Below are 46,845 nucleotides of genomic sequence, written 5' to 3' on the forward strand. Positions count from 1 at the left end.
CCCGGCGCGCAGCCCGGTCGGGTGCCGCACCCGACGCCCGCCGCGCGGCCGAACCCGGCACCGGTGGGCAGCCGCGGGAACGGCGCGCGGGCAAGGCGGGCGACCAGGGGCGGGCCACGACCGAGCCGCGCACCCACCGCGCCGCCAAGCCCGGTGAGCAGACCCGCACCGGCACGCACCGCTCCGTCAGGCCCGCCGACCACGCGGCGGGCACCGTCGCGCCCGAGCGGCCCATCCGCCGGTCCGAGCGCAAGGCCGCCGAGGCGCCGACGGAGCGGGTGGCCCCGGTCAGCAGGCCCCGCACCCGGTCGGACGACGACGAGGAGCGGCCCAACGGCAAGCGCGGCAAGCACCGCCGCGCGCCGCGCAGGCAGCCGCTGTGGCGCGAGGTCCTGGTGCTGGTCGGCGTGGCGCTGATGCTGACGTTCCTCATCCAGCAGTTCATCGGCCGGGTGTACTCGATCCCGTCCGGGTCGATGGAGCAGACGCTGCACGGCTGCCCCGAGTGCGACGGCGACCGGGTGTTCGTGGACAAGATGGTCTACGACTTCCGCGATCCCAGCCCCGGTGACGTCGTGGTCTTCGAGGGGCCGAACACCTGGACCGAGCACGACGTCAAGACCGACGAGACGACCAACCCGGTGTTGAAGTCGCTGCGCCAGGTCGGGTCGTTCATCGGCATCGCCCCGCCCGACGAGCGGGACTTCGTCAAGCGGGTCATCGCCGTCGGCGGGCAGACCGTGGAGTGCTGCGACGACCAGAACCGGGTGCTGGTCGACGGGAAGCCGCTCGACGAGCCCTACGTCTACTGGGAGTTCGGTGGCCCCGACGAGCGCCAGAAGTTCGGTCGGGTTACGGTGCCCGAGGGCACACTCTGGGTGATGGGTGACAACCGGGGGAACTCCTCGGACTCCCGCTTCCAGGGCGGCGGTGGCATCCGCGGGGTCGTCCCGCTCGGCAAGGTCATCGGCAAGGTGCGCTACATCGTGCTCCCGCCGTCGCGCTGGCGCGGCGTGGGCGACCACAACCCGCAGGCGGGTCCACAGCTGTCTGCGGCGGGGTGGCAGGAGCGGCTCCCGCTGGGGATCGGGTTCGCCGCGGCCTGGCCGGTGCTGATGCTGACCAGGCGGGCCAAGAGCGCCCTGCTGCCCCTCACACCGAGGAAGGCTGACTAGTTTGTCCGACGACGACGGCGCCGTGCCGGGGGATGGACGCGGCGCCGAAGAACTCGACGTCTCCGACCGCGAGGCGGCGAAGGCCGAGAAGAAGAAAAAGAAGCCGAAGCGCCCGTTCTGGGTGGAACTGCCCATCCTGATCGCGATCGCCCTGGTCCTCACGGTGATCATCCAGTCGTTCATCGCGCGGGTCTTCGTGATCCCGTCGGAGTCGATGGAGCAGACGCTGCACGGGTGCGCGGGCTGCACCGGCGACCGGGTGCTGGTCGACCGGGTCGTGTACTACTTCCGCGACCCCGAGCCCGGTGACGTGGTCGTGTTCGAGCGCCCCGACACCTGGGACCAGACCGGCCTGGGCGAGGAGAACCCGAACCCGGTGTTCGCCTGGTTCCAGGACCTCGCCGCGCAGTTCGGCCTGGCCACCCCCAGCGAGGAGGACGTGGTCAAGCGGGTCATCGCCGGGCCCGGCCAGACCGTGGTGTGCTGCGACGCGCAGAACCGGGTGTCCGTGGACGGCAAGCCGCTCGACGAGCCCTACCGCCACCACCTCTACCCCGGTGACCGGCAGGAGGGCTTCCCCAGGATCACCGTGCCGCCGGGCAAGCTGTTCGTGATGGGCGACAACCGCAACAACTCCCGGGACTCGCGCTCGCAGGGCGGCGGCGGGGAGAACGGCTTCGTCCCGATCGACGACGTCATCGGCAAGGCGCGGGCGATCATCCTGCCGCCGTCGCGCTGGCAGGGCGTCGGCGACCACGACCCGCAGGCCGCCGCGCTGTCGGCGCCTGCGTGGCAGACCGGCATCCCGGCCGGGGTCGGGTTGGCCGCGGCGTGGCCGACGCTGTGGCTGGGGCGCCGCGCGCGCGGATTGCTGACCCGAGGCGGCAAAACCGGCCCCCGGTAGGCTGCCCGGGTGCCAGACACCCCCGACGACCCCGAGATCACCGATGGCGACGGCGGGTCCGGCGCCGACCGGCCCGCCCGCGCGAAGAAGAAGCTGTCGTTCTGGGTGGAGCTGCCGATCCTGGTGGCCATCGCCCTGGTGCTCACCTTCCTCGTGCAGTCGTTCGTCGCGCGCGTGTTCGTGATCCCGTCGGAGTCGATGGAGGCCACGCTGCACGGCTGCCCCGGCTGCGTCGGCGACCGGGTGGTGGTCGACCGGGTCGTGTACTACTTCCGCGACCCCGAGCCCGGTGACGTGGTCGTGTTCGAGCGCCCCGGCACCTGGAACCGCTCGGAGTTCACCGCCGACCGGTCCGACAACGCCGTCGTCCGCCTGCTGCAGGACGTCGGTTCGGTGTTCGGCCTGGCCACCCCCGACGAGGACGACGTGGTCAAGCGGGTCGTCGCGGTCGGCGGGCAGACCGTCCGGTGCTGCGACGACCGCAACCGGGTCACCGTCGACGGCGCACCGCTGGACGAGCCCTACGTCCACTACGACCCCGAGGTGGGCGGCACCACCCAGGAGCAGTTCGACCCGGTGTCGGTGCCCCGGGGGATGCTGTTCGTGATGGGCGACAACCGCAACAACTCCGGCGACTCCCGCACCCAGGGCGGTGGCGGCGCGAACGGCCTGGTGCCGGTCGACAACGTCATCGGCAAGGCGCGGGCGATCATCCTGCCGCCGTCGCGCTGGCAGGGCGTCGGCGACCACGACCCGCAGGCCGCCGCGCTGTCGGCGCCCGCGTGGCAGACCGGCATCCCGGCGGGTGTCGGGCTGGCCGCCGCGTGGCCCGTGCTGTGGCTGGGCAGGCGCGCGTCCGCGCTGCTGCGCCCGGCAGCGCGCCGCGAGCCCGACCGAACACCGGAGGTGACCCCGTGACCGCAGAGCTGATCCGCCCGCCCCGCGTCGTGGTCCGCCGCGACACCGGCAACTGGAGCCTGCAGACCGCGCTGCACCGCCGCGGTCTCGGCCCGGTCGCCGGTGTCGACGAGGCGGGCCGCGGCGCGTGCGCGGGCCCGCTGGTCATCGCCTCCTGCGTGCTGCGCCCCGGCGACGCGGTCCGCCTCGACGGCCTCACCGACTCCAAGCTGATGACCGCCGCGGCCCGCGACCGGATGTTCGACTTGGTCCGGGAACGCGCGCTGGACCACGCCGTGGTGGTCGTCCCGCCCGCCGAGGTCGACCTCAAGGGCGTGCACGTGTCCAACATCGAGGGGATGCGCCGCGCGGTCGCCCGCCTGGCCACCCACCCCGGCTACGTGCTCACCGACGGCTTCCGCGTCCCCGGCCTCACCGCCCCGAGCATGCCGGTGATCAAGGGCGACCAGGCAGCCGCCTGCGTCGCCGCCGCCTCGGTCCTGGCCAAGGTCACCCGCGACCGGATCATGGCCGAGCTGCACGAGACCCTGCCGCTCTACCGCTTCGACGTGCACAAGGGCTACTGCACCGGCCTGCACTCCCGCGCGCTGCGCGACCACGGGCCCAGCGGCGAACACCGCTGGTCCTACGCCAACGTCGCCGCCGCGGGTCTGGCACACGGCCTGCGCGCGCCACACCGGGTGGCGCTGAGTGTGGCTGCGGCCGCTGTGGTCCAGAATGGGGGCTCCCCGCCGGTCGACGGGGATGCAACGCCACGACCAGGAGGGGCGCGCGGCACATGAGCGCGGAGGATCTCGAGAAGTACGAGACCGAGATGGAGCTGCAGCTCTACCGGGAGTACCGCGACATCGTGGGCCAGTTCGCCTACGTCGTGGAGACCGAACGAAGGTTCTACCTCGCCAACGGGGTCGACGTGCAAGTACGCGACGCCGATGGCGAGGTCTACTTCGAGGTCCGCATGTCCGACGCCTGGGTGTGGGACATGTACCGCCCGGCCCGGTTCGTCAAGAACGTCCGCGTCATCACGTTCAAGGACGTCAACGTCGAGGAACTGGACAAGCCGGAGCTGCGCCTGCCCGAGGACGGTCCCTTCAACGGCTGACCTCACGTGCACCGTCGCCACCCCTCCTCACCGCGGGCGGCCAGACCCAGCAGTTCCAGTTCGGTGAGCAGGGCGCGCACGCGTTCCAGCGGCACGCCCGCTTCCGCCGAGACCGCCTCCGCTTCCCGGGACCGGCGGGGGCCGAGCGCCTCGTGCACCCGCAGCGCCTGGTCGCCGAGCCCGTCGGTCGGCCTGGTCGGGCTCTCCGGCCGGGGTGCGAGGTCGCCGATCTGCCCGACCGCCTCCATGACCTCGTCGAGGGTGGAGGCGAGGGTGGCCGTGCCCGCGCGCAGCAGGTCGTGGCAGCCCAGGGACATCGCGGACGTGACCGGCCCCGGCACCGCCACCAGCGGCTTGCCCAGTTGCGCCGTGGACGAGGCGGTGTTGCGGGCACCGCTGCGGATGCCCGCCTCGACCACCACGGTCCCCGCCGCCAGGGCCGCGATCAGCCGGTTGCGCACGAGGAACCGGTGCTTCGCCGGTGGCGTTCCCGGTGGGTACTCGCTCAGGACCGCTCCGGTCGCGGCGATCCGGCCCAGCATCGCGCTGTGCCCGGCCGGGTAGAACCGGTCGACCCCGCACGCGAGCACCGCCACGGTCGTGCCCCCGGCGTGCAACGCGCCCCGGTGGGCGGCGCCGTCGATCCCGAACGCGGCCCCGGAGACGACGGTGACCCCGGCCCCGGCCAGCCCGTGGCCGAACTCGGTCGCCACGTGTTCCCCGTAGGAGGTCGCCGACCGCGCGCCCACCACGGCGACGGCCCGGTGCAGCGCCTCGTCGAGCCGGGCCGGTCCGCGGACCCACAGCGCGACCGGCGGCGCGGCCCACCGCTTCCCGCCGCGGAAGGCGTTGGCCAGCGCCAGCAGCGGCCACCCCGGCCACTCGTCGTCCTCCGGCACGACCAACCGCGCCCCGCAGTGCTGCGCGGCCACCAGGTCCGCCTCCGCCCGCGCGAAGTCCTTGCGCGCCACGGTTTCCTCCCGCACCCCGTCGGGCACCTCGCCCGCGCGGATCGCCGCCGCCGCGGCGACCGGTCCCACCGAGTCGACGAACCCGCCCAGCGCGCCCGCGGGCGGCTCGGCGACCCGGAGCAGGAAGGCCCGGGCCAGCCGGACGTCATCCACGGCGCACCGCCGCCCGGTCGGGCAGCCGCCGTGTGGGCGGGGCCCCGCGCGGTCTGACACCGGTGGGGCACGCCCCGCGGACCACGGCGGTGAGCGGCACCGCCCTGGGCAGCAGCGCGGCGATGGCCGGTGGCACAACAGTTTTCATGGTTCCTCCGATTCAGCGGTGTCTCGGCCAGGGTCAGGCCATGGGTGTGTGGTGCCCGCGGAAGTGCAGGGCGGTGGCGACGTGCTGGGCTGTCGGTGGTGCGGCGCCCGCCAGGTCGGCGACGGTCCAGGCGAGCCGGGCGCACCGGTCGGCGCCCCGCGCGGTGAGCACGCCCCTGGCCAGGCCCGCCTCCAGCAGCGCCGTCGACTCCCGCGGCAGCGGGAAGTGCTGCCGCAGCGCCGGCCCGGGGACCTCGGCGTTGGTTCGCCAACCGTGGGCGGACCACCGGTGCGCCGCCCGCGCCCTGGCCTCCTGGACCCGCGCCCGGACCACCTCCGTCGGTTCGGGCGCGTGGTCGGGTGCCTGGGCCACCGCGGTGCTGGGCCGCATCCGCACCCGCACGTCCACGCGGTCCAGCAGCGGCCCGGAGAGCCGCGCGAGGTACTTCCGCCTGGCGTGCGGCGAACAGGTGCAGTCCGCCTCCCTCGGTGGCGCGCAGGGGCAGGTGTTCGTCGCCAGCACCAACTGGAAGCGCGCCGGGTAGCGCACCACCCCGTCGCGGCGGGCGAGCCGGACCTCCCCCTCCTCCAGGGCGGTGCGCAGGGCCTCCAGCCGGTCGGCCGCGAACTCGCAGGCCTCGTCGAGGAAGAGGACGCCGTTGTGGGCCCTGCTGATGGCGCCCGGTTTGGCGAGCCCGACCCCGCCGCCGACCAGGGCGGGGGTGGAGGCGCTGTGGTGCGGGGCGATGAACGGCGGCACCGTCACCAGCGGGGAGTCCGCGGCCAGCGCGCCCGCCACCGAGTGCACGGCGGTCACCTCCAGGGCCTGTTCGCGGGGCAGCCGGGGGAGCAGGCCGGGGAGGCGGCGGGCGAGCATCGTCTTGCCGGTGCCGGGCGGGCCGGTCAGCAGCAGGTGGTGCCCGCCCGCCGCCGCGACCTCCAGCGCCCAGCGGGCGTCCGGCTGGCCGACCACGTCGGCCAGGTCCGGTGGCGGGTCGGCCGCCCGCTCGGCGCCCGGCTCGGGCGCGCTGAGGGCGTCGGCCGTGCCGGTGGCCCAGGCGACCACGTCGGTGAGCCGGTCCGCGCCGAGGATCTCCAGGTCGTCGACCAGGGACGCCTCGGCGAGCGCGGACCGGGGGACGATGGCCCGGGTGTGCCCGCCGCGGCGGGCGGTCAGCAGCCGGGGCAGCACGCCGCGGACGCTGCGCAGCCTGCCGTCGAGGGCCAGTTCGCCGAGCAGGACCGTGCCCGCGAACCGCTCGGCGGGCGCCCGGCCGTCGGCGACCAGCACCGACACCGCCAGCGCGAGGTCGTAGCCGGAGCCGGACTTGTGCAGGTCGGCCGGGGACAGCGCGAGGGTGACCAACTGGTCGGGCCAGCGCAGCCCGCTGTTGCGCACCGCCGCCCGCACCCGGTCCCGCGCCTCGTTCAGCGCCGCGTCGGGCAGCCCGACGATGTGGATGCCGGGCTTGCCGCCGCCGATGTCGGCCTCGACCTCCACGGTGACCCCGTCGGCGCCGTGCAGGGCCACCGACCACACCTTCGCCAGCACCATCAGAAGGCCCCGCGCAGGTGCCGCACCTCGGCCGCGCGCCCCGGGCGCAGCAGCACCGAGACGATGTCGAACCGGGTCGGGCACGGTCTGATCCCGTGCTCGACCCGCCAGCGGGCCGCGAGGTCGCGCACGCGCGCGGCCTTGGCGTCGTCGACCGCCTCGGCCGGGGTGCCGAAACCGGTGCCGGACCGGGTCTTGACCTCGCAGAAGACGAGGCCGTCGCCGTTGGCGCAGACGACGTCGAGTTCGCCGAGGTCGCAGCGCCAGTTGCGGTCCAGCACGACCAGGCCGGTGGTGGCCAGGTACCGGGCGGCGATGTCCTCGCCGCGCCTGCCGAGGGCGATGTGCGGTGCCTGCATGGTGCTCTCCTGTCGGATCGGGTGCTGCTGTCGACGGTGCCCCCGCGGCGCGGCGGTGCCCAGGGGCGCCGCGAACCTGTGGAGGGATTCCGGGGTTGTGGACAACCGGGCCGGTGTCGATCTCCTGGAGGCCGTTCCCGTCGGTCCCCCGTGCTACGGGCGTGGCGGTGCTTGACGTGCGGGGTGAGGTGGCACAGCGTTGGCGGGGTGGGTGCTCCCGGTCGGTCGCGAGTGGATCTGGGACGGGTTCGGGACGCGCTCCCCGAGCCGGTCCGGGCGGTGTTGGACCAGTACGAGCGGCACCTGGCACTGGAGCGCGGGTTGTCCGCGCACACGGTCCGCGCCTACCTGGGGGACGTGGTCCTCCTGATGGGGTTCACGCTGGGTGTGCTCGATTCGGCTTTTGCACAAACGACACCCCGAATGGGTGATGTTTTGTCACCGGAAGATGAGGGGGGAGAGGGAAAAACCGGCCTTGCTGAATCGAGTGACCGAGGTCGGCAGCCCGCGCCCGCGGACCTCGGTGGGGTGGGTCTGGACCTGACCGCGCTGCGCGGCTGGCTGGCCGCCCAACGGGCCGCGGGGGCCGGTCGGACGACGCTGGCGCGGCGGGCGGCGGCGGCCCGGACGTTCACCGCGTGGGCGCACCGGCGGGGGTACCTGGCGGCGGATCCGGGGCTGCGCCTGGTGGCGCCGAAGCGGCACCGGACCCTGCCCGCGGTGTTGCGGCAGGACCAGGCGGAGGGGCTCATGGCGGCCTCCGCGGCGGGCGCGCGGGAACTTGATCCGGTGGCGCTGCGTGATCACGCCCTCGTGGAAGTGCTGTACGCGACCGGTGTGCGGGTGTCGGAGCTGTGCGGGCTCGACGTCGACGACATCGATCTCGGAGACCGGCTGGCGCGGGTGCTGGGCAAGGGGGCGAAGGAGCGGGTGGTGCCCTTCGGCGGCCCCGCCGCCGCGGCGATCGAGGCCTGGCTGCGCCAGGGTCGTCCGTCCCTGGCGCGGGCGGATTCACCCCCGGCACTGTGGTTGGGCGCGCGGGGCGGACGCCTCCACAGCACCGCCGTACGGCGTATCGTGCACCTCGCCGTGGGGGCCGTGGACGGGGCTCCGGACATGGGCCCGCACGGGCTTCGTCACTCTGCGGCAACACACTTGCTCGAAGGAGGCGCCGACCTTCGTAGCGTCCAGGAGCTACTCGGTCACGCTACGCTCGCAACCACGCAGCTCTACACCCACGTGACCGTCGAACGGCTGAAGGCGATCCATGACCGAACCCACCCTCGTTCCGGCTGAGCCGGGGGACGGATCTGGGGCGCCGGGGGCGAATCCGCCCGCGGGCGCGCAGAACCAGGTGAACGGCCATGCCCTCTTCGGGGAAGGCGTGGCGGCCGGTGTCCTCCCCGGGGACAACCGGACGGCAGACGACGTCGAAGCGGGCATCGTCGCGCTCTGGCGGGCCTACGGGCAGCACCGCGACCACGCCCTGCGCGACCGGCTGGTGCTGCACTACGCCCCGCTGGTCAAGTACGTCGCGGGCCGGGTCGGCACCGGGCTGCCCGCGCACGTCGAGGTCTCCGACCTGATCCAGTCCGGCATCTTCGGCCTGGTCGACGCGATCGAGAAGTTCGAGCCCGAGCGCGGCCTCAAGTTCGAGACCTACGCCATGCAGCGCATCCGCGGCGCGATCCTCGACGACCTGCGCGCCCAGGACTGGGTGCCCCGCACCGTGCGCGGCCGGGCCCGCGAGGTCGAGCGCGGCATCGAGCGGCTCGGCGCCAAGCTCCAGCGCACCCCGAACGACCACGAGCTGGCGGGCGAACTCGGCCTCACCGTCGACGAGCTGCACGACGTCTACGCCCAGCTCCAGCTCACCAGCGTGGTCGCGCTCGACGAGCTGGCCGCTGCAGGGCGGGGCGCGAACTCGCTGGCCGACATCCTCGAGGACGAGACCGCAGAGGACCCGGTGGCGCTGCTGGTCGACCAGGACAACCGCCGCGCCCTCGCCGAGGCCATCGGCCTGCTGGTGGAGCGCGACCGGGTGGTGGTGACGCTGTACTACTTCGAGAACCTCACCCTGGCCGAGATCGGCCGCGTCCTCGGCGTCACCGAGTCGCGGGTCTGCCAGCTGCACACCCGGGCCGTGCTGCGCCTGCGCGCCAAGCTCCTGGAGACCGCCGACGTCTGAGCGGGGCACCGGCAGCAGCCGGACCCGGGCGGGCCGGACCAGCAGCAGCGGGTCCAGGTACGCCGCGCCCCGCCGCAGGCCCCAGTGCAGGCACGCCGGTGCCGCCGGGCAGCCGCCGGGGCCCGGCAGCAGGACGCCCAGGGGGTCGCCGAGGCGGACCCGGACCCCGGCGGCGACCGCCGCGCCCACCGGCTCGTAGGTGGTGCGCAGGTCCGGGTCGTGGTCCACCGACACGACCCCGCGCCCGGCGACCTGCCCGGCGAACGCGACCACCCCGGCCCCCGCCGCCAGCACCGCCTGGCCGGGGGTGCCCGGCAGGTCGACGCCGCGGTGCCCGGGGCCGTACGGCGAGGCGGGCGGCTCGAACGGTCGCGCCACCGGCGGCGGCGGCGCCAGCGGCCAGCCGAAGCGGGCGGTCGGCGGCCCCGCGCGGGAAGCGGTGCCGGAAGCGGGCAGCACCGCGCACAGCACCACCCACAACGCGGCGGGCAGCACCAGCAGCAGGGTCCGGGAGCGCGGGTCAGCGGTCATGGGACCAGGCTGGCGGCCGCCGGGCGGCGGTGTCAGCCCCCGGCGCCCACCTGTGGACAACCCGGCGGGTTGGGGACAACCCGGGCTCCGATTCTTCGGCTGACCGTGTCCCGGCGTACACTTCCGAGCGCATCCGGTGGCGACACTGGATGACTTCGCGTGCAGTGCGCTCCGCGGTCGACTCAGGGCCGCGAACACGGACGTCCGGCGGTCCCGGTAGGTGCTCGGTCCGAGCAGCCAGCGGGTCCGGTCGTCCCGCACCGCACCAGGGCGGTGGACCACCGGTCCACGGCGACAACCGAGAACGCGCGACAGGGCCCCCGGGCCCCGGCGCGCCTGAAACGAAGAGGTGCGAACCCGGCCATGGCCGTCGTCACCATGAAGCAACTGCTGGACTCCGGCGTGCACTTCGGGCACCAGACCCGCCGCTGGAACCCGAAGATGAAGCGCTACATCCTCACCGACCGCAACGGTATCTACATCATCGACCTGCGGCAGACGCTGACCTACATCGACCGCGCGTACGAGTTCGTCAAGGAGACGGTCGCCCACGGCGGCCACATCCTGTTCGTCGGCACGAAGAAGCAGGCGCAGGAGGCCATCGCCAACGAGGCGCTCCGCGTCGGCATGCCCTACGTCAACCAGCGCTGGCTGGGCGGCATGCTCACCAACTTCACCACCGTGCACAAGCGCCTCCAGCGCCTCAAGGAGCTGGAGTCGATGGAGCAGACGGGTGGCTTCCAGGGTCTCACCAAGAAGGAGATCCTCATGCTCACCCGTGAGAAGGACAAGCTGGAGCGCACCCTCGGCGGTATCCGCGACATGGCGAAGGTCCCCTCCGCCATCTGGATCGTGGACACCAAGAAGGAGCACATCGCCGTCGGCGAGGCGCGCAAGCTCAACATCCCGATCGTGGCGATCCTCGACACGAACTGCGACCCGGACGAGGTCGACTACCCGATCCCGGGCAACGACGACGCCATCCGCTCCGCCGCGCTGCTGACCAAGGTCGTGGCCGAGGCCGCCGCCGCCGGTCTGATGGCCCGCTCCGGCGCCCGCGGTGGCGGTTCGGACAAGCCGGAAGCCGGTTCCGAGCCGCTGGCCGAGTGGGAGAAGGAGCTGCTCGTCGGCGCCGAGACCGCCGCGGCCGACGGCCAGCAGGCCGTCGCCGCCGTCGACGCCGCGACCCCGGACGCCACCGCGACCGAGGCCGCCCCGGCCGAGACCGCCGCCCCGACCGAGTCCTGATCCGATGGGGCGGGGGCCCGGCGACGGGCCCCCGCCCCACCAGACCTCCCACGCGCGCAAGTCAGAAATAAGAAGGACGGAAAAGACGCGATGTCGAACTTCACCGCGGCCGACGTCAAGAGGCTCCGGGACCTGACCGGCGCCGGGATGATGGACTGCAAGAAGGCGCTGACCGAGACGGACGGCGACTTCGACAAGGCCATCGAGATCCTGCGCATCAAGGGCGCCAAGGACGTGGGCAAGCGCGCCGAGCGCGCCACCGCCCAGGGCCTGGTCGCCGCAGCCGACGGGGTCATCGTCGAGCTGAACTGCGAGACCGACTTCGTCGCCAAGAACGACGAGTTCATCGAGCTGGCCGACCGGATCGTCGCCGCGGGCAAGACCGCCGGTGCCGCCGACCTCGACTCGCTCAAGGCCGCCCCGCTCGGCGAGGGCACCGTCGAGGAGGCCGTGCAGGCCCTCTCGGCCAAGATCGGCGAGAAGCTGGAGCTGCGCCGCGCGGCCGCCTTCACCGGCACCGTCAGCACCTACCTGCACCGCCGCTCCTCCGACCTGCCGCCCGCCGTCGGCGTGCTGGTCGAGTACACCGGTGGGGGCGAGGAGGCGGCCCGCGCCGCCGCCATGCAGATCGCGGCGATGAAGCCCCGCTTCGTCACCCGCGACGAGGTCCCCGCCGACCTGGTGGCCAGCGAGCGCCGCATCGCCGAGGAGACCGCCCGCGAGGAGGGCAAGCCCGAGGGGGCCCTGCCCAAGATCGTCGAGGGCCGGGTCAACGGCTTCTACAAGGACGTCGTCCTGCTGGAGCAGTCCTCCGTGCTGGACTCGAAGAAGACCGTCAAGGCCGTGCTGGAGGAGGCGGGCGTCACCGTGACCCGCTTCGCCCGGTTCGAGGTCGGCCAGTCCTGACCGAGGGCCACGACGTGACCGACGCTCTGCCCCGCCCCCGGACCCCGAGGGCGGGGCAGAGTCACGAGGAGGGTGTGACGTGACTGCCAACGACGGCGCGATCCGCGACGGCGGCTTCAAGCGGGTGCTGCTCAAGCTCGGCGGCGAGATGTTCGGCGGTGGCAGCATCGGGGTCGACCCCGACGTGGTCCTCACCGTCGCCCGCCAGATCGCCGACGTGGTGCGCGGCGGGGTGCAGACCTCGATCGTCATCGGCGGCGGCAACTTCTTCCGCGGCGCCGAGCTCAGCCAGCGCGGCATGGACCGCGACCGGGCCGACTACATGGCGATGCTGGGCACCGTGATGAACTGCCTGGCGCTGCAGGACTTCCTGGAGAAGGAAGGCATCGACACCCGGGTGCAGACCGCCATCACCATGGGCCAGGTCGCCGAGCCCTACATCCCGCGCCGGGCCGAGCGGCACCTGGAGAAGGGCCGCGTGGTGATCTTCGGCTGCGGGGTGGGCATGCCCTACTTCTCCACCGACACCGCCGCCGCCCAGCGCGCCCTGGAGATCGGCTGCGACGCCGTGCTGATGGCCAAGGCCGTCGACGGGGTGTTCGACGCCGACCCCAGGACCACCCCGGGCGCGAAGATGTTCACCGAGATCACCCACCGCGAGGTGCTCGAACGCGACCTCAAGGTCGCCGACGCCACCGCGTTCAGCCTGTGCATGGACAACAACATGCCGATCATCGTGTTCAACCTCCTGACGGAGGGGAACATCGCCCGCGCGGTGCGTGGTGAGAGGATCGGCACGCTGGTCAGTACGCCCACCGCGTGAGTAACGAGGAGCCCCCCTTGATCGACGACACACTCTTCGAAGCCGAGGAGAAGATGGAGTCCACGGTCTCCGTGGCCCAGAACGAGCTGGCCTCGATCCGGACCGGCCGGGCGAACCCGAACATGTTTTCCCGGATCGTGGTGGAGTACTACGGCGCGATGACCCCGCTCAACCAGTTGGCGAGCATCGCGATCCCCGAGGCCAGGATGGCGGTGGTCAAGCCGTTCGACGCCAGCCAGCTCGGGCCGATCGAGAAGGCCATCCGCGACTCCGACCTGGGCGTGAACCCGTCCAACGACGGCACGATCATCCGGATCGTGATCCCGCAGCTGTCCGAGGAGCGCCGCCGGGACATGGTCAAGATCGCCCGCGGCAAGGGTGAGGACGCCAAGGTCTCCATCCGCGGCGTGCGGCGCAAGGCCAAGGACGAGCTCGACCGCCTGGTCAAGGACGGCGAGTCCGGCGAGGACGACGTCACCAGGGCCGAGAAGGAACTGCAGAACCTCACCGACAAGTACGTCGCGCAGATCGACGAGATCGTCAAGCGCAAGGAAGCCGACCTCCTCGAGGTCTGACCCCCTCGGGGGTGCGGAGGGGAGAGCGCGATGGCCGGACCGGTGGGAGAGCTGGAGCATGGATCACTCGAAGAGGTCGCGGGGGGTGTCCCGGTGACCTCGGCGGCCGCCGAGGGGGCGCAGAAGGCCTCGCGGGCGGGGCGCAACCTGCCCGCCGCGATCGGGGTCGGGGTGACGCTCGGGGCGGTGGTGCTGCTCTCGCTGTTCCTGGTCCGGCACGTGTTCATCGGCGTCGTGGCGCTCGCCGTCGCCGTGTCGACCTGGGAGCTGGCAGGCGCGCTCAAGCGCGGCGCGGGCATCGCCGTGCCGCTGTGGCCGGTGCTGCTGGGCGGCCAGGCGATGGTGTGGCTGGCCTGGCCGTTCGGGCGGGCCGGGGTGTTCGCCGCGTTCGCCGTCACCGCCCTGGTGTGCCTGCTGTGGCGGTTGCGCGGCGGCGTCGACGGCTACCTGCGCGACACCAGCGCGGCGCTGTTCGCGCTGGCGTACGTGCCGCTGTTCGCCTCGTTCGCGGCGATGCTCGTGCTGCCGGACGACGGCATCTACCGGGTGGTGTGCTTCCTGATCCTGGTGGTCAGCTCCGACACCGGTGGCTACATCGCGGGCGTGCTGTTCGGCAGGCACCCGATGGCCCCGGTGATCAGCCCGAAGAAGTCCTGGGAGGGCTTCGCCGGGTCCATGGTCGCCGGGATCGTCGCGGGCGCGCTGACGGTGGCGCTGCTGCTCGACGGGCAGTGGTGGCAGGGCGTGCTGTTCGGCATGGCGCTGGTCCCCACCGCGACGCTGGGCGACCTGGTGGAGTCGGTGATCAAGCGCGACCTGGGTGTGAAGGACATGGGCACGCTGCTGCCCGGGCACGGCGGCCTGATGGACCGGATGGACTCCCTGCTGCCCTCGGCCGTGGTGTCCTGGCTGCTGCTCGGCCTCTTCGTGCCCGCCTGACCCTCAGTCGTCGTAGTCCACGGGGGCGCCGATCTCGTCCTCGACCACGACCGGCAGCGCGTCGGTGCGGTCGAGCACGGTGAACTCCGCGCCCGTGTTGTCGGCGAGCACGGCGGCCCGGCCGAACGGGGAGTCGAACGGCGGCACCACGACCCGGCCGCCGAGCTGCTGCGCCCGGCTCGCCACCCGGTCGGTGCCCGAGAGCGGGTCGACCTCGAAGAAGACCATCCAGTGCGGCTCCTGCTCCGGCGGGAACTCCGACCCCATCCGGAGCCTGCCGAGCACCTCCTCGCCGCGCACGACCCAGCTGGTGTAGTCGAAGGCCTGCCCGTCGCCCATCTGGACGACCTCGTAGTCGAACAGGGCGCTGTAGAACGCGTCCGCCGCCGCCCCGTCCCACGTGTTCAGCTCGGCCCAGGTGAACGCGCCGGGGAATCCGGTGCCCAGCCGCCGGTCGCGGTCCTGGCGCCAGAAGCCGATGGCGGCCCCGCTGGGGTCGGCGGCCACCAGCAGCCCGCCCTGGCCGGGGACCTCGGTCGGCTCGCTGAGCACCGCGCCGCCGAGCTGCACGACCCGCTCGGCGGTGTTCGCGGTGTCGCCGACGGACAGGTACAGCGTCCACCGGGTCGGCTGCTCGCCCAGCGGCACGTGCAGGCCCGCCACCGGCACGTCGTCGACGTAGGCCATGACGTAGCCGTCCTCGCCCACGCGGAACGCCCAGCCGAACAGGCCCGCGTAGAACTCCGACGCCGTGCGCGGGTCCGGTGTGGCCAGTTCCACCCAGCAGGGCTTGCCGGGCATACCGTCCGGGATCTCTTCGAGCGCGCTGATCGCGTCCATCGACATGATGACGACCTCCTGGTCGCCGACGTTAACCCGATCGAGTGGTCTAGTCAGCCGCCGAAAGCACGCGGTGTGCTTTGCTGTCGCCATGGGGTTGATGTCACGCATCGTCACGTCGCTGCGGGCGGGGTCGGTGCTGCCCAGCCCCAACATCTGGCACTGGCCGGACCTCTACGAGGCCGAGAACCGCGCCCAGGACGTCGACGGCGCGGTCTGGTCACTCCTGGACGCGCTGTGCCCCTGGACGGGTGACGTCCTCGACATCGGCTGCGGCGACGGCTTCCACCTGCCCAGGTTCGCCGAACGCGCACGCAGCGTGCTGGGTGTGGAGCCGCACCCCCCGCTCGTGGAGCGGGCGGTGGCCAGGGTCGCGGGCCGCACCGGCGTCGCCGCCGTCCTGGGGTCCGCCCAGGACCTGCCGGTCGCCGACGGGTCCTTCGACGTCGCCCACGCGCGCACGGCGTACTTCTTCGGCCCGGGCTGCGAGCAGGGCCTGCGCGAGGCGGACCGGGCCCTGCGCCCCGGCGGCACCCTCGTCATCGTCGACCTGGACGGCCTGCACGCCCCGTACGGGCGCTGGCTGCGCGCGGACCTGCCCACCTACGACCCGGTCGAGGTCGACCGCTTCTTCGAGATCGAGGGGTTCACCCGCCACCGCGTGGGCACCACGTGGCGCTTCGCGGACCGCGGGACCCTGGAGGCGGTGCTGCGCATCGAGTTCTCCCAGCCGGTCGCCGCCCGGGCCATCGCCGAGACCCCCGGCCTGGAGATCCCGGTCGGCTACCGGGTCCTGACCCGCCGCAAGCCCACCGGTCTCATCCTCCGCTGATCTCCCCTCCGGCAGCGGGGTCCGGCGGGCACCCGCCGGACCCCGCGGACCCGGTGGTCACTCCGCGGTCGGGGTCGAGCCGGACTCGCCGAGGAGGGCGTAGAGGTCGCGGCGGGCGTTGTCGAGGATCTCGACCGCGCGGGACTTCTGCTCCGCCGAGGCGGCCTGCGCCACGGCCTGCGCCGCGCCCATGATCTGGCCCAGGGAGTTGCGCAGGGTGTGCTCGACGGGGTCGACGCCCTGGTTGACCTGCTCCCACGGCGGGGTGTCGCCGAGCTTGGCCGCGGTGGCGGTGCCGTCATCGGTCAGCTCGAACAGGCGCTTGCCGCCCTCGCCGTCGACGCCGCGGACGAGGCCCTCGTCGGCGAGCAGTTGCAGGGTGGGGTAGACGGAGCCGGGGCTGGGCTTCCAGTAGCCGCCGCTGCGGGCGGCGATCTCCTGGATCATCTCGTAGCCGTGCATCGGCCGTTCGGTGAGCAGCGCCAGCAGGGCGGCGCGGACGTCGCCCCGGCCGCGCCGGTGCCCGCCTCGGCCGCCTGCGAACGGGCCGCCGCGCCCGCCCCGGCCGCCGTGCCCGCCGAAGGGCGGGAAGGGGGCGCCGGGCGGGAACGGGGGGAAGGGCGGCGGGGTCATCTCGGCCTCCGGGTCGAAGTGGGGGCCGTGACCCGCGAAGGGGTGGCCGTGGTGGTCGTGTCGGCGCCAGGGTCCGCGCCGGTGGTCGGTGGTTCGCATTGTTCACTCCTGGGTTCTGGCTGTGTGTTCTGGATGTCGCCAGCGGTAGCTCGCGATAGGTCAACGATATATCGGAAGCTATCGTGATGCAACGACGAGTATCGGTGACCGCTGTCATACTCGGCGGAACCGGGCTCGGAGCGGACGCGTCGGAGGCGGCATGAGGGTGGGAATGGCGGCGGTGCTCTGCGCCGCGCTGCTGGTCGCGGGCTGCGCCCAGGCGACCTCGGGGACCGCGGTCGCGGTGCGGGAGGCCGACCGGACGGCCACCACGTCGGCCCCGCCCGAGGCCGACCCGGACGACGTGCGCTGGATGGAGAAGTTCTGCGGCACCGGCAAGCTGCTGGTCACCGCCGCGGAGACCACCCAGCAGCCGACGACCTCCAGCGACCCCGCCGTGCTCAAGAAGCAGTTCCTCGACATGACCGGCAGGTTCATCGGTGTGCTCGACGCGGCGCTGGCCGACTACCGCTCGCTGGTGCCCTCACCCGCCCCGGAGATCGACCCCAACCTCGACAAGCTCATCGACGGCCTGGCCCAGGGCCGCAGCGCCGTGGCCACCGCCCGCGACGAGGTGACCGCCGCGGAGCCGCTGACCGCCGAGGTGTACCGCTCCGCCGTCGACCGCTTCGGCACCGGCATGCGCGGCTTCGACGCAGCGCTCACCGCCGTGGACAACATCGATCTGCCGGACCGGCTCAGGGACGCGGCCGCCGTCGCCGAGAACTGCGAGCAGGGTGAGGCGGCCCCTCCCACGACCCGGTGAGAGCACGCCCGCGGGCGTGGGAGAATGGACTGGTTATGACCTCACTCCCGCTCGTCTTCGACGCACCCAAGCGCGGCCTGCCGCCGCGCCACCTCGCCGACCTGTCCACCGAGCAGCGGCGCGACGCGGTCACCGACCTGGGGGAGAAGGCGTTCCGGGCGAACCAGCTCTCCACCCACTACTTCACCAGGCTCACCGCCGACCGCGACGCCATGACCGACATCCCGGCCGCCAGCCGCGACCGGCTCGCCGACGAGCTGCTGCCCCCGCTGCTCAGCGTCGTGCGGCACGTGGCCTGCGACGACAACACCACCCGCAAGACGCTGTGGCGCGCGCACGACGGCACGCTGGTCGAGAGCGTCCTCATGCGCTACCCGGACCGGGTGACGCTGTGCGTGTCCAGCCAGGCCGGGTGCGGCATGGCCTGCCCGTTCTGCGCCACCGGCCAGGGCGGCCTGCAGCGCAACCTGTCCACGGCCGAGATCGTCGACCAAGTCCGCGCCGCCGCAGCGGCGATGCGCGACGGCGAACTGGGCGAACCGGGTCGGCTGTCGAACATCGTGTTCATGGGCATGGGCGAGCCGCTGGCCAACTACCGCCGGGTCATCGACGCCGTGCACCGCATCTGCGACCCGGCGCCCGCGGGCCTGGGCATCTCCCAGCGCTCGGTCACCGTCTCCACGGTCGGCCTGGTCCCGGCCATCCGCAAGCTCGCCGAGGAGGGCCTCAGCGTCCGCCTCGCCGTCTCCCTGCACACCCCGGACGACGAGCTGCGCGACACCCTGGTCCCGGTCAACACCCGCTGGAAGGTCGCCGAGGTCCTCGACGCCGCGCGCCTCTACGCCGACCGCACCGGCCGCCGCGTGTCCATCGAGTACGCCCTCATCCGCGACGTGAACGACCAGCCGTGGCGCGCCGACCTGCTCGGGAAGCTGCTGCACAAGCACCTCGGCCCGCTGGCGCACGTCAACGTCATCCCGCTCAACCCGACCCCGGGCAGCAAGTGGGACGCCAGCCCCAAGCCGGTCGAGCGCGAGTTCGTCCGCCGGGTGAACGCCCAGGGCGTGTCCTGCACGGTCCGCGACACCCGCGGCCAGGAGATCGCCGCCGCCTGCGGGCAGCTCGCCGCCGAGGGCTGATCGGGTGGCACCCCGAGCCGAGGACCACGGCGGTGGGGGCGCGCGGTTCGAAGCCGGGAGTCGCGCCGGAGCACGCTGAGCAACGCATCAGGGGGCTGCGGTCGTGGCCGACCGGGGCGGCTCACCGCGGCACTGACGGTGAGCCGCAGCCGGGGTCAGGCGACCTCGTTGAGCTTGCCCGTCGCCACGTCGAAGACGAAGCCGCGGACCTGGTCGGTGTGCGGGATGAACGGGCTGGCCTTGATCCGGGCGACGGACTGGCGGACGTCGGCGTCGAGGTCGCCGAACGCCTCCGCCGACCAGGAGGGGCGCACGCCCGTGTCCTCCTGGATGCTGTCGCGGAAGTCCTGGTCGGTGAAGGTGAGCATCCCGCAGTCGGTGTGGTGGATGAGGATGATCTCCCGGGTGCCCAGCAGCCGCTGGCTGATGGCCAGCGAGCGGATCTCGTCCTCGGTGACCACACCGCCCGCGTTGCGGATCACGTGCGCCTCGCCCTCGGCGAGGCCGAGCGCGCCGTAGACGTTGAGCCGGGCGTCCATGCAGGCCAGCACGGCGACGCCCTTGGCGGGCGGCAGCGGCAGCGGCCCGGAGAAGGACGCAGCGTAGGTGGCGTTGTTGGCGAGCAGTTCGTCCGTGACGGACATGGCGTGCCTTCCTGTCGTTGCGGTGACAGGTCAGACACAACTGCGCTCATGCGCATGTGGCAACGGGTGCCCAGCACGTGGTCGGACGCCCCACCCGGTGGCCGGGCCGGGGGCGGTGCGGTACAAGCCTCAGCGGCGCCAGGCGGTGCGGCTCTTGTGGATCTTCCAGCCGATGCCCGCGAGGATCAGCGCGCCGGTGCCGATCAGCCAGATGTCCTCGGTGTGCGACTCGTGGTTGCCGATCAGCATGGCGAACATGGCCAGGCCGACGAACACCCCCGAGATCAGGGTGCCCTTGGGGAAGCCGCCGTGCCAGCCCCACGCGGCGGACGGCTCGTCCACCGGGCTCACCGTGTTCGCGGCCTCGGTCGACTTCCGCTTCTCCAGCCCAGTGCTCGCCACGTCACCCTCCAACGATGAACTGTCGTCCTGCGCCGCAATCGTCCCACACCGGGACGCGCCGAGGGCGCCACGGTGTCCGTGGCGCCCTCGGGTGTGACAGGGGTCTTACGCGCGTGCCCGGTTGCCGGTGACCAGGCGGTAGATGCCCAGCAGGATGATCGAGCCGAGAATGGCGAGCAGCCAGGTGCGGATCGAGAAGAAGGTCGAGAGTCCGCCGCCGAAGATCGCGTTTCCGATGAACCCGCCGATGATGGCGCCGACAACGCCGAGGATCATCGTGATGATGATGCCACCCGGGTCCTTACCAGGCATGATGGCCTTGGCGATGAGACCGGCCAGCAAACCGAGAACAATCCAGCCGATGATGCCCATCGAAGCTCCTTCCTCATGACCTCGGGCATTTTCGCCGAAGTCTTTCCGTGCTGACGGTGAGATGCCCATATCCCGTTCGGTTTAAGCGCGAACCGGGAACTTTTTTCGGGGTTGCGCCGAACGGTCGTACCCCGGCCTGCGCGCGGGGGCACCCCGGTCGCCGACCGTGTGTGCGGGAACAGGCCGGGCGTCGGGAACAATGACCGGGATGACACTTCCCCCCGCGCGCGGTGACGACGACCCGCGCTCCGTGCTGCTCCTGGGCTCGACCGGGTCCATCGGCACCCAGGCGCTCGACGTGGTCGCGGCCAACCCCGGCCGGTTCACCGTCGCGGGCCTGGCCGCCGGTGGTTCCGACCCGGCGCTGCTCGTCGAGCAGGCGGTCCGCCACCGCGTCCCCGCCGTCGCCGTCCCCGACCCGGCCGCGGCCGAGCAGGTGCGCGACCTGCTCCGACCGCACGGCGTCCGGGTGCACACCGGCCCGGACGCGCTGCTGGAGCTGATCGGCGCCGAGCCCGCGGACGTGGTGCTCAACGGCGTCACCGGCTCCCGCGGCCTGGCCCCCACGCTGGCGGCGCTGGCCACCGGCGCCCGGCTGGCGCTGGCGAACAAGGAGTCGCTGATCGCGGGCGGCTCCCTGGTGCTGGCCGCGGCCGAGCCCGGCCAGCTGATCCCGGTCGACTCCGAGCACTCGGCGATGGCCCAGGCGCTGCGCGGCGGCCGGGCCGAGGAGGTCGACCGGCTCGTGCTCACCGCCTCCGGCGGGCCGTTCCGCGGGCGCAAGCGCGCCGAGCTGGCCGGGGTCACCGCCGAGCAGGCGCTGGCGCACCCGACCTGGGCGATGGGCCCGGTCATCACGGTCAACTCGGCGACCCTGGTCAACAAGGCGCTGGAGCTGATCGAGGCGCACCTGCTGTTCGGGGTGCCCTACGACCGGATCGACGTGGTCGTGCACCCGCAGTCGATCGTGCACTCCATGGTCACCTTCACCGACGGCTCCACGCTGGCGCAGGCCAGCCCGCCGGACATGCGGCTGCCGATCGCCCTGGCGCTGGCCTGGCCGGACCGGGTGCCCGGGGCGGCCAGGGCGTGCGACTGGTCCACCGCCAGCGAGTGGACCTTCGAGCCGCTCGACGAGGAGACCTTCCCGGCCGTGCGGATCGCCCGGGAGGTCGGCACCGCGGGCGGGTGCCTGCCCGCGGTGTTCAACGCGGCGAACGAGGAGGCCGTGGCCGCGTTCCTGCGAGGCGACACCACCTTCACAGTAATTGTGGACACTGTGTCGAGGGTTCTCGACGACGCCAGCGCGTGGACGACCGCGCCGCGCGACGTGGACGAGGTGCTCGCCGCCGAGCACTGGGCCCGTGTCCGAGCGCGCGAACTGCTCGCCGCGATAGCCGGCCCGGTCCCCGGGCAGGGAGGGAACTGACCGTGGTGGTTTGGCTGCTGGGGCTGGTGCTGTTCGCGCTGGGCATCGGGCTGTCGGTGGCGCTGCACGAGGCGGGTCACATGCTGACCGCCAAGGCCTTCGGCATGAAGGTGCGCCGGTACTTCATCGGATTCGGCCCGAAGGTGTTCTCTTTCCGCCGGGGGGAGACCGAGTACGGCCTGAAGATCATCCCCGGTGGCGGTTTCTGCGACATCGCGGGCATGACGGCGCTCGACCCGGTGACACCCGAAGAGGCGCCCCGGGCGATGTGGCGCTACTCCACGTGGAAGCGCGTGGTGGTGATGTCCGCGGGCTCGCTGACGCACTTCGTCCTGGGCTTCATCATCCTGTACTTGATGGCCGTCACCATGGGTCTGCCCAACACCGACCTCCGCCCGATCGTCGGCGCCACCGCCTGCGCCGTGCCGACCCAGGACCGGGTGGAGTTGACGCTGCCCCAGTGCGGTCCGAACGACCCCTCGCCCGCCGCCGCGGCGGGCATCCAGGAGGGTGACGAGATCGTCGCCGTCAACGGCGAGACCGTCTCCACCTGGCGGGACATGGTCGCCAAGGTGCGCGTCCTGAGCGGCCCGAACCGCTTCGACGTCGTCCGCGACGGCGAGCGGCGTACCGTGACGATGGACGTGGCCACCGTCCAGCGGGCCCAGGTGGACGCGACCAAGGGCAGCCAGGACAACAGGTTGGAACGCGTCGGTGCCGTCGGCATCTCGCTCAGCGACAGCGTCCCCTACAGCGGGGGCGCCGCCCTGGGGGGGACGCTGGTGTTCACCGGGGACATGTTCGCCAAGACCTGGGAAGGTCTGATGAACTTCCCGAAGAAGATCCCCGCGGTCGTGCGGGCCATCGGCGGCGAGGACGACCCGGAGCGGCCGGTCAGCGTGGTCGGTGCCAGCGTCATCGGCGCCGACGCCGCCGAGCAGGGCATCTGGTCGATCTTCGTGCTGATGCTCGCGGCGCTGAACTTCTTCGTCGGGGTGTTCAACCTGCTGCCGCTGCTCCCGCTCGACGGTGGGCACATCGCGGTGGTGCTCTACGAGCGGGTGCGCGACGCCCTGCGCAAGCTGCGCGGCAAGGCGCCGGGCGGCCCGGTCGACTACAACAAGCTCGCGGGGGTCACCATGGTCTTCGTCATCCTCGGCGGCGCGGTCGTGCTGCTGACGGTGACCGCCGACGTGATCAACCCGATCCGACTACCCCAGTAGCTGTTCGCAGAGAGGTCAGAAGAGACGATGTCCGACGTGATGCTCGGCATGCCGCCCATGCCGCCCCCGGTGTTGTCGGAGCGCCGCAAGACCCGGCAGTTGCAGGTGGGGTCGGTGGGTGTGGGCAGCGAGCACCCGATCTCGGTGCAGTCGATGACCACGACCCTGACCTCGGATGTCAACGCGACGTTGCAGCAGATCGCGGAGTTGACCGCCGCCGGGTGCGACATCGTCCGGGTGGCGTGTCCGTCGCAGGACGACGCGGCGGCGCTGCCCGCGATCGCGGCGAAGTCGCAGATCCCGGTGATCGCCGACATCCACTTCCAGCCCAAGTACGTTTTCGCCGCGATCGAGGCCGGGTGCGCGGCGGTGCGGGTGAACCCGGGCAACATCCGCAAGTTCGACGACCAGGTCAAGGAGATCGCCCAGGCGGCGAAGGACCACGGCACCCCGATCCGCATCGGTGTCAACGCCGGGTCCCTGGACCCCCGCCTGCTGGCCAAGTACGGCAAGGCCACCCCGGAGGCGTTGGCGGAGTCGGCGTTGTGGGAGGCGTCGCTGTTCGCCGAGCACGACTTCCACGACCTCAAGATCTCGGTCAAGCACAACGACCCCGTGGTCATGATCCGCGCCTACGAACTCCTCGCCGAGCAGTGCGACTACCCGCTGCACCTCGGTGTCACCGAGGCGGGCCCGGCGTTCCAGGGCACGATCAAGTCCGCCGTCGCGTTCGGGGCGCTGCTGCGCCAGGGCATCGGCGACACCATCCGGGTCTCGCTGTCGGCCCCGCCGGTCGAAGAGGTCAAGGTCGGCACCCAGATCCTGCAATCGCTCAACCTACGACCGCGCAAGCTGGAAATCGTCTCCTGCCCGTCCTGCGGGCGGGCCCAGGTCGACGTCTACACCCTCGCCGAGCAGGTCACCGCCGGTCTGGAGGGCTTGGAGGTCCCGCTGCGGGTGGCGGTCATGGGCTGCGTCGTCAACGGCCCCGGCGAAGCCCGCGAAGCCGACCTCGGTGTCGCCTCCGGCAACGGCAAGGGGCAGATCTTCGTGCGCGGCGAGGTCATCAAGACCGTCCCGGAAGCGCAGATCGTGGAAACCCTCATCGAAGAAGCCATGCGCATCGCCGAGGAGATGGGCGAACCGGTTGACGGCGAGACCGGCGCACCGGTCGTCAGCGTCGGCTAGATCCCCCGAGCCCCGCGGTTCGGGCCCCCGTGACGGGGCTCGGCCGGGGTTGGGTGATCCTCGGATTTCGGACCCGGGGATTGTCTGGCAGTCTTGAGGGGTGTTGCGGCTGGCAGGAGCGAGGCTGCTCGACGAACGGGATGACCAGGCGGTGCGCGCCGTGCTGACCGCCGATCCCGTGGCGTCCTGCATGGTCGCGTCGCGGGTGGAATCGGTCGGGTTGGACCCGTGGCGCCTCGGTGGCGAAGTGTGGGGGTGCGACCCCCGCGGGCTGCGCGGGGGCGGGCGGCTCGACGCGCTGTGCTTCGCCGGGCCGAACCTGATCCCGTTGCGCGGCAAGCGGTCGGCACTGCGGGCGTTCGCCGACCGCGCGGTGCGCAGGCGGCGGATGTGCTCGTCGATGGTCGGGCCCGCCGAGCAGGTCCTGGGGCTGTGGGCGGAGCTGGAGAACGACTGGGGCCCGGCCCGCGAGGTGCGGGCGGACCAGCCGCTGATGGCCATCTCCGAGCCGCCGCGGGTCGCGCCCGACCCGCTGGTGCGGCCGGTGCGGCCGGAGGAACTGGAGCGGTACCTGCCCGCGGCGATCGCCATGTTCATCGAGGAGGTCGGCATCGACCCCCGGGTCGGTGACGGCGGGGCGGGCTACCGGGCCCGGGTCGCCGAGCTGATCGCGGCCGGGCGGGCGTTCGCCCGGTTCGACGGCCGCGACGTGGTGTTCAAGGCCGAGATCGGGGCGCTGTCCGGTGCCGTCGGGCAGATCCAGGGCGTGTGGGTGCACCCCGACCGGCGCGGTGAGGGGCTGGCAGGCGGCGGGACCGCCGCGGTGGTCAACCGGCTGGTCACGGCCATGGGGCGCACCGCCAGCCTCTACGTCAACGCCTACAACACCCCGGCCCGCGCCGTCTACGACCGGGTCGGGTTCACCCAGGTCGGGCAGTACGCCACGGTGCTGTTCTGACCCGCCCCCGACGTGGGACGGGCATACTCCACGCCGTGCGCGCTTCCTCCCGCCGTCCCGCGGCCCTGCTCACCGCCCTGCTCGTCGCCCTGCCGCTGTCCGGGTGCGGGGTGTTCGGTTCCGAAACCGGCCCGGAGCAGGCCGCCCAGCAATTCCTGGCCGCCTTCGCCGGGGGTGATTCGGCGACGGCCTCGCAGCAGACCGACTCGCCGGAGTCGGCGCGGGCGCTGATGGACAAGGTGCGGACCGCGCTCAAGCCCTCGACCGTGATCGCCAGGGTGGACAAGGTCGACACCGGCCAGGGCACGGCCAAGGCCGCCTTCGAGATCACCTGGGACCTCGGCCGCAACCGGCGGTGGACCTACGACAGCTCCTTCGAGCTGGTCGGCGGCGACGACGCGTGGAAGGTCCGGTGGGCGCCCACGGTGCTGCACCCGGAGCTGGGCGCGCAGCAGAGCCTCGCCGTGGAGGACTCCGAGGCGACCCTGGCGCCGGTGCTCGACCGCGACGGCACCCCGGTGCTGAACCCGGAGCGGGTCGTCTCGGTGCTGTTCGACCAGGACAAGGCCGGGGACGCGAACGCCGTCGCCGGTCAGCTCGCGCAGGCGCTGTCCGGGATCGACCCGACGATCACCGCGCAGAGCATCCTCGACGGCGCCAAGGCGGCGGGGGCGGGCGGCTACCAGGTGGTGGCACTGCGCGACGCCGACTACCAGAAGGTCAAGTCGCTCATCTACGACCTGCCCGGCGTCCGCTTCCCCGCCGAGTCGCGGCTGCTGCCCGCCGACCGCGCCCTCGCGCCCACCCTGATGCCCGCCGTCCGCAAGGTGATCGAGGACCAGGTGCAGGGCAAGGCCGGGTGGCGGGTCTACACCGTCGACAGCGCGGGCAACGAGAGCCAGGTGCTGCACGACAAGCCCGCCGAGCCCGCCAAGGCGGTCAGCCTGGCGCTGAGCACCCGGGTCCAGCAGGCCGCGCAGGCCGCCATCGCGGGCGAGGCCACCCCGTCGATGATCGTGGCCATCCAGCCCTCCACCGGCGACCTGCTCGCCGTGGCGCAGAACGCCCCGGCCGACGCGGCGGGCCAGCTCGCGCTCACCGGCCGCTACCCGCCGGGCTCCACCTTCAAGATCGTCACCGCCGCGCAGGCCATCGCGGCGGGCACGGTCACCGGTGAGACGCCCCTGGGCTGCCCGCCCGCGATCGTGGTCAACGGCCGGGAGATCCCCAACAGCGGCAGGTTCGACAAGGGCGTCGTCCCGCTGCGCAGCGCCTTCGCCTTCTCCTGCAACACCACCTTCGCCGACCTGGCCACCAGGATGGGCGCGGGCGACCTGACCGCCATGGCGAAGAAGCTGGGCCTGGGCCTGGACTACGTCGTGCCCGGGATCACCACCATCACCGGTTCCGTGCCCGCCGCCCCGGACGTCAACGAGCGCGCCGAGGACGGCTTCGGCCAGGGCAAGGTCGTGGCCAGCCCGTTCGGCATGGCGGTGGTCACCGCCACCGTGGCATCCGGGTCGGTGCCCAGGCCGGTGCTGGTGCGCGGCGCCGAGACCCAGGTCGACGAGCAGCAGGAGCCGCTGCCCGCCGCCGTGCTGGAGCAGGTGCGCGGCATGATGCGCGAGGTCGTGGCGGGCGGCACCGCGGGCGCGCTGGCGCCCTACGGCGACGTGCGCGGCAAGACCGGCACCGCCCAGTTCGGCGACGGCACGCGCTCGCACGGCTGGTTCGTCGGCTACCGCGGCGACCTGGCGTTCGCCGTGCTGCTCACCGACGTCGGCCAGTCCGGCACCGCGGTCACCGCGACCGGCCGGTTCCTCGCCGCCGTCGGGTGACACCCCGATCGGGGGTGGTCGTAATGTGGTGGCCATGTCCGTGCGTACCCCGTTGAGCCCAGGAGTGCAGGCCCCGCGCCGTGCCGTGCCGTCGTCGATCGCGCGGCCGGAGTACGTGGACAAGCCCGCGCCGCGCAAGAACACCGACCCGCACGTGCAGCCGCCCGAGGTCGTCGAGGCGATGCGGGTGGCCGGGCGGATCGCCGCGCAGGCCCTGCGGGCCGGTGGCGAGGCGGTCAAGCCGGGGGCGACCACCGATGACATCGACGCGGTGGTGCACGAGTTCCTGCTCGACCACCACGCCTACCCCTCGACCCTGGGCTACCGGCGCTTCCCCAAGTCCTGCTGCGTCTCGCTCAACGAGGTCATCTGCCACGGCATCCCGGACTCGACGGTGATCGAGGACGGCGACATCGTCAACATCGACGTCACCGCGTTCATCGGCGGCGTGCACGGCGACACGAACGCCACCTTCCTCGCGGGCGAGGTCGCCGAGGAGAACCGGCTGCTGGTGGAGCGCACGCACGAGGCCACCATGCGCGCGATCAAGGCGGTGCGCCCCGGCCGCCAGCTCAACGTGGTCGGCCGGGTGATCGAGGCCTACGCCCGCCGCTTCGGCTACGGCGTGGTCCGCGACTTCACCGGCCACGGCATCGGCCGCTCGTTCCACAGCGGCCTGGTCGTCCTGCACTACGAGGACACCAGCGTGCGCACCGAGATCGAGCCGGGCATGACCTTCACCATCGAGCCGATGATCACCCTCGGCGGCATCGAGTGGGACATGTGGGACGACAACTGGACCGTCACCACCAAGGACAAGAGCTGGACCGCCCAGTTCGAGCACACGGTCCTGGTCACCGACTCCGGCGCGGAGATCCTCACCCTGCCGTGACCGGGCCGAGCCCGAGGTCGGCGAGCACCTCCAGCACGGCGCGCGCGACCGGTTCCGGCGCGGTCGCGCACGCCAGGTGGTGCAGGTCCAGGTCCCGGGTCGGCCACCCGTTCGCCCGCGCCTCGACCAGGTCGGCCGGGTGCGACAGGCCGACGTACCCGGCCGGGCCGGTCCACGGCACGCTCGGCCGGGCCTCCTTGAGGTAGGCGTGCGGCACCTCGGGCAGCTCGTCGACGATCGCCGCCCGCAGGCCCGGCTCGGCCACCAGCCCGGCCGCGCCCTCGCCCCACCGGCCCTCGTCGGCGCGCATCGCCGCGTACCGGGCGGGGTCCAGTTCGCGCAGGCTCAGCCCCGGCGTGGGCAGCTCGGCGTCGAGGTAGACCAGCGCGGCCACGTCCAGCCCCCCGGCGTCGGCCAGCTCGTCGGCGAACGCGGGCAGCAGCGGCCCGGCCCCGCCGTGCCCGACCAGGGCCAGCGGACCGGCCAGCCCGGCGTCGGACACCGCGTCGGCGAACGCCCCGATCAGCCGCTGGTGCACCGGCGGCGCCACCACGCTGGGCAGCAGGTCCAGCAGGAACGCGGGGCGGCCGGACCCGGCGAGCGCGTCCGCGAGCGGGCGCAGGGTCGCCGGACCCAGGTAGGGGCTGTGCACCAGGACGGCGGTGACCGATGCGACGGGCATGACCGGGATGATGGCAGCCGGGTACGACGAGCGGGGAGGCAACGCGCGGATGGTCGGAGCACTGCTGGTCGCGGGCACGACGTCGGACGCGGGCAAGAGCGTCCTCGTTGCCGGTCTGTGCCGCTGGTTGGCCCGCCGCGGGGTGCGGGTGGCGCCGTTCAAGGCGCAGAACATGTCGAACAACTCGATGGTCACCCCGGACGGCGGTGAGATCGGCCGGGCGCAGGCGGTGCAGGCCGCCGCGTGCGGGCTGGAACCGTCGGTGCGGTTCAACCCGGTGCTGCTCAAGCCCGGGTCCGACCGCAGCTCGCAGGTGGTGGTGCTGGGCAGGCCGGTGGGGGTGGCGAGCGCGGTGTCGTACCGGGAGCGCAAGGCCGAGCTGATGACGACCGTGCTGGACACCCTCGCCGGGCTGCGCGCGGACTACGAGGCGGTGGTCTGCGAGGGCGCCGGGTCGCCGACCGAGATCAACCTGCGCGCCACCGACATCGCCAACATGGGCTTGGCGCGCGCCGCCGGGCTGCCGGTGCTGGTGGTCGGCGACATCGACCGCGGCGGGGTGTTCGCGCACCTGTTCGGCACCCTGGCCCTGCTCGACGCCGCCGACCAGGCGCTGGTCAGCGGGTTCGTGGTCAACAAGTTCCGCGGCGACCCCGCGCTGCTCGACCCCGGGCTGGTCCAGTTGCGCGGGCTGACCGGCCGCCCGGTGCTGGGGGTGCTGCCGTGGCGGGAGGAGCTGTGGCTCGACGCGGAGGACTCGCTGTCCTACACCGCCGACGGGGTCGTCGGCAGGCCCGCGCCCGCGCTGGGCTCGCAGTGGCTGCGGGTCGCGGTGGTGCGGCTGCCGCGCATCTCCAACGCCACCGACGTCGAGGCGCTGGCCTGCGAGCCGGGGGTGTCGGTGCGGTTCGTCACCGAGCCCTCGCGGCTGGCCGACGCCGACCTGGTGGTGCTGCCCGGGTCGAAGTCCACCGTCGCCGACCTGGCCTGGCTGCGCTCGACCGGACTGGCCGACGCGGTCGCCGCGCACGCCGCCAAGGGGTTGCCGGTGCTGGGGATCTGCGGCGGCTTCCAGATGCTCGGCGCGCGCATCGAGGACCGGGTGGAGTCCGGCGCGGGCGTGGTCGACGGGCTGGGCCTGCTCGACGTCGACTTCGAGTTCGCCGAGGAGAAGACCCTGACCCGCCCGACCGGGACCGCCTTCGGCGTCCCGGCCACCGGCTACGAGATCCACCACGGCCGGGTCGTGCGCACCGGCCTGCCCGGCCTGCTGATCCTCCCCGACGGCTCCGGGGAGGGGGCGGTGTCCGGGGCGGTCCTGGGCACCCACTGGCACGGGCTGCTGGAGGACGACGGCGTGCGCCGCGCCCTGCTGCGCCGGGTCGCGGCCTGGTCCGGCCGCGACGGGTTCCGCGGGGCCGAGGACGTCTCGTTCGCCGCCGCCCGCGCCGGTCAGCTCGACCTGCTCGGTGACCTGGTCGCCGACCACCTCGACACCGACGCGGTGCTGCGGCTGCTCGACCGGGGGGCGACCCCCGGGCTGCCGTTCGTGCCGCCGGGCGCGCCCTAGAGCCTGTCCTCAAAGCAGGCGACCACCCCCGCAACCGCCGGCCCGGTGACCACCCACCCGGGCACCAGCGACAAAATCCCGGCCTGGACCGCCGCGCACCGCCACCGGCGTCCCGGCGGCGGGCGCTCAGTCGGCCTCGATGCCCGCGATCAGCTCGTCGAGGAAGCCGCCCGCCTCGGCGGCCGCGCGGTCGGCGTCGCGCTCGCGGATGGCGGTGAGCAGGCCGCCGTGGTCGATGTCGGCGTTGCGCGGGGCGGCGTCGACCGTGCTGGCGACCGAGGCGCGGACGATCTCGGTGAGACCGGAGTACAGCTCGGCGAGCAGGGCGTTGTGCGAGCAGCGCACCACGGCGATGTGGAAGGCCGCGTCCTGGTCGACGCCCGCCTCGTAGTCCTTGGCGACCATCGACCGGTCCCGCTGGGCGAGCAGCTCGGTCAGCTCCGTCAGGTCGGCTTCGGTGCGGTGCTCGGCGGCCATCCTGGCGCCCTCGACCTCCAGGATGCGCCGGACCTGGAGCACGTCGCGCAGCTCGGTGCCCGCGAGCCTGCGCACCGCGCCGGAGAACTCGCTGGTCGCCCGGACGAAGGTGCCGTCGCCCTGGCGGACCTCCAGGAGACCGGCGTGCGAGAGGGCGCGGACCGCCTCGCGCACGGTGTTGCGGCCCACGCCGAGGGCGGCGACGAGTTCGGGTTCGGTCGGGATGCGCTCCCCGACCTTCCACTCCCCGCCTGCGATGGCCGAACGCATCTGCTCGATCACCTGGTCGACGAGGCCCGATCGCCGGGTAGTGGCCAGCGGCACAGCGCCATCCTCTCGGTCAAACATCCTACGTTTGTCATACTCGGTCCATGACGGTCCAGCGCTGCCCGCAGTCGCCCACGGGTACCCAGGTCGCCGGGAACGTCAAGAGTGCCATGGACACCCTGTCGCACAGTGGGCCATCAGGACGCAAGCTCGGGGCGGGACGTCGCAACACCGCGCTGCTCGGTACTCCGCTGCTGGTCGCGGGCGTGGCCTGCGCGGCGGCGAACCTGCGCCCGGCCGTCACCAGCCTGGCCTCGGTGCTGGAGGAGGTCCGGGTCTCGGTGGGCGCCGGGGAGACCTGGGCGGGCCTGCTCACGGCCGTCCCCGCGGTCTGCTTCGGCGCCGCGGGCGTGCTCGCCCCCAAGGTCGGCCGGTCGCTGGGCATGGCCCGCGCGGTCGGCGCGGCGATGGCGGTGCTGACCCTGGGCCTGCTGCTGCGCGTCCTCGACGGCCCGTGGGTGGTCCTGGCGGGCACGTTGGTCGCCTGCGCCGGGATCGCGGTGGGCAACGTGCTGATCCCGGTCGTGATCAAGTCCGCCTTCCCGGGGCGGGTGGGCGTGGTCACCGGCGTGTACACGGCGGCGCTGGCCGCGGGCGGCGGCCTCGGTGCGGCCCTGACCTCCCCGCTCTCGACCGCCCTGGGCGGCTGGCGCGGCGCGCTGGCGGCGTGGGCGCTGCTCGGCGCCGGGGCGCTGCTGGTGTGGTCGTTGGGGGCCCGCCACTCCGACACCGAAGCCGACGTCGCGGCGGCCGCTGCGGCGGTCGCGGGCCGGTCGCTGCTGCGCAACCGGCTGGCGTGGACGGTGACGGCGTTCTTCGGCCTGCAGGCCCTCGTCGCCTACACCGTGATGGGGTGGATGCCCGAGCTGTTCGTCGACGCGGGACTGCACCGCGACACGGCGGGGCTGATGCTGGCCATCACCAGCCTCATCGGGGTCCCGGTGAGCCTGCTGGTGCCGCCGCTGGCCGCCCGCGCCCGCGACCAGTCGGCCTGGATCGTCGGCATGACCCTGATCGGCGGGGTGGGCGTGCTGGGCCTGTGGCTGGCGCCCGCCGCGGCCCCGCTGCTCTGGGCGGTCCTCGTCGGTGTGGGCATGAGCGTGTTCTCGCTGGCGGTGATGGTCATCTCGCTGCGCACCGGCAGCGCCGCCGACACCGCCACGCTCTCGGCCATGGCGCAGAGCCTCGGCTACCTGATCGGCGCCCTCGGCCCGTTCGCCTTCGGCTTCCTGCACGCGCTGACCGGCGGCTGGACCTCGTCGCTGCTGCTGATCCTGGCCGTCATCGCGGTCCAGGCCGTGGTGGGTCACGCCGCGGGCCGGACCCGCACCGCCTGACCGCCCCGTCCGGCCCGCTGCCGGACCGGCCGGGGTCGGGGATCAGTCCAGGGGCAGGTTGAGCAGGGCGTTCTCGATCAGCTCGGGCATCGCCGGGTGGACCCAGTACTGACCCCTGGCCATCGACCTGGCGTCCAGGCCGAAGCTCATGGCCTGGATCAGCGGCTGGATCAGGGTGGGCGCCTGCGGGCCGAGGATGTGCGCGCCGAGCAACTGCCCGGTCGCCGGGTCGGCCAGCAGCTTGGCGAAGCCGGTGGTGTTCTCCATGGCCCAGCCGTAGGCGATGCCCGCGTAGTCCTGGGTCGCGGTCACGTACCGGACGCCCCGGTCGGCGGCCTGCTGCTCGGTGAGGCCGACCGAGGCGATCTGCGGGGCGGTGAACACCGCGTGCGGGACGAAGCGGTGGTCGGCGGCGATCAGGTCGTCGGGGTGCAGCAGGTTGTGCTGCACGACCCGCGCCTCGTGGTTGGCCACGTGCTTGAGCTCCCACGGGGAGCTGATGTCGCCCAGCGCCCAGACGCCCTCCGCGGTGGTCCGCTGGTACTCGTCGACCACCACGTGCCCGGACCCGGTGACCTCGATGCCGCCCCTGGCGACGTCGAGCCGGTCGGAGTTGGGCGTGCGGCCGGTGGCCAGCAGCAGCACCTCGCCCTCGGCGGTCGTGCCGTCGTCCAGCTCGACCAGGACCCCGGTGTCGGTCTTGGCGACCCGGCGGACCTGGCGGCCCAGCCGCAGGTCCCAGCGCTGCCGGGCCAGCTCGGTGAACCGCTCGCTGATGTCGCGGTCCTCCTGGCGCAGCAGCACCCCGCCGCGGGCGACCACGGTCACCTCGACGCCGTAGGCGGAGAACACGTGCGCGAACTCGGCGGCGATGAACCCGCCCCCGATCACGACCATCCGCGCGGGCAGCTTCTCCAGCCGCATCACCGTGTCGCTGGTGTGGTACTCGACCTCGTCGATGCCGGGGATGTCCGGGACCACCGCGCGCCCGCCCGCGGCGAGCACCACGCGCTCACCGGAGATGGTCACCGGGTCCGACCCGTCGTTCGGGGTGATCTCCAGCGTGCGGTCGCCGGTGAACCGGGCCTCGCCCGCGAACACCGTCACGTTGGCGTTGTCCGGGTGGCTGGTCCGGTACTCCCGGCCGCCCGCGGCGATCGGGTCGATCCGGCCGAAGATCCGGTCGCGGATCTGCGGCCAGTGCACCGCGTCCAGCGTCTCGTCGACCCCCAGCTTCGACGACGACGACGGCATCAGCGCGATGTCCGCGGTGTGGACGAACATCTTGGTCGGGATGCAGCCCACGTTGAGGCAGGTCCCGCCGAACACCCCGCGCTCCACCAACGCCACCTTCAGACCCGCGAACCGCGGGTCGAGGAGCGAGTTGCCGGAGCCGGTCCCGATGATCACCAGATCGAAGCGCACGCCTCATCCAACCCCATCGACCGGCTCCGGCATTCCCCGCCGTCAGTGCCGGTAGGTCGGGGTCAGCACGGCCCGCCCCAGGGTGTGGAAGGCCAGGTTGAAGCTGACGACCGCCGGGCTGGTCGAGCCGTCGACCTCCAGGGCGTCCACGTCGACCGCGTGCACCACGAAGTAGTAGCGGTGGTCCTGGTCGCCCTGCGGCGGCGCGGCCCCCGCGTACCCGTGCGCGCCCATGTCGTTGGCCACGTGGAACGCGCCCCCGGGCAGCGACGCGTCGTCGGCGCCCGCGCCCCGCGGCAGCGAGGTGGTGTCGGCGGGGATGTTCACCGCGACCCAGTGCCAGAACCCGCCGGGGATCGGGGCGTCCGGGTCGAAGCAGGTGACGACGTAGCTCCTGGTGCCCTCGGGGGCGCCGCTCCACGACAGCGCGGGGGAGGTGTTCGCGCCGTTCGCGGAGTCGTGCACGTGCGCGAGGTCGAGCTTCGCGCCGTCGGCCACGTCGTCGGAGGTGACGGTGAACGAGGCCACGGCGGGCAGCAGCTCGTACGGGTCGGGCGCGACCGGGCGGTCGAGGCTCATGCGCTCCTTCTTCCTGGCTGGTCCGGCGGCGGACCGGCTGATCCGCCGACCGCGAATCTAGTCGCGCCTGCCGACGGCCGCGTGGTCGCGACCGCCGCCTGTGGACAACTGGCCCCGAGGGTGGGGGACATCCCCGATATGTCCCTGGGGTTGTGGACAAATCGCCCCCCGCTTCCCCGAACCGGCCTACTGTGGTGGCGAATCCAAGGGGAGAAACGGGGAACACAGTGACCGACAGTCCGGACAACGGTGTCAACGACGTGAACGAGGTCTCGCAGTCGTCGACGCGGGTGCGCTTCGCCCGCATCAGCCCGCGCGCGTACGAGCACCCGGTGGACCGGGGCGCGATGGCCACGCTGCGCGCGGTCCCCGGCGTCTCCGAGGTGCTCAAGGGCGCCGCGGGCCTGTTCTCCGAGCGCGGCGAGCGGCTGATGGCCCTGGCCTCGGCGATCCGGGTGGGGGAGAACCAGTACCCGAAGCTCGACCGCCTGCGCAACGAGTGCGCGGAGACCCTCGACCTCGACGTCGTCCCCAAGCTCTTCGTCGAGCGCAACCCGGTGGCCAACGCCATGACGGTGGGCATCGACGAGCCGTTCATCGTGCTCACCACCGGCCTGGTCGAGGCGCTGGACACCGAGAGCCTGCGGTTCGTCATCGGCCACGAGATGGGCCACGTGCTCTCCGGGCAAGCGGTGCTGCGCACCCTGCTGATGCGCCTGCTGCACCTCCAGTTGACCATCGCCTTCCTGCCCGCGGGCGCCCTCGCCCTGCGCGCGGTCATCGCCGCCCTGCGCGAGTGGTTCCGCAAGGCGGAGCTGACCTGCGACCGCGCGGGCCTGCTGTGCGCCCAGGACCCGGCCGCCGCCCTCCGCACGCACGTCTACCTCGCGGGCGGCACCGACCTGACCCAGATCGACATCCCCTCGTTCCTGCAGCAGGCGCGCGAGTACGAGGAGGTCGACGACATCCGCGACAGCATCCACAAGCTGCGCAACGTCGAGGGCATGAGCCACCCGTTCGCCGTCGTCCGCGCCGCCCAGCTCCAGCGTTGGGCCGCCTCGGCGGAGTACCGGGCCATCCTCGCGGGCGAGTACCCCCGCCGCGACGACGACGCCCCCACCAGCAACCTCGGCGACGACATGAAGTCGGCGGCCAAGTCCTACAAGGACTCCTTCAACAACTCCACCGATCCCCTGGTGAAGATCCTCAACGACGTGGGCGGCACCCTCTCCAACGCCGCGGGCAAGGTCTTCCGCGGCTTCGGCGGCAACGGCAACAACGGTGACACCACCGCAGACCAGGAGCCGACCCCGAAGAGCTGAACAGCGCGTGGGGTGGGCCCGCAGGACTGCGGGCCCACCACTGCCGGGTGGTGCGGGCACGGCGTCGTCGTGGCCCGCACCGCGTCAGCGCGGCGCGTACATGATCAGCACGACGCCCACCAGGCACACCGACGCCCCCAGCACGTCCCACCGGTCCGGCCGGAACCCGTCCGCCACCACCGCCCACAGCAACGACCCCACCACGAAGACCCCGCCGTAGGCGGCCAGCACCCGCCCGAACGCCGCGTCGGGCTGCAACGTCGCCACGAACCCGTAGGCCCCCAGCGCCAGCACCCCGCCGAGCACCCACACCCAGCCCCGGTTCTCCCGGATGCCCTGCCAGACCAGCCACGCCCCGCCGATCTCCGCCACCGCTGCCACCACGAACAGCAGCACCGACTTCACCACGGTCACGCCGTCACCGCCCCAGCGCGGAGAAGTGCTGGATGTCCTTCGGCGAAGACCACTCCCCGCCCCACGACCACCCGATCGCGGCGAAGGCGCGCACGGCCGTGTCCCCGGCGAACACCATGCCGGGGCGGCGGTTCTTGCGGTCCACATAGGACGACGCCAGTTCCGGCAGCACCAGGTCGCCCTGGACGTAGGGGTTGCAGAACGGGTTGATGTCCAACGCCAACCCGTACGCGTGCGCCGACCACGACGACAGCTTCCTGCCCTTGCGGCAGACGAACGCCCCGGTGTTGTTCCCGTCCCCGGTGGGCGCCAGGTCCAGCTCCGGCGCGGCCGTCACCCGCATCTCCTCGATCGGGAAGCGCTCCGCGTACAGCGCCCGGAACACCCCCGCCACCCCCTCGGCGGCCGAGGCGTTCACGATCATCTCCCCGGTGTGCGCCTTGCCGTCGAACCCCCAGAACGACATCGTCAGGTACCGCAGCTCCGCCAGCGCCACCGGGCACCCCGGCTGCCAGGTGCTGCGCGCCACCACCGCGTCCGGAACCGGCGCCACCGTCGCCGCGAACCGGCCGTCCGCGGGCGGGGGGAGCAGGTCCGCGGTCGGCAGCGCCCGGTCGGCCAGCACGGCGGGGGTCGGCAGCACCTGGCCGAACCCGTCCGGCCGCAACGGCAGCGGTGTCGCACCGACCACCCACGCGGGCGCGGCGGTGGTGGTCGGCGGCGGGGGAGCGGAAGTCGGCGGTGCGCCGGTCGCCGACGGCGGCGCGGTGGTGGTCGGCGAAGCCGCGGCGGTCGGGGCGGGCGGGTCGGGGGAAGCCGCGGCCGCTCGCCCCTGCTCCTCCGGTGTGGTGCAGGCGCCCAGGACCAGGGCGACCGACAGGGCGGTGATCAGGCGGTCGAGCGATCGGCGGAACACGGGACCAGGATGCACCACCTGCCGAGTCCACCCGGTCGGGTGACAGCGCGGGGGGACCATTCGGGGGCGCAACGGCCTAGGCTGTCACGCAAAGTCGCCCACTCTCACGCACAGGAGTCGAGATGCGGTCCTCCACGCGCCGGGTGTTCGGCGTCGTCGCCGCGGTCGCCGTCCTGGCCACCGCCGTCGCCGCCCTGCTCGGACCGTTCACCGCCGACGCGGGCCAGCAGATCGTCGGCGGCCAGCGGGTCAGCATCACCGACCACCAGTACGCCGTCTACCTGACCACCGCCGACGGCTTCCAGTTCTGCGGCGGCACCCTCGTCGCCCCGGACAAGGTGCTCACCGCCGCGCACTGCGTGGCCGCCCGCTCGGCGGAGAACCTGCGCGTGGTGTCCGGCCGGGAGGACAAGAACAGCACCGACGGCGTCGTCTCCCCGATCACGAAGCTCTGGGTGCACCCCCAGTTCACCAAGGTCACCGAGGGCAACGACGTGGCCGTGCTCACCCTGGCGAAGAAGGTGCCCAGCACCCCGCTCCCGCTGGCCACCGACCCCGGCGGCTACGCCGCGGGCACCAAGGCGACGGTCCTGGGCTGGGGGCGCACCGCCGAGGGCGGCGCCACCTCCCGCTACCTGATGGGCGCGCAGGTCCCGCTGACCTCCGACACCACCTGCGCGGGCGCCTACACCGACTACGACGCCGCCACCATGGTCTGCGCGGGCCTGCCGGAGGGCGGGGTCGACACCTGCCAGGGCGACTCGGGCGGTCCGCTGGTGATCAGGGGCAGGCTCGCGGGCGTCTCGTCCTGGGGTGTGGGCTGCGCCGAACCGGGCAAGCCCGGCGTCTACGCCAGGGTCGCCGACTTCATCCCGGTGATCACCGCGCAGTTGTGATACCCAGGCGGGGTGACTGAACTCCGCGTCGCGGCCGGACCCGAGCTGACCGCCGCCGAACTGCACGGACTCCTCAGGCTCCGGTGCGACGTGTTCGTCGTGGAGCAGCGGTGCCCGTACCCCGAGGTCGACGGCCTCGACCTGGAACCCGACACCCTGCACCTGTGGTGGCAGCCCGGCGCGGAACCGCTGGCCTGCCTGCGGATCCTCGGTGCGCCCGGCGCGGTCCGCCGGATCGGCCGGGTCTGCACCGCCGAGGCGGCGCGCGGCACCGGCCTGGGCGGCAGGCTGATGGCCGCCGCCCTGGAGCACATCGGCGGCGACGAGAGCGAACTGCACGCCCAGGTGAGTGCCCAGGGCCTCTACGCGCGCTTCGGCTACGCGCCCGAGGGCGAGCCCTACGACGACGACGGCATCATGCACATCCACATGCGCCGCCCCGCGACCCCGCGGGCGCCTGCCCCGTAGCGGGGGACCGGTCCCACGGCACGGCTGCCACAGTGCCGCGCATGCGTTCAACGATGCTCGTCACGGCGTCCCTGCTCCTGCTCGCGCTCGCCGGGTGCGGCTCGGACGACCAGCCGGTGGCCACGCCGCCGGGGACCACCGCCCCGACCACGACCACCACCACCGCCCCGACCACCACGACGACAACCACGACCACGACAACCACGACCACGGTCCCGGTGCCCGAGGTGGCTGCCGACGGGACGAACCTCAAGGCGTGCGCGGACGGCACGTGCGAGGTGGAGGTCAAGTCCGGTGACGTGCTCTCCGTCAGGGGGGAGCGGATCAAGGTGGTGAGCGTCGACGCGCAGGGCGCGGAGTTCGTGCTGCCGTCCGGTACGACGGCCTCGGTGGGCGGCACCGGCAACATCACCACGGCGAGCGGGACGAGTGTGGACATCCTCCGCTACAGCGGAACGACAGCCCTGATCAGGGTTTCCTGACCGCGCCGGAACGCCGGGGAACCCGGCCGTCGCGGATCGCTCAGGGCTTCGGCGCCGTGCGGGTGATCACGTCCACCGCGCGGTCCAGCTCCGGTTCGGTCAGGTCGGCGCGCGCGGTCAGCCGCAGCCGGGAGACCGAGTCCGGCACCGACGGCGGCCGGAAGCAGCCGACCCACACCCCGGCCGCGCGGCAGTCCTCCGACCAGCGCAGCGCCGCGTCCGCCGACGGAGCCCGCACCGACACCACGGCCGACGCCGGGTCGCTGACGGTGAGCCCCGCCTCGCGCAGCCGCACCGCCAGCGTCATCGCGTTGGTCAGCACCCGCTCGGCGCGCTCCGGCTCGTCCTTGAGCATCGTGAGCGCGCTCAGCGCCGCCGCCGCGCTGCCCGGGGCCAGCCCGGTGTCGAAGATGAAGCTGCGCGCGTTCTCCACCAGGTGCCGGATCACCTTGCGCGGCCCCAGCACCGCACCGCCCTGCGAGCCCAGCGCCTTCGACAGCGTCACCGTGGTCACCACGTCCGGCGCGCCCGCCAGCCCGGCGGCGTGCACCGCGCCGCGCCCGCCCTCGCCGAGTACCCCGAGGCCGTGCGCGTCGTCGACCAGCAGCGCCGCGCCGTGCTCGCGGCAGGCGCCCGCCAGCTCCGCCAGCGGGGCCAGGTCGCCGTCCACGCTGAACACCGAGTCGGTCACGTACACCGCGCGCTCGGTCTGCTTGGTCGCCAGCGCCCGCGTCGCGGCGGGCACGTCGCAGTGGCCCACCACGGCCACCTGGGCGTGGGAGAGCCTGCACCCGTCGATCAGGGACGCGTGGATGTGCGCGTCGGTCACGATCGAGCAGTTCTTGCCCGTCAGCGCGGTCACCGCGGCGAGGTTGGCGGTGAACCCGGAGGAGAACACCAGCGCCGACTGGGTGCCGCAGAACCGGGCCAGCTCGAACTCCAGCTCGCTGTGCAGCTCGGTGCTGCCGGTGACCAGCCGAGACCCCGTCGACCCGGTGCCCCAGCGCAGCGTCGCCGCCGCGGCGGCCCCGCCGACCCGCTTGTCCCTGGCCAGCCCGAGGTAGTCGTTGCCCGCGAGGTCCAGCAGGTCCGAGTCCGGCCGCCGCGGCCGTAGCTGCCTGCTGAGGCCCGCGCGCTTGCGGTCCTCGGCGTGCGCGTCGAGCCAGGACAGCGCCTGCTCGCCCGGGATGGGTCCGTCGGGGTTCACGCGTGCGAGTCTGACACCGGGCCGGTGGCGGGCGGGCACCCGGGCAGGCGATACGGTCACCGCATGCGTGCCGTGGTGAGTTTCGTGGGAGCCGGGCCCGGGGCGGCCGACCTGATCACCCTGCGCGGGGCGGCCCGGATCGGTGCCGCCGACGTGGTGCTGTTCTCCCCCGCGGTGGTCGACCCGACCTGGTTGCGCGAGCAGGCGCGCGCCGACGCGGAGCTGGTCGACGTGACCCGCCTCGGCGCCGACGAGCTGCTGGAGGTCTACCGCACGGTGGGCAGCAGGCTCGGCCGCGTGGTGCGCCTGCTGGCCGGTGACCCGGCCCTGGTGCCGGACCTGCGCGAGCAGCGCGAGACCTGCGAGAAGCTCGGGCTCGACGTCGAGGTCGTCCCCGGGGTCTCCCCGGTCTCGGCCGCCGCCGCGGCCACCGGCACCACCCTGGTCGAACCCGGCGCCGACACCGTGGTGAGCGTCGAGGGCGTCGAGTCGGTGCGCGAACTGGCGTCGCCGGGGCGCACCCTGGTCGTGCACGCCCCCGCCGCCCGCGCCGCCGACCTGGCCGAGGCGCTGCTCGCCGCGGGCCTGGAGGGCGACGTGCCGGTGACGGTGGCCTACAAGGTCACCTGGCCGTCGGAGGCGGTGCTGCGCACGACCGTCGCCGAGCTGGCGGCGGAGGTGAAGAAGGCCAACCTCTGGCGGCACGCGCACTTCCTCGTCGGCGACACCGCCCGCGCCGCCCGCCCCCGCCCGGGTTACCGGGTCGTCGAGGGCGACCAGCCCGCCCGCTGGACCGCCCGCGCCCGCAGGCCGAAGGTGGCGGGCGAGGCCCGGCAGACCTGGCCGCGCCGCGGCGGGTCCACCGGCGAACCCGAGGCGCAGCAGGCGGAGCCGGTGGTCGAGCAGCAGGGCGCGGAAGCGGTGCAGGCCGAGGAGAAGGCGGTCGCGGTCAAGCGCGGCACCAAGGCGGCGGCGAAGAAGCCCACCGCCCGCAGCCCGCGCACCCCGGCCCGGCGCGGGGCGAAGAAGGCCTGACCGCCCGCGCGTTCCCGGCCCCGGGGTCGGCGTGGTCGAATACCGCGCATGACGGTGACGGTGATCGGACTCGACCGGCAGGGACTGCCGCCGGGAGCCGGTTCGGTGTTGGCGCAGGCGCGCCTGGTGGTCGGCCCCCGGCACCTGCTGGAGCGGCACGTGCCGCCGGAGCGGGCGACGCTCGACAGCACCGGTGGCCTGCCGGTCGACGACATCGCCATGGCCGAGGGCCCCACCGCCGTCCTGGTGGCGGGCGACGCCGGGTACTTCGGCGACCTGCGGGCGCTGCGGGCGCGCAAGCTCGACGTGGTCGCCTGGCCGTCGGTCACCGACGTGCAGCGGATGGCCGCGCTGGTGAAGCGGCCGTGGGACGACATCGCCGTGGTCAGCGCCCGGGGCCCCGACTTCCGGCACGCGGTCAACGTCTGCCGGGCCCGCAAGGCCGTCGCCGTGCTGACCGCCCCCGGCGCCGGTCCGGCCGAGCTGGCCCGCGAGCTGGACGGCTGGCGGCGCAACATCGCGGTCCTCGAACACGTCGGCAGCCCGGGCGAACGACTGTCCATCTTGGACGTCAGCGAGGCGGAGCGGCGGGTGTGGCGAGAGCCGAACCTGGTGCTGTGCCTGGCTTCGCTGGACAGCATCGGTCAGGACGGCTGGATCGCGGGCGGCGACCCGGTGCCGCCGGTGGGCGGCTGGGCGCTGGAGGACAGCGCGTTCGCCACCCGGACCGGGGTCGGCCTGGCCCCGGAGGTGCGGGCGCTGGTGCTGGCCCGGCTCGCGCCCCGGCCGGGGGCGCTGGTGTGGGACGTGTGCGCGGGGTCGGGCGCGGTGGGCATCGAGGCGGGCAGGCTGGGCGCGGCGGTGATCGCGGTGGAGCGCGACTCCGGGCTGTGCGTGCGGATCGTGGCCAACGCCGGGGCGCACGGGGTGGACGTGCGGCTGGCCGACGGGGAGCCCACCAGGGTCCTCGGCTCGCTGCCGCGGCCGGACTCGGTGTTCGTCGGCTCCTCGCAGCCGGAGGTGGTGCGCGCCTGCGCCGCGGCGGGTGCGGAGCGGGTGGTCGTGCTGGTGCCCGAACCGGACCGGTTGGGCGCCACGCGGCGCGCGCTGGCCGACGCCGGGTACGCGGTGCGCGGGTGCCAGCTTTCGGTGGCCGAACTCGTCGCGCTGCCCGACGACACCACCGGGTTGCAGCCGTCGACGGCGACGTTCCTGCTGTGGGGGACGCGCGCCTGAGCACGCGGCGGGATCTGCCCGTGTCCAGCCGATCCGACCCCTCGCGGGCGAAGTCCATCCGAAAGTCGGGTCGGTCCGCAATTCCCTGTGCCCAGGTCGGAAGCCACCTCGGCACCTCCTTCACCCGATCGGCTCAGTTCTTTCGCGGGTGTCGTCCGGCGGTGACCGGCCGGTAGCCATGAGTCGACGCCCGGGAACGCCCTCCCGGTCGACCGGCACGAAGGAGAAGGACCATGGCTGAGGCAAGGCGGTTCACCCGCCTGATCGGGGTTGCCGCAGCGGTGCTCGCGGCGGGTGCCGCCGCGACGGTGTCGACCGCGCAGGCCGACCCCATCACGCCCTACATCGTCGGCGGCGAGGCCGCCGACATCGCCGACTTCCCGTACACCGTCGCGCTCACCACGCCCGACGGCTTCCAGTTCTGCGGCGGCTCGCTCGCCGCGGCCGACAAGGTGGTGACTGCCGCGCACTGCGTGGAGGGCACCTCGCCGTCGGAGATCAAGGTCGTCTCCGGGCGGACCGACCTGACCGCCGCCGGTGGCGAGACCGCCGAGGTGACCGACGTCTGGGTGCACCCGGACTACAGCGACCCGGCGATCAGCGCGGACGTCGCCGTGCTGACCCTGGGCAGCGACCTGTCCGCCACCCCGATCGCCGTGGCGGGCCCCGGTGACGAGGACCTCTACGCGGCGGGCACCGACACCACCGTGCTCGGCTGGGGCACCACCTCCGAGGGCGGTTCCGCCTCCGACACGCTGCTCAAGGCGTCGGTGCCGGTGACCTCCGCGGCCGACTGCGCCACCGCCTACGGCTCGGACTTCATCGCCGACTCGATGGTGTGCGCGGGCGTCCCGGGCGGCGGCGTGGACTCCTGCCAGGGCGACTCCGGCGGCCCGCTGGTCGCGGGCGGCAAGCTGATCGGCGCGGTCTCCTGGGGCGAGGGCTGCGCCCGCCCCGGCAAGCCGGGCGTCTACACCAGGCTCATCACCTTCTCGGCTGACATCCAGGCCCGGCTGGGCTGAGCCCGCCACCGCCGCGGGGAACCGGTTCCCCGCGGCGGTGCCCGCCCGGTTCTCGGACAACCCTCAGGAATCGACAAAAACGACGCCACCGGGTTGTGGCGCTATGAGTCGCCGTCGTGTGTCGGACAGCGGGTGTGGGCTTTTTCCCACGCAGCCCCTAGGGTCGTTGGCCGCCCCATAAGATCACCGCAGGGGACCGTGACGAGCGGAGAACTTGTGAACGCTGCGCGAACTGCACGACTGTCCCGACGGGCCCTGCTGTGGGGTGGTGCCGGTCTGGGGGCGAGCCTGATCGCCGGGTGCCAGCGGGAACCGGTGACCCCCGGGGCGGGCTCGGACCTGCTGCGCAGCAGCCCGCCGACGCCCGACGCCGCGCCGGTGGTCACCGCGCGGAACCTGTCCACCGCCCGCTACCGCGAGGTCGACTTCGTGGTCATCCGCCCCGGCGGTGTGCCCGCCGCGCCGATGCCGGTGTGCGTCGCGCTGCACGCGGACCTGCGCGGTGCCAAGAGCTTCCTGACCTACGGCGTGCAGCAGATGCTGACCGACCTGGTCGCGGGCGGCGCGACCCCGTTCGCGGTGGCGGCGGTCGACGGCGGCAACTGGGTGGGGCACAAGGACGACGACCCGCAGCGGATGCTCACCGAGGACCTGCCCGGCTGGCTGGAGCGCCAGGACCTGGCGGGCACCCCGTTCGCCGCCATCGGCGTCGACGAGGGCGGCGCGGGCGCGCTGCACCTGGCTCGCACCCCCGGCCTGTCCGCGGTCGCCGCGATCAGCCCCACCCTCTTCGACAACTGGTCGGACGCCGAGCGCTCCAAGATCTACCGGCAGCGCGAGCAGTGGGAGGACGTCGAGCCGCTGCGCCACGCCCCCGAGTACGCCAACCTTCCGGTCGGCGTCTGGTGCGGCAACCAGGACCGCGACTACCTGCCCACCAGCAAGGCCTTCGCCACGGCCGTGGGCGCCACCGCCACCTTCACCGCGGGCGGGCACGACGACGCCTACTTCACCCGCGCGCTGCCCGAGGCGCTCAAGTTCGTCGCGGGCTACCTGTAGGTTGGGTGCGGCGGGCGCGCACCGGGGGGCGTGGCCCGCGCGACGGTGAGCCGCGGGGTTCCGGCGGCGGGAACGGGTGCCGGAAGCGGGCACCGGGAATGGGCTGAGGAACATGGGCACTGGGGGCCGGACACGATGACTGAGCCCGGCGTGGGCACGCCGCACGGGGAACCGCTGCGGCTGGGCGTGGTCCCGTTGCGACCGCTCGCCCTGCACGACCTCGTCGAGGGCGCGTACCTGGCGGTCCGCCGCAACGCGGGCGCCCTGCTCGGCTTCACTCTCGGCGTGCTGCTCGCGGTGGAGCTGCTGCACTGGCTGCTCAGCACCCTCGTCCTCGGCTCGGTCCCGTCGGCGTCGGCCGTGCCCGCCGACGGCACGGCGAGCTGGGGGCAGCTGCGCCCGCTGGTGATCGACTACCTGCTCTACCTGGGCCTCTGCTCGGTGTTCGGCCTGCTGATCACCGGGGTGGTGACCGTCGTGGTCACCCGCGCCGTGTTCGGCCACCGCACCGGTCTCGGCCCCGCGCTGGCCGAGACCGGCCGGGCGTTGCCCAGGCTGCTGGGCGTGCTGCTGGTCGAGGCCCTGCTCATCGGTCTGATCGCCTTCGCCAACATCGCGCTGCTGGCCGTCCTCGGCCCGGTCGCGGTGCTGCTGACGATGATCACCCTGCCCGCCGTGGTCTACCTGGCCATCGCGTTCACCTTCGCCCAGTCGGTGGCCGTGGTCGAGGAGGTGTCCCCGGTGGCGTCGCTGAGCCGCTCGCGCGAACTGGTGCACGCGGTGGGCTGGTGGCGCGTCCTCGGCGTCACCGCCCTGGTGGTGCTGGCGGGCGGGCTGCTCGCCGCGCTCGCGCAGGCGCTCTTCGCGCAGATCAGCGGCGGCAGCACGGTGGCCGACCTGCTGGCGGTCGCGCTGGTGGGGACGCTGCAGGCCGGTTTCGGCGGTGCCGTGCTCTGCCTGCTCTACGTCGACCACCGGGCGCGCGTCGAGGGCATCGACGGCCTCTGGCACAAGGCGGGCTGAACCCGCCCGACCGTCCTACAGCACCGGTGCCACGTGGACCGGGCGGGCGCTGTCGGGGGCCTCGCTGTCCTCGTCCAGGCCGAGCATCCGCAGCAGGGTCAGGCAGTCCTCCGGGTCGGTCGCGTAACCGGCCACGGTGCGCGCCGCGCGGATCCGCTGGGCCGTCATGCCCTCCCTGGCGTCGGTCCTGGCCTGGTTGAACTCGTCGGCGGCGCCGCGCGTGACGTCGGTGTCGCTGACCGTCATGGGTACTCCAAAGGGGGGTCTACGGCACCGCGTGCGGGTGCCGGGAGGGTGTCGTTCCAGGGGGGAGCCGGGACCGGGCGTCGGCCGGGGCGGTGTCGCCGCCGCACGCCGGGGTGCTGGCGGGAAAAACACTACCCCACCCGCGATCCGGCCCCCATCGCGGCGTTCCCGGTAGGATGGTGGTGACGGCGGCCCCACCGGTCGCCCGTCCCACGTCGGTCCCCTGCGCCGCGGCCGGGTTCCGCGCCGAGCAGGACGGCGACCCACCACGATCTCGATGATCACCGCCGACCAGGCATGACATCCCGACTCCTCTACGTTCGGAGACGCCCCATGGCGGCCAGCCGCCCCCGTTCCACCCCCTCCGCCGAGCCCGGCTTCGCCGAGCTCGGTGTGCCCGCCGAGCTGGTGTCCGCACTGGCCGAGGTGGGCGTGCACGCGCCGTTCCCCATCCAGTCCGCCACCCTGCCCGACTCGCTGGCGGGCCGTGACGTGCTCGGCCGGGGCCGCACCGGCTCCGGCAAGACCTACGCGTTCCTCATCCCGGTCCTGGCCCGGATCGCCGCCGTGGCGGGCAGGCCCCGGCCGGGCAGGCCGCGGGCGCTCATCCTGGCGCCGACCCGCGAGCTGGCCACCCAGATCCACGACGCGGCCGCGCCGCTGGCCGCCGCCCTGGGGCTGCGCGCCACCACCGTCTTCGGCGGGGTCCGCCCCGGCCCGCAGGTCACCGCCCTCAAGGCGGGCGTCGACCTGCTCGTCGCCTGCCCCGGCAGGCTGGAGGACCACCTGGCCGAGGGCCACGCCCGGCTCGACGACGTCGCCGTCACCGTGCTCGACGAGGCCGACCACATGGCCGACCTGGGCTTCCTGCCGGTGGTCCGCAGGCTGCTCGACCGCACCCCGCCGTCGGGCCAGCGCCTGCTGTTCTCGGCGACCCTGGACAACGGCATCGACGTCCTGGTCCGCCGCTACCTGACCGACCCGGTCACCCACAGCGTCGACTCGGCCCAGTCGCCCAACGCCGCGATGGCCCACCACGTGCTGCACGTGGACGGCACCCACCGGCTGCCGGTGCTGGTCGACCTGGCCTCGGCCCCCGGCCGCTCGCTGGTGTTCACCCGGACCCGCCGCGGCGCCACCCGGTTGACCCGCCAACTCGTCGCCGCGGGCGTGCGCGCGGTCGAACTGCACGGCGACCTCGGCCAGCAGGCCCGCACCCGCAACCTGACCGCGTTCGCCGAGGGCACCGCCCCCACCCTGGTCGCCACCGACATCGCCGCCCGGGGCATCCACGTCGACGACGTCACCCTGGTCATCCACGCCGACCCGCCGGTCGAGCACAAGGCCTACCTGCACCGCTCCGGCCGCACCGC

At 73.4% G+C, this 46,845-nt stretch carries 50 protein-coding genes and 1 pseudogene; 33 read left to right on the forward strand and 18 right to left on the reverse strand.

The annotated features are described in order from the left end of the window. From lepB (L6E12_RS21065) to L6E12_RS21085, 5 genes are all read left to right on the forward strand, one after another. The coding region (lepB, locus tag L6E12_RS21065; protein ID WP_240013345.1) for a signal peptidase I at positions 1 to 1,175 on the forward strand (1,175 nt) is incomplete at its 5' end. 1 nt (position 1,176) lies between these two features. Beyond that, positions 1,177 to 2,079 (forward strand): signal peptidase I, encoded by a 903-nt coding sequence (gene lepB, locus L6E12_RS21070; protein ID WP_236229648.1) that lies wholly within the window; start codon positions 1,177 to 1,179, stop codon positions 2,077 to 2,079. A gap of 9 nt (positions 2,080 to 2,088) precedes the next feature. Beyond that, positions 2,089 to 2,997, forward strand: coding sequence for a signal peptidase I (lepB, locus tag L6E12_RS21075; protein WP_374201920.1), 909 nt, complete (start codon positions 2,089 to 2,091; stop codon positions 2,995 to 2,997). Beyond that, complete coding sequence (locus L6E12_RS21080; protein WP_052020956.1) at positions 2,994 to 3,779, forward strand: ribonuclease HII; 786 nt, start codon at positions 2,994 to 2,996, stop codon at positions 3,777 to 3,779. Before lepB (L6E12_RS21075) ends, L6E12_RS21080 begins: the two co-directional genes overlap by 4 nt. Beyond that, complete coding sequence (locus L6E12_RS21085) at positions 3,776 to 4,099, forward strand: DUF2469 domain-containing protein (RefSeq protein WP_035280820.1); 324 nt, start codon at positions 3,776 to 3,778, stop codon at positions 4,097 to 4,099. Before L6E12_RS21080 ends, L6E12_RS21085 begins: the two co-directional genes overlap by 4 nt. A gap of 2 nt (positions 4,100 to 4,101) precedes the next feature. Here the strand turns inward: L6E12_RS21085 and dprA are convergent, their stop codons facing one another. The 4 genes from dprA to L6E12_RS21105 are packed head-to-tail and all read right to left on the reverse strand — an operon-like array spanning position 4,102 to position 7,284. Continuing rightward, entirely contained in the window at positions 4,102 to 5,223 is a 1,122-nt protein-coding gene (dprA, locus tag L6E12_RS21090) for a DNA-processing protein DprA (protein WP_236229649.1), read from the reverse strand. Further along, the gene (locus L6E12_RS21095) at positions 5,216 to 5,371 is read right to left on the reverse strand and encodes a hypothetical protein (protein WP_236229650.1); all 156 of its coding nucleotides are present in this window, start codon (positions 5,369 to 5,371) and stop codon (positions 5,216 to 5,218) included. The genes dprA and L6E12_RS21095 overlap by 8 nt, the downstream gene beginning before the upstream one ends. 33 nt (positions 5,372 to 5,404) lie before the next feature. Then, positions 5,405 to 6,925 (reverse strand): YifB family Mg chelatase-like AAA ATPase, encoded by a 1,521-nt coding sequence (locus L6E12_RS21100; RefSeq protein WP_236229651.1) that lies wholly within the window; start codon positions 6,923 to 6,925, stop codon positions 5,405 to 5,407. Further along, positions 6,925 to 7,284 (reverse strand): YraN family protein, encoded by a 360-nt coding sequence (locus L6E12_RS21105; protein WP_236229652.1) that lies wholly within the window; start codon positions 7,282 to 7,284, stop codon positions 6,925 to 6,927. Before L6E12_RS21105 ends, L6E12_RS21100 begins: the two co-directional genes overlap by 1 nt. Positions 7,285 to 7,521: 237 nt before the next feature. On the opposite strand from L6E12_RS21105, the gene L6E12_RS21110 reads away from it, so the two are divergent. Together L6E12_RS21110 and L6E12_RS21115 are read left to right on the forward strand one after the other, a co-directional pair. Next, positions 7,522 to 8,580, forward strand: coding sequence for a tyrosine recombinase XerC (locus tag L6E12_RS21110; protein ID WP_236229688.1), 1,059 nt, complete (start codon positions 7,522 to 7,524; stop codon positions 8,578 to 8,580). Between the two features lie 58 nt (positions 8,581 to 8,638). Continuing rightward, positions 8,639 to 9,472 (forward strand): FliA/WhiG family RNA polymerase sigma factor, encoded by an 834-nt coding sequence (locus L6E12_RS21115; RefSeq protein ID WP_035280829.1) that lies wholly within the window; start codon positions 8,639 to 8,641, stop codon positions 9,470 to 9,472. A gap of 60 nt (positions 9,473 to 9,532) precedes the next feature. On the opposite strand, the pseudogene L6E12_RS21120 reads toward L6E12_RS21115, so the two are convergent. Continuing rightward, positions 9,533 to 10,003, reverse strand: a pseudogene (locus L6E12_RS21120) (peptidoglycan DD-metalloendopeptidase family protein); the annotation flags it as partial. 363 nt (positions 10,004 to 10,366) lie between these two features. Here L6E12_RS21120 and rpsB point away from each other — a divergent pair. The 5 genes from rpsB to L6E12_RS21145 all read left to right on the forward strand — a co-directional run bounded on the left by rpsB (position 10,367) and on the right by L6E12_RS21145 (position 14,494). Continuing rightward, on the forward strand, positions 10,367 to 11,251 hold the full coding sequence (rpsB, locus tag L6E12_RS21125) for a 30S ribosomal protein S2 (protein ID WP_236229653.1): 885 nt from the start codon (positions 10,367 to 10,369) through the stop codon (positions 11,249 to 11,251). A gap of 90 nt (positions 11,252 to 11,341) precedes the next feature. After that, on the forward strand, positions 11,342 to 12,157 hold the full coding sequence (gene tsf, locus L6E12_RS21130) for a translation elongation factor Ts (RefSeq protein WP_035280833.1): 816 nt from the start codon (positions 11,342 to 11,344) through the stop codon (positions 12,155 to 12,157). Between the two features lie 79 nt (positions 12,158 to 12,236). After that, on the forward strand, positions 12,237 to 12,980 hold the full coding sequence (pyrH, locus tag L6E12_RS21135; protein ID WP_308075105.1) for a UMP kinase: 744 nt from the start codon (positions 12,237 to 12,239) through the stop codon (positions 12,978 to 12,980). 17 nt (positions 12,981 to 12,997) lie between these two features. Continuing rightward, positions 12,998 to 13,555 (forward strand): ribosome recycling factor, encoded by a 558-nt coding sequence (frr, locus tag L6E12_RS21140; RefSeq protein ID WP_035280835.1) that lies wholly within the window; start codon positions 12,998 to 13,000, stop codon positions 13,553 to 13,555. Between the two features lie 30 nt (positions 13,556 to 13,585). After that, the gene (locus L6E12_RS21145) at positions 13,586 to 14,494 is read left to right on the forward strand and encodes a phosphatidate cytidylyltransferase (protein WP_236229654.1); all 909 of its coding nucleotides are present in this window, start codon (positions 13,586 to 13,588) and stop codon (positions 14,492 to 14,494) included. A gap of 3 nt (positions 14,495 to 14,497) precedes the next feature. Here the strand turns inward: L6E12_RS21145 and L6E12_RS21150 are convergent, their stop codons facing one another. Then, entirely contained in the window at positions 14,498 to 15,427 is a 930-nt protein-coding gene (locus tag L6E12_RS21150; protein ID WP_236229655.1) for a VOC family protein, read from the reverse strand. Here L6E12_RS21150 and L6E12_RS21155 point away from each other — a divergent pair. After that, the gene (locus L6E12_RS21155; protein WP_236229656.1) at positions 15,426 to 16,166 is read left to right on the forward strand and encodes a class I SAM-dependent methyltransferase; all 741 of its coding nucleotides are present in this window, start codon (positions 15,426 to 15,428) and stop codon (positions 16,164 to 16,166) included. The genes L6E12_RS21150 and L6E12_RS21155 overlap by 2 nt on opposite strands. 57 nt (positions 16,167 to 16,223) lie before the next feature. On the opposite strand, the gene L6E12_RS21160 is transcribed toward L6E12_RS21155, so the two are convergent. Then, positions 16,224 to 16,898: a PadR family transcriptional regulator gene (locus tag L6E12_RS21160; protein ID WP_236229657.1), complete on the reverse strand. Its 675-nt coding sequence runs from the start codon at positions 16,896 to 16,898 to the stop codon at positions 16,224 to 16,226. A 160-nt stretch (positions 16,899 to 17,058) separates the two neighbouring features. Between L6E12_RS21160 and L6E12_RS21165 the strand changes: the two genes are divergently transcribed. Together L6E12_RS21165 and rlmN are read left to right on the forward strand one after the other, a co-directional pair. Continuing rightward, on the forward strand, positions 17,059 to 17,664 hold the full coding sequence (locus L6E12_RS21165) for a hypothetical protein (RefSeq protein ID WP_236229658.1): 606 nt from the start codon (positions 17,059 to 17,061) through the stop codon (positions 17,662 to 17,664). 35 nt (positions 17,665 to 17,699) lie between these two features. Beyond that, complete coding sequence (rlmN, locus tag L6E12_RS21170; protein ID WP_236229659.1) at positions 17,700 to 18,803, forward strand: 23S rRNA (adenine(2503)-C(2))-methyltransferase RlmN; 1,104 nt, start codon at positions 17,700 to 17,702, stop codon at positions 18,801 to 18,803. A 155-nt stretch (positions 18,804 to 18,958) separates the two neighbouring features. On the opposite strand, the gene L6E12_RS21175 is transcribed toward rlmN, so the two are convergent. The 3 genes from L6E12_RS21175 to L6E12_RS21185 form a co-directional block, all read right to left on the reverse strand. Next, a complete protein-coding gene (locus L6E12_RS21175) occupies positions 18,959 to 19,447 on the reverse strand; it encodes a carbonic anhydrase (RefSeq protein ID WP_236229660.1) in 489 nt (162 codons plus the stop codon). A 129-nt stretch (positions 19,448 to 19,576) separates the two neighbouring features. Next, positions 19,577 to 19,849 (reverse strand): DUF2631 domain-containing protein, encoded by a 273-nt coding sequence (locus L6E12_RS21180; RefSeq protein WP_236229661.1) that lies wholly within the window; start codon positions 19,847 to 19,849, stop codon positions 19,577 to 19,579. 105 nt (positions 19,850 to 19,954) lie between these two features. After that, positions 19,955 to 20,221, reverse strand: coding sequence for a GlsB/YeaQ/YmgE family stress response membrane protein (locus L6E12_RS21185; protein WP_035280849.1), 267 nt, complete (start codon positions 20,219 to 20,221; stop codon positions 19,955 to 19,957). 199 nt (positions 20,222 to 20,420) lie between these two features. On the opposite strand from L6E12_RS21185, the gene dxr reads away from it, so the two are divergent. The 6 genes from dxr (at position 20,421) to map (ending at position 27,749) form a co-directional block, all read left to right on the forward strand. Continuing rightward, positions 20,421 to 21,650, forward strand: coding sequence for a 1-deoxy-D-xylulose-5-phosphate reductoisomerase (gene dxr / locus L6E12_RS21190; RefSeq protein WP_374201921.1), 1,230 nt, complete (start codon positions 20,421 to 20,423; stop codon positions 21,648 to 21,650). 2 nt (positions 21,651 to 21,652) lie between these two features. Then, positions 21,653 to 22,873 carry a site-2 protease family protein gene (locus tag L6E12_RS21195; RefSeq protein ID WP_236229663.1) on the forward strand — a complete coding sequence of 407 codons (1,221 nt, stop codon included), beginning with the start codon at positions 21,653 to 21,655 and terminating at the stop codon, positions 22,871 to 22,873. 48 nt (positions 22,874 to 22,921) lie between these two features. Continuing rightward, positions 22,922 to 24,061, forward strand: coding sequence for a flavodoxin-dependent (E)-4-hydroxy-3-methylbut-2-enyl-diphosphate synthase (gene ispG, locus L6E12_RS21200; protein WP_374201922.1), 1,140 nt, complete (start codon positions 22,922 to 22,924; stop codon positions 24,059 to 24,061). A gap of 100 nt (positions 24,062 to 24,161) precedes the next feature. Then, positions 24,162 to 25,019 carry a GNAT family N-acetyltransferase gene (locus L6E12_RS21205; RefSeq protein ID WP_236229665.1) on the forward strand — a complete coding sequence of 286 codons (858 nt, stop codon included), beginning with the start codon at positions 24,162 to 24,164 and terminating at the stop codon, positions 25,017 to 25,019. A gap of 35 nt (positions 25,020 to 25,054) precedes the next feature. Then, positions 25,055 to 26,857, forward strand: coding sequence for a penicillin-binding transpeptidase domain-containing protein (locus tag L6E12_RS21210; protein ID WP_236229666.1), 1,803 nt, complete (start codon positions 25,055 to 25,057; stop codon positions 26,855 to 26,857). Positions 26,858 to 26,891: 34 nt separating this feature from the next. Further along, a complete protein-coding gene (map, locus tag L6E12_RS21215; RefSeq protein ID WP_236229667.1) occupies positions 26,892 to 27,749 on the forward strand; it encodes a type I methionyl aminopeptidase in 858 nt (285 codons plus the stop codon). On the opposite strand, the gene L6E12_RS21220 is transcribed toward map, so the two are convergent. After that, a complete protein-coding gene (locus L6E12_RS21220) occupies positions 27,736 to 28,431 on the reverse strand; it encodes a hypothetical protein (protein ID WP_236229668.1) in 696 nt (231 codons plus the stop codon). The two genes, map and L6E12_RS21220, sit on opposite strands and share 14 nt — an antisense overlap. A gap of 49 nt (positions 28,432 to 28,480) precedes the next feature. On the opposite strand from L6E12_RS21220, the gene L6E12_RS21225 reads away from it, so the two are divergent. After that, positions 28,481 to 30,001 carry a cobyric acid synthase gene (locus L6E12_RS21225; RefSeq protein WP_236229690.1) on the forward strand — a complete coding sequence of 507 codons (1,521 nt, stop codon included), beginning with the start codon at positions 28,481 to 28,483 and terminating at the stop codon, positions 29,999 to 30,001. Between the two features lie 126 nt (positions 30,002 to 30,127). Here L6E12_RS21225 and L6E12_RS21230 read toward each other — a convergent pair whose 3' ends face one another. Then, a complete protein-coding gene (locus L6E12_RS21230; protein ID WP_236229669.1) occupies positions 30,128 to 30,802 on the reverse strand; it encodes a FadR/GntR family transcriptional regulator in 675 nt (224 codons plus the stop codon). 47 nt (positions 30,803 to 30,849) lie between these two features. Between L6E12_RS21230 and L6E12_RS21235 the strand changes: the two genes are divergently transcribed. After that, positions 30,850 to 32,142, forward strand: coding sequence for an MFS transporter (locus L6E12_RS21235; protein ID WP_236229670.1), 1,293 nt, complete (start codon positions 30,850 to 30,852; stop codon positions 32,140 to 32,142). 42 nt (positions 32,143 to 32,184) lie between these two features. Here L6E12_RS21235 and L6E12_RS21240 read toward each other — a convergent pair whose 3' ends face one another. Beyond that, the gene (locus L6E12_RS21240) at positions 32,185 to 33,567 is read right to left on the reverse strand and encodes a mycothione reductase (RefSeq protein ID WP_236229671.1); all 1,383 of its coding nucleotides are present in this window, start codon (positions 33,565 to 33,567) and stop codon (positions 32,185 to 32,187) included. Positions 33,568 to 33,609: 42 nt separating this feature from the next. Further along, positions 33,610 to 34,146, reverse strand: a complete 537-nt coding sequence (locus L6E12_RS21245; protein ID WP_236229672.1) for a YbhB/YbcL family Raf kinase inhibitor-like protein — start codon at positions 34,144 to 34,146, stop codon at positions 33,610 to 33,612. A 227-nt stretch (positions 34,147 to 34,373) separates the two neighbouring features. Here L6E12_RS21245 and L6E12_RS21250 point away from each other — a divergent pair, with 227 nt between their 5' ends. Next, positions 34,374 to 35,468 carry a M48 family metallopeptidase gene (locus tag L6E12_RS21250; protein ID WP_236229673.1) on the forward strand — a complete coding sequence of 365 codons (1,095 nt, stop codon included), beginning with the start codon at positions 34,374 to 34,376 and terminating at the stop codon, positions 35,466 to 35,468. Between the two features lie 84 nt (positions 35,469 to 35,552). Here L6E12_RS21250 and L6E12_RS21255 read toward each other — a convergent pair whose 3' ends face one another. Next, a complete protein-coding gene (locus L6E12_RS21255) occupies positions 35,553 to 35,882 on the reverse strand; it encodes a YnfA family protein (protein WP_236229674.1) in 330 nt (109 codons plus the stop codon). 4 nt (positions 35,883 to 35,886) lie between these two features. Next, positions 35,887 to 36,798 carry a M15 family metallopeptidase gene (locus L6E12_RS21260; RefSeq protein WP_236229675.1) on the reverse strand — a complete coding sequence of 304 codons (912 nt, stop codon included), beginning with the start codon at positions 36,796 to 36,798 and terminating at the stop codon, positions 35,887 to 35,889. Positions 36,799 to 36,920: 122 nt separating this feature from the next. On the opposite strand from L6E12_RS21260, the gene L6E12_RS21265 reads away from it, so the two are divergent. The 3 genes from L6E12_RS21265 to L6E12_RS21275 are packed head-to-tail and all read left to right on the forward strand — an operon-like array spanning position 36,921 to position 38,644. Further along, positions 36,921 to 37,694, forward strand: coding sequence for a trypsin-like serine protease (locus L6E12_RS21265; RefSeq protein ID WP_236229676.1), 774 nt, complete (start codon positions 36,921 to 36,923; stop codon positions 37,692 to 37,694). A gap of 12 nt (positions 37,695 to 37,706) precedes the next feature. Then, the gene (locus L6E12_RS21270; RefSeq protein WP_236229677.1) at positions 37,707 to 38,162 is read left to right on the forward strand and encodes a GNAT family N-acetyltransferase; all 456 of its coding nucleotides are present in this window, start codon (positions 37,707 to 37,709) and stop codon (positions 38,160 to 38,162) included. A 41-nt stretch (positions 38,163 to 38,203) separates the two neighbouring features. Continuing rightward, positions 38,204 to 38,644, forward strand: coding sequence for a hypothetical protein (locus tag L6E12_RS21275; protein WP_236229678.1), 441 nt, complete (start codon positions 38,204 to 38,206; stop codon positions 38,642 to 38,644). 40 nt (positions 38,645 to 38,684) lie between these two features. Here the strand turns inward: L6E12_RS21275 and L6E12_RS21280 are convergent, their stop codons facing one another. Continuing rightward, positions 38,685 to 39,851: an 8-amino-7-oxononanoate synthase gene (locus L6E12_RS21280; protein WP_236229679.1), complete on the reverse strand. Its 1,167-nt coding sequence runs from the start codon at positions 39,849 to 39,851 to the stop codon at positions 38,685 to 38,687. A gap of 63 nt (positions 39,852 to 39,914) precedes the next feature. Between L6E12_RS21280 and L6E12_RS21285 the strand changes: the two genes are divergently transcribed. The 5 genes from L6E12_RS21285 to L6E12_RS21305 all read left to right on the forward strand — a co-directional run bounded on the left by L6E12_RS21285 (position 39,915) and on the right by L6E12_RS21305 (position 45,226). Further along, positions 39,915 to 40,886 carry a cobalt-precorrin-4/precorrin-4 C(11)-methyltransferase gene (locus L6E12_RS21285; RefSeq protein WP_236229680.1) on the forward strand — a complete coding sequence of 324 codons (972 nt, stop codon included), beginning with the start codon at positions 39,915 to 39,917 and terminating at the stop codon, positions 40,884 to 40,886. Between the two features lie 48 nt (positions 40,887 to 40,934). Then, positions 40,935 to 42,122, forward strand: coding sequence for a bifunctional cobalt-precorrin-7 (C(5))-methyltransferase CbiE/decarboxylating cobalt-precorrin-6B (C(15))-methyltransferase CbiT (locus L6E12_RS21290; protein WP_236229681.1), 1,188 nt, complete (start codon positions 40,935 to 40,937; stop codon positions 42,120 to 42,122). 233 nt (positions 42,123 to 42,355) lie between these two features. Next, positions 42,356 to 43,144, forward strand: coding sequence for a trypsin-like serine protease (locus L6E12_RS21295; protein ID WP_236229682.1), 789 nt, complete (start codon positions 42,356 to 42,358; stop codon positions 43,142 to 43,144). 315 nt (positions 43,145 to 43,459) lie between these two features. Further along, entirely contained in the window at positions 43,460 to 44,203 is a 744-nt protein-coding gene (locus L6E12_RS21300) for an esterase family protein (RefSeq protein ID WP_236229683.1), read from the forward strand. Between the two features lie 135 nt (positions 44,204 to 44,338). Then, the gene (locus tag L6E12_RS21305) at positions 44,339 to 45,226 is read left to right on the forward strand and encodes a hypothetical protein (RefSeq protein WP_236229684.1); all 888 of its coding nucleotides are present in this window, start codon (positions 44,339 to 44,341) and stop codon (positions 45,224 to 45,226) included. Positions 45,227 to 45,241: 15 nt separating this feature from the next. On the opposite strand, the gene L6E12_RS21310 is transcribed toward L6E12_RS21305, so the two are convergent. Beyond that, entirely contained in the window at positions 45,242 to 45,472 is a 231-nt protein-coding gene (locus L6E12_RS21310) for a hypothetical protein (RefSeq protein WP_035280879.1), read from the reverse strand. 333 nt (positions 45,473 to 45,805) lie between these two features. Here L6E12_RS21310 and L6E12_RS21315 point away from each other — a divergent pair. Then, positions 45,806 to 46,845 (forward strand): DEAD/DEAH box helicase (locus L6E12_RS21315; RefSeq protein WP_236229685.1); only part of this gene is annotated, 1,040 nt, incomplete at its 3' end.

Origin of the sequence: Actinokineospora sp. PR83, assembly GCF_021056305.1 — a bacterium.
GTDB lineage: Bacteria > Actinomycetota > Actinomycetes > Mycobacteriales > Pseudonocardiaceae > Actinokineospora > Actinokineospora spheciospongiae.

What these genes read in the sequence shown, in the direction of transcription:
- L6E12_RS21085 (WP_035280820.1), top strand. Translation starts at nt 3,776, where the DNA reads ATGAGCGCGGAGGATCTCGAGAAGTACGAGACCGAGATGGAGCTGCAG.
- L6E12_RS21095 (WP_236229650.1), bottom strand. Translation starts at nt 5,371, where the DNA reads ATGAAAACTGTTGTGCCACCGGCCATCGCCGCGCTGCTGCCCAGGGCG.
- L6E12_RS21100 (WP_236229651.1), bottom strand. Translation starts at nt 6,925, where the DNA reads ATGGTGCTGGCGAAGGTGTGGTCGGTGGCCCTGCACGGCGCCGACGGG.
- L6E12_RS21105 (WP_236229652.1), bottom strand. Translation starts at nt 7,284, where the DNA reads ATGCAGGCACCGCACATCGCCCTCGGCAGGCGCGGCGAGGACATCGCC.
- rpsB (WP_236229653.1), top strand. Translation starts at nt 10,367, where the DNA reads ATGGCCGTCGTCACCATGAAGCAACTGCTGGACTCCGGCGTGCACTTC.
- tsf (WP_035280833.1), top strand. Translation starts at nt 11,342, where the DNA reads ATGTCGAACTTCACCGCGGCCGACGTCAAGAGGCTCCGGGACCTGACC.
- L6E12_RS21145 (WP_236229654.1), top strand. Translation starts at nt 13,586, where the DNA reads ATGGCCGGACCGGTGGGAGAGCTGGAGCATGGATCACTCGAAGAGGTC.
- L6E12_RS21155 (WP_236229656.1), top strand. Translation starts at nt 15,426, where the DNA reads ATGGGGTTGATGTCACGCATCGTCACGTCGCTGCGGGCGGGGTCGGTG.
- L6E12_RS21150 (WP_236229655.1), bottom strand. Translation starts at nt 15,427, where the DNA reads ATGGCGACAGCAAAGCACACCGCGTGCTTTCGGCGGCTGACTAGACCA.
- L6E12_RS21160 (WP_236229657.1), bottom strand. Translation starts at nt 16,898, where the DNA reads ATGCGAACCACCGACCACCGGCGCGGACCCTGGCGCCGACACGACCAC.
- L6E12_RS21165 (WP_236229658.1), top strand. Translation starts at nt 17,059, where the DNA reads ATGAGGGTGGGAATGGCGGCGGTGCTCTGCGCCGCGCTGCTGGTCGCG.
- rlmN (WP_236229659.1), top strand. Translation starts at nt 17,700, where the DNA reads ATGACCTCACTCCCGCTCGTCTTCGACGCACCCAAGCGCGGCCTGCCG.
- L6E12_RS21175 (WP_236229660.1), bottom strand. Translation starts at nt 19,447, where the DNA reads ATGTCCGTCACGGACGAACTGCTCGCCAACAACGCCACCTACGCTGCG.
- L6E12_RS21185 (WP_035280849.1), bottom strand. Translation starts at nt 20,221, where the DNA reads ATGGGCATCATCGGCTGGATTGTTCTCGGTTTGCTGGCCGGTCTCATC.
- dxr (WP_374201921.1), top strand. Translation starts at nt 20,421, where the DNA reads ATGACCGGGATGACACTTCCCCCCGCGCGCGGTGACGACGACCCGCGC.
- ispG (WP_374201922.1), top strand. Translation starts at nt 22,922, where the DNA reads ATGCCGCCCATGCCGCCCCCGGTGTTGTCGGAGCGCCGCAAGACCCGG.
- map (WP_236229667.1), top strand. Translation starts at nt 26,892, where the DNA reads ATGTCCGTGCGTACCCCGTTGAGCCCAGGAGTGCAGGCCCCGCGCCGT.
- L6E12_RS21220 (WP_236229668.1), bottom strand. Translation starts at nt 28,431, where the DNA reads ATGCCCGTCGCATCGGTCACCGCCGTCCTGGTGCACAGCCCCTACCTG.
- L6E12_RS21225 (WP_236229690.1), top strand. Translation starts at nt 28,481, where the DNA reads ATGGTCGGAGCACTGCTGGTCGCGGGCACGACGTCGGACGCGGGCAAG.
- L6E12_RS21235 (WP_236229670.1), top strand. Translation starts at nt 30,850, where the DNA reads ATGACGGTCCAGCGCTGCCCGCAGTCGCCCACGGGTACCCAGGTCGCC.
- L6E12_RS21245 (WP_236229672.1), bottom strand. Translation starts at nt 34,146, where the DNA reads ATGAGCCTCGACCGCCCGGTCGCGCCCGACCCGTACGAGCTGCTGCCC.
- L6E12_RS21265 (WP_236229676.1), top strand. Translation starts at nt 36,921, where the DNA reads ATGCGGTCCTCCACGCGCCGGGTGTTCGGCGTCGTCGCCGCGGTCGCC.
- L6E12_RS21275 (WP_236229678.1), top strand. Translation starts at nt 38,204, where the DNA reads ATGCGTTCAACGATGCTCGTCACGGCGTCCCTGCTCCTGCTCGCGCTC.
- L6E12_RS21285 (WP_236229680.1), top strand. Translation starts at nt 39,915, where the DNA reads ATGCGTGCCGTGGTGAGTTTCGTGGGAGCCGGGCCCGGGGCGGCCGAC.
- L6E12_RS21290 (WP_236229681.1), top strand. Translation starts at nt 40,935, where the DNA reads ATGACGGTGACGGTGATCGGACTCGACCGGCAGGGACTGCCGCCGGGA.
- L6E12_RS21295 (WP_236229682.1), top strand. Translation starts at nt 42,356, where the DNA reads ATGGCTGAGGCAAGGCGGTTCACCCGCCTGATCGGGGTTGCCGCAGCG.
- L6E12_RS21305 (WP_236229684.1), top strand. Translation starts at nt 44,339, where the DNA reads ATGACTGAGCCCGGCGTGGGCACGCCGCACGGGGAACCGCTGCGGCTG.
- L6E12_RS21310 (WP_035280879.1), bottom strand. Translation starts at nt 45,472, where the DNA reads ATGACGGTCAGCGACACCGACGTCACGCGCGGCGCCGCCGACGAGTTC.